This window comes from Bradyrhizobium sp. LTSPM299 (genome assembly GCF_000938235.1).
Taxonomy (GTDB): Bacteria; Pseudomonadota; Alphaproteobacteria; order Rhizobiales; family Xanthobacteraceae; genus Bradyrhizobium.
The window spans coordinates 1-57,671 of sequence record NZ_JYMU01000063.1; the positions used below are offsets into that span (position 1 = coordinate 1).

Annotated in this window: 47 protein-coding genes and 2 pseudogenes (1 of these 49 running past the window's edge); 31 read left to right on the top strand and 18 right to left on the bottom strand. The window is 58.1% G+C overall.

Annotation, left to right across the window (positions count from 1 at the left end; genetic code table 11):
• Positions 1-1,091 (top strand): FAD-dependent oxidoreductase (locus UP10_RS31220; RefSeq protein WP_044587845.1); only part of this gene is annotated, 1,091 nt, incomplete at its 5' end.
• A gap of 1,623 nt (positions 1,092-2,714) precedes the next feature.
• Complete coding sequence (locus UP10_RS31225) at positions 2,715-3,734, top strand: FUSC family protein (protein ID WP_044591048.1); 1,020 nt, start codon at positions 2,715-2,717, stop codon at positions 3,732-3,734.
• A gap of 51 nt (positions 3,735-3,785) precedes the next feature.
• Here the strand turns inward: UP10_RS31225 and UP10_RS31230 are convergent, their stop codons facing one another.
• From UP10_RS31230 to UP10_RS31245, 4 genes are all read right to left on the bottom strand, one after another.
• Positions 3,786-6,578 (bottom strand): ATP-binding protein, encoded by a 2,793-nt coding sequence (locus UP10_RS31230; RefSeq protein WP_197086931.1) that lies wholly within the window; start codon positions 6,576-6,578, stop codon positions 3,786-3,788.
• Positions 6,579-6,944: 366 nt separating this feature from the next.
• Entirely contained in the window at positions 6,945-7,325 is a 381-nt protein-coding gene (locus tag UP10_RS31235) for a carboxymuconolactone decarboxylase family protein (protein ID WP_044591050.1), read from the bottom strand.
• 135 nt (positions 7,326-7,460) lie between these two features.
• Positions 7,461-7,961: a hypothetical protein gene (locus UP10_RS31240; protein ID WP_050043859.1), complete on the bottom strand. Its 501-nt coding sequence runs from the start codon at positions 7,959-7,961 to the stop codon at positions 7,461-7,463.
• A 41-nt stretch (positions 7,962-8,002) separates the two neighbouring features.
• On the bottom strand, positions 8,003-9,358 hold the full coding sequence (locus UP10_RS31245; RefSeq protein WP_044591051.1) for a Dyp-type peroxidase: 1,356 nt from the start codon (positions 9,356-9,358) through the stop codon (positions 8,003-8,005).
• Positions 9,359-9,604: 246 nt separating this feature from the next.
• Here UP10_RS31245 and UP10_RS31250 point away from each other — a divergent pair, with 246 nt between their 5' ends.
• Genes UP10_RS31250 through UP10_RS31280 form a run of 7 tightly spaced genes read left to right on the top strand, consistent with a single transcriptional unit; the run spans position 9,605 to position 16,989 of the window.
• Positions 9,605-10,936 (top strand): cytochrome c, encoded by a 1,332-nt coding sequence (locus UP10_RS31250; protein WP_245321974.1) that lies wholly within the window; start codon positions 9,605-9,607, stop codon positions 10,934-10,936.
• A 25-nt stretch (positions 10,937-10,961) separates the two neighbouring features.
• Positions 10,962-11,435 carry a (2Fe-2S)-binding protein gene (locus tag UP10_RS31255; RefSeq protein WP_044591053.1) on the top strand — a complete coding sequence of 158 codons (474 nt, stop codon included), beginning with the start codon at positions 10,962-10,964 and terminating at the stop codon, positions 11,433-11,435.
• Positions 11,428-13,710, top strand: a complete 2,283-nt coding sequence (locus tag UP10_RS31260) for a xanthine dehydrogenase family protein molybdopterin-binding subunit (RefSeq protein WP_044591054.1) — start codon at positions 11,428-11,430, stop codon at positions 13,708-13,710. The genes UP10_RS31255 and UP10_RS31260 overlap by 8 nt, the downstream gene beginning before the upstream one ends.
• An 11-nt stretch (positions 13,711-13,721) precedes the next feature.
• Entirely contained in the window at positions 13,722-14,180 is a 459-nt protein-coding gene (locus tag UP10_RS31265; protein WP_245321976.1) for an NIPSNAP family protein, read from the top strand.
• A 35-nt stretch (positions 14,181-14,215) separates the two neighbouring features.
• On the top strand, positions 14,216-15,340 hold the full coding sequence (locus UP10_RS31270; protein ID WP_044591055.1) for a DUF4331 family protein: 1,125 nt from the start codon (positions 14,216-14,218) through the stop codon (positions 15,338-15,340).
• Entirely contained in the window at positions 15,337-16,437 is a 1,101-nt protein-coding gene (locus UP10_RS31275; RefSeq protein WP_044591056.1) for a tetratricopeptide repeat protein, read from the top strand. The genes UP10_RS31270 and UP10_RS31275 overlap by 4 nt, the downstream gene beginning before the upstream one ends.
• A 33-nt stretch (positions 16,438-16,470) precedes the next feature.
• Positions 16,471-16,989, top strand: a complete 519-nt coding sequence (locus UP10_RS31280; protein WP_044591057.1) for a hypothetical protein — start codon at positions 16,471-16,473, stop codon at positions 16,987-16,989.
• 201 nt (positions 16,990-17,190) lie between these two features.
• Here UP10_RS31280 and UP10_RS31285 read toward each other — a convergent pair whose 3' ends face one another.
• Complete coding sequence (locus UP10_RS31285; protein ID WP_063775402.1) at positions 17,191-17,811, bottom strand: VOC family protein; 621 nt, start codon at positions 17,809-17,811, stop codon at positions 17,191-17,193.
• A gap of 90 nt (positions 17,812-17,901) precedes the next feature.
• On the opposite strand from UP10_RS31285, the gene UP10_RS31290 reads away from it, so the two are divergent.
• Positions 17,902-18,282, top strand: a complete 381-nt coding sequence (locus UP10_RS31290; protein WP_044591058.1) for a winged helix-turn-helix transcriptional regulator — start codon at positions 17,902-17,904, stop codon at positions 18,280-18,282.
• Positions 18,283-18,391: 109 nt separating this feature from the next.
• Here the strand turns inward: UP10_RS31290 and UP10_RS31295 are convergent, their stop codons facing one another.
• The 6 genes and pseudogenes from UP10_RS31295 to UP10_RS43365 form a co-directional block, all read right to left on the bottom strand.
• Positions 18,392-20,014: an ATP-binding protein gene (locus UP10_RS31295; protein ID WP_197086932.1), complete on the bottom strand. Its 1,623-nt coding sequence runs from the start codon at positions 20,012-20,014 to the stop codon at positions 18,392-18,394.
• The gene (locus UP10_RS31300; protein ID WP_044591060.1) at positions 20,011-20,388 is read right to left on the bottom strand and encodes a response regulator transcription factor; all 378 of its coding nucleotides are present in this window, start codon (positions 20,386-20,388) and stop codon (positions 20,011-20,013) included. Before UP10_RS31300 ends, UP10_RS31295 begins: the two co-directional genes overlap by 4 nt.
• A gap of 166 nt (positions 20,389-20,554) precedes the next feature.
• Entirely contained in the window at positions 20,555-21,193 is a 639-nt protein-coding gene (locus UP10_RS31305; protein ID WP_044591061.1) for a response regulator transcription factor, read from the bottom strand.
• Positions 21,194-21,327: 134 nt separating this feature from the next.
• Positions 21,328-25,125, bottom strand: a complete 3,798-nt coding sequence (locus UP10_RS42250) for a PAS domain-containing protein (RefSeq protein ID WP_050043861.1) — start codon at positions 25,123-25,125, stop codon at positions 21,328-21,330.
• A 424-nt stretch (positions 25,126-25,549) separates the two neighbouring features.
• Positions 25,550-25,987, bottom strand: a complete 438-nt coding sequence (locus UP10_RS42255; protein ID WP_050043862.1) for a hypothetical protein — start codon at positions 25,985-25,987, stop codon at positions 25,550-25,552.
• A gap of 939 nt (positions 25,988-26,926) precedes the next feature.
• Positions 26,927-27,091 (bottom strand): annotated as a pseudogene (locus UP10_RS43365) (helix-turn-helix domain-containing protein); the annotation flags it as partial.
• A 235-nt stretch (positions 27,092-27,326) separates the two neighbouring features.
• Between UP10_RS43365 and UP10_RS31325 the strand changes: the two are divergent.
• Positions 27,327-27,905 carry a helix-turn-helix domain-containing protein gene (locus tag UP10_RS31325; protein WP_050043863.1) on the top strand — a complete coding sequence of 193 codons (579 nt, stop codon included), beginning with the start codon at positions 27,327-27,329 and terminating at the stop codon, positions 27,903-27,905.
• A gap of 290 nt (positions 27,906-28,195) precedes the next feature.
• Here UP10_RS31325 and UP10_RS31330 read toward each other — a convergent pair whose 3' ends face one another.
• A complete protein-coding gene (locus UP10_RS31330; protein ID WP_197086933.1) occupies positions 28,196-31,111 on the bottom strand; it encodes an ATP-binding protein in 2,916 nt (971 codons plus the stop codon).
• Positions 31,112-31,951: 840 nt separating this feature from the next.
• Here UP10_RS31330 and UP10_RS42260 point away from each other — a divergent pair.
• The 7 genes from UP10_RS42260 to UP10_RS31360 all read left to right on the top strand — a co-directional run bounded on the left by UP10_RS42260 (position 31,952) and on the right by UP10_RS31360 (position 41,673).
• Positions 31,952-32,368, top strand: a complete 417-nt coding sequence (locus tag UP10_RS42260; RefSeq protein ID WP_050043864.1) for a hypothetical protein — start codon at positions 31,952-31,954, stop codon at positions 32,366-32,368.
• Between the two features lie 305 nt (positions 32,369-32,673).
• Complete coding sequence (locus UP10_RS46740; protein WP_082077339.1) at positions 32,674-33,108, top strand: winged helix-turn-helix domain-containing protein; 435 nt, start codon at positions 32,674-32,676, stop codon at positions 33,106-33,108.
• A 214-nt stretch (positions 33,109-33,322) separates the two neighbouring features.
• Positions 33,323-36,184: an ATP-binding protein gene (locus UP10_RS31340; protein ID WP_044591063.1), complete on the top strand. Its 2,862-nt coding sequence runs from the start codon at positions 33,323-33,325 to the stop codon at positions 36,182-36,184.
• Positions 36,185-36,563: 379 nt separating this feature from the next.
• Positions 36,564-37,484 carry an NHL repeat-containing protein gene (locus UP10_RS31345; protein WP_044591064.1) on the top strand — a complete coding sequence of 307 codons (921 nt, stop codon included), beginning with the start codon at positions 36,564-36,566 and terminating at the stop codon, positions 37,482-37,484.
• A 383-nt stretch (positions 37,485-37,867) separates the two neighbouring features.
• A complete protein-coding gene (locus tag UP10_RS31350; RefSeq protein WP_044591065.1) occupies positions 37,868-38,812 on the top strand; it encodes a 3-hydroxyacyl-CoA dehydrogenase NAD-binding domain-containing protein in 945 nt (314 codons plus the stop codon).
• 44 nt (positions 38,813-38,856) lie between these two features.
• A complete protein-coding gene (locus UP10_RS31355) occupies positions 38,857-40,338 on the top strand; it encodes a CoA transferase (protein ID WP_197086935.1) in 1,482 nt (493 codons plus the stop codon).
• Positions 40,339-40,680: 342 nt separating this feature from the next.
• Positions 40,681-41,673 (top strand): alpha/beta fold hydrolase, encoded by a 993-nt coding sequence (locus UP10_RS31360; RefSeq protein ID WP_050043867.1) that lies wholly within the window; start codon positions 40,681-40,683, stop codon positions 41,671-41,673.
• Positions 41,674-42,046: 373 nt separating this feature from the next.
• Here UP10_RS31360 and UP10_RS31365 read toward each other — a convergent pair whose 3' ends face one another.
• Positions 42,047-42,718, bottom strand: a complete 672-nt coding sequence (locus UP10_RS31365) for a TetR/AcrR family transcriptional regulator (RefSeq protein ID WP_044591107.1) — start codon at positions 42,716-42,718, stop codon at positions 42,047-42,049.
• 253 nt (positions 42,719-42,971) lie between these two features.
• Between UP10_RS31365 and UP10_RS31370 the strand changes: the two genes are divergently transcribed.
• The 5 genes from UP10_RS31370 (at position 42,972) to UP10_RS31390 (ending at position 47,881) form a co-directional block, all read left to right on the top strand.
• The gene (locus tag UP10_RS31370; RefSeq protein ID WP_044591068.1) at positions 42,972-44,222 is read left to right on the top strand and encodes an FAD binding domain-containing protein; all 1,251 of its coding nucleotides are present in this window, start codon (positions 42,972-42,974) and stop codon (positions 44,220-44,222) included.
• A gap of 30 nt (positions 44,223-44,252) precedes the next feature.
• Positions 44,253-44,552 (top strand): DUF485 domain-containing protein, encoded by a 300-nt coding sequence (locus tag UP10_RS31375; RefSeq protein ID WP_044591069.1) that lies wholly within the window; start codon positions 44,253-44,255, stop codon positions 44,550-44,552.
• The gene (gene actP, locus UP10_RS31380) at positions 44,549-46,207 is read left to right on the top strand and encodes a cation/acetate symporter ActP (protein ID WP_082077331.1); all 1,659 of its coding nucleotides are present in this window, start codon (positions 44,549-44,551) and stop codon (positions 46,205-46,207) included. The genes UP10_RS31375 and actP overlap by 4 nt, the downstream gene beginning before the upstream one ends.
• A gap of 39 nt (positions 46,208-46,246) precedes the next feature.
• Positions 46,247-46,666, top strand: a complete 420-nt coding sequence (locus tag UP10_RS31385; RefSeq protein WP_044591070.1) for a cupin domain-containing protein — start codon at positions 46,247-46,249, stop codon at positions 46,664-46,666.
• Between the two features lie 90 nt (positions 46,667-46,756).
• On the top strand, positions 46,757-47,881 hold the full coding sequence (locus UP10_RS31390) for an FAD binding domain-containing protein (protein ID WP_044591071.1): 1,125 nt from the start codon (positions 46,757-46,759) through the stop codon (positions 47,879-47,881).
• A gap of 537 nt (positions 47,882-48,418) precedes the next feature.
• Here UP10_RS31390 and UP10_RS31395 read toward each other — a convergent pair.
• The 3 genes from UP10_RS31395 to UP10_RS31405 all read right to left on the bottom strand — a co-directional run bounded on the left by UP10_RS31395 (position 48,419) and on the right by UP10_RS31405 (position 51,263).
• On the bottom strand, positions 48,419-49,486 hold the full coding sequence (locus UP10_RS31395; protein WP_044591072.1) for an aldo/keto reductase: 1,068 nt from the start codon (positions 49,484-49,486) through the stop codon (positions 48,419-48,421).
• Positions 49,487-49,544: 58 nt separating this feature from the next.
• Positions 49,545-50,114: a TetR/AcrR family transcriptional regulator gene (locus UP10_RS31400; RefSeq protein ID WP_044591073.1), complete on the bottom strand. Its 570-nt coding sequence runs from the start codon at positions 50,112-50,114 to the stop codon at positions 49,545-49,547.
• Between the two features lie 384 nt (positions 50,115-50,498).
• A complete protein-coding gene (locus UP10_RS31405; protein ID WP_082077332.1) occupies positions 50,499-51,263 on the bottom strand; it encodes a LysR substrate-binding domain-containing protein in 765 nt (254 codons plus the stop codon).
• Here UP10_RS31405 and UP10_RS31410 point away from each other — a divergent pair.
• The 7 genes and pseudogenes from UP10_RS31410 (at position 51,262) to UP10_RS43375 (ending at position 56,016) form a co-directional block, all read left to right on the top strand.
• Positions 51,262-51,441, top strand: coding sequence for an SDR family oxidoreductase (locus tag UP10_RS31410; RefSeq protein ID WP_245321978.1), 180 nt, complete (start codon positions 51,262-51,264; stop codon positions 51,439-51,441). The genes UP10_RS31405 and UP10_RS31410 overlap by 2 nt on opposite strands.
• Positions 51,442-51,532: 91 nt before the next feature.
• On the top strand, positions 51,533-52,279 hold the full coding sequence (locus UP10_RS31415) for an SDR family NAD(P)-dependent oxidoreductase (protein ID WP_044591075.1): 747 nt from the start codon (positions 51,533-51,535) through the stop codon (positions 52,277-52,279).
• 168 nt (positions 52,280-52,447) lie between these two features.
• Entirely contained in the window at positions 52,448-52,741 is a 294-nt protein-coding gene (locus tag UP10_RS31420; protein WP_197086938.1) for a GlcG/HbpS family heme-binding protein, read from the top strand.
• Between the two features lie 29 nt (positions 52,742-52,770).
• Positions 52,771-52,887, top strand: a complete 117-nt coding sequence (locus tag UP10_RS46745) for a heme-binding protein (protein ID WP_197086939.1) — start codon at positions 52,771-52,773, stop codon at positions 52,885-52,887.
• Positions 52,884-53,765 (top strand): alpha/beta fold hydrolase, encoded by an 882-nt coding sequence (locus UP10_RS31425; RefSeq protein ID WP_245321979.1) that lies wholly within the window; start codon positions 52,884-52,886, stop codon positions 53,763-53,765. Before UP10_RS46745 ends, UP10_RS31425 begins: the two co-directional genes overlap by 4 nt.
• A gap of 50 nt (positions 53,766-53,815) precedes the next feature.
• Positions 53,816-54,562, top strand: coding sequence for an SDR family NAD(P)-dependent oxidoreductase (locus tag UP10_RS31430; protein WP_044591077.1), 747 nt, complete (start codon positions 53,816-53,818; stop codon positions 54,560-54,562).
• 195 nt (positions 54,563-54,757) lie between these two features.
• Positions 54,758-56,016, top strand: a pseudogene (locus UP10_RS43375) (MFS transporter).
• Between the two features lie 167 nt (positions 56,017-56,183).
• On the opposite strand, the gene UP10_RS46750 reads toward UP10_RS43375, so the two are convergent.
• The gene (locus UP10_RS46750; protein ID WP_502692280.1) at positions 56,184-56,387 is read right to left on the bottom strand and encodes a type I restriction enzyme endonuclease domain-containing protein; all 204 of its coding nucleotides are present in this window, start codon (positions 56,385-56,387) and stop codon (positions 56,184-56,186) included.
• A 263-nt stretch (positions 56,388-56,650) separates the two neighbouring features.
• Here UP10_RS46750 and UP10_RS31450 point away from each other — a divergent pair, with 263 nt between their 5' ends.
• Complete coding sequence (locus tag UP10_RS31450; RefSeq protein ID WP_044591081.1) at positions 56,651-56,872, top strand: hypothetical protein; 222 nt, start codon at positions 56,651-56,653, stop codon at positions 56,870-56,872.
• Positions 56,873-57,128: 256 nt separating this feature from the next.
• Here the strand turns inward: UP10_RS31450 and UP10_RS43385 are convergent, their stop codons facing one another.
• A protein-coding gene (locus UP10_RS43385; protein WP_082077334.1) for an HNH endonuclease crosses the window boundary here: on the bottom strand, positions 57,129-57,671 show its 3' portion. It continues 300 nt past the right edge of the window; the window shows 543 of its 843 coding nt (coding positions 301-843); its start codon lies beyond the right edge, outside the window; its stop codon occupies positions 57,129-57,131.

Sequence of the window (57,671 nt, forward strand, 5' to 3'; positions counted from 1 at the left end):
TTACGCCCTTCAAGTCGAGCGGCGCCGAACTGGTCATGGGCAGCGGAACCTTCGTGGCGCCGAAGACGCTAGAGGTCCGGCTGAACGACGGCGGTATGCGGCGGCTGACCGGCGACAAGGTCATCATCGATGTCGGTTCGCATGCGGCGATACCGAGCATTCCCGGCCTCGCGGAAGCCCACCCGCTCACGCATATCGAGGCACTTGAGCTGGATGCGGTGCCCTCGCATCTGATTGTGCTCGGTGGCGGCTATGTCGGTCTGGAACTGGCGCAGGCCTACCGCCGCTTCGGCAGCCAGGTCACGGTCATCGAGGCCGGCTCTCAGCTCATGAGCCGCGAGGATTCAGGCGTCGCGGACACTATGCAGCGGATCCTGCGCGAGGAAGGCGTTCGGCTTCTGCTGTCTGCCACCACACTGAGCGTGAGCGGCCGCTCCGGCGGCGAAGTGACCCTCGCCGTCCGCACGCCGACCGGCGATGAGAAGCTCCAAGGAAGCCATATCCTCGTCGCGGCAGGGCGCGTGCCCAATACGGCCGGAATCGGACTTGAGGAAGCCGGCGTCGAACTGGACGCGCGCGGCTACATCCGCGTCAACGACCGGCTTGAAACAACCGTGCCAAATGTCTGGGCTGTCGGTGACTGTGCCGGCAGCCCGCAGTTCACGCACGTCTCGGTCGACGATTTCCGCATCATCGCGGACAACCTGACCGGCGGTACGCGCAGCACGGGTGACCGGCTGGTGCCGTACTGCGTGTTCACCGATCCGCCGCTCGCCCATGTCGGACTGAGCGAACGCGACGCGCAACACATGGGCGTTGCGGTGCGCGTCGCCTCGCTGCCGATGGAGGCCGTGCTGCGAACCCACACAACAGGAGAAACCTCCGGCTTCATGAAGGTTCTCGTCGGCGCAAGCGACGATCTCGTTCTTGGCTTCACGATGATCGGGTCTGAGGCCGGCGAGGTCATGGCCGTGATGCAAACGGCGATGCTCGCGCGACTACCCTACACGACCCTGCGCGACGCCGTCATCGCGCATTTGACGGTGGCTGAAGGACTGGGGCAGCTAATGGCGAACGTGCCGCCTCGTTGAGGGATGATGGATATCGGCATCCAGATGGTTCGATAGGCAAGCTTGCGGACAGAGTCGCCGTTTGGCGGTGGTGACGTTGGTGGTGGCACCGTGCTGATGAAGCGTTGGGTGCTGAGAAAGGCGCTCACATTGGTGCCGAATTAGGTGCGCCCGCGGGGATCGCGTGCGCCGACGAAGTGACGGAACGATGTCGCCTAATGGGCACTTTTCGGACATGGCTAATCTGGCGGGCGATGTCCGCTTCTAAGTGGATTGTGTTGCAAAACTCGAAAATCGCCGGGCCTCGAAAATCTTGCAAATGATGCATTGTTTGCGATTCCAGCCGCCGCAAGGTCTGTAGAATCGATACGAGCTTCGGCAGTTGGTTTTGCTGTATTTGATATGGTCCCTCACATCGCGGCGAGCGAGATGCACCAGCGGTCCTGAGAATTTTCAGTCATCGCGAAAAAGGACTTTTTCAACACAATCAAGTGAAAAGCAGACATCGTTATTATTCGATTTGCGACCGGCCGCTTCTGGCAAAGCAGTCGTTCGCCGAAACCCGACGTTCCGAAACGCGCCTGTAACGCTCTGAAGTTCTATAATGGGCGGAAGCCGGACGCGCCAACACCGGAGCGGCCCAGCATGCAGGTTTCAGCGGCAAAGGCTTTCGTCGGGCGCGAACCAAACGGCTTATTCTTGCCGTCGATCGTGTCGTCGTTAGAGAACAACGCGAGAGGTGCCAGGCAGCGAAGGTAGCGTACGCTCGCTTAACTATCGGGATTCACCGGTACTGTATACGACTCTTCATCGGATGAATCTGGATTTCGCCCAACTAATTCTGTCAGATCAACCATGAGCAAGTCGGTCCCAGTCGGTTCGATATGGCGAGGAAGAGACCATAAAAAGACCGTCAAATTTGCCAGCAACAGGGTCAGATAACTTTGATAGGAAATCTGAACAGGTGCATCAAACAGTCGAAATAGACTGTCGCCTGACATCGCCTGTAGATGTGTGGCGCCTGCACCTCCTTGGATAACGGACGGTCGGAAAGCCCGGCGTCGCCTTCTGTTTGATAGAGCCGGTTGACCGCCGGAGCAGTGAATCAATCGCAGGCATGGCGTGGACATGTCGATCTCAAGATTACGGGAAATCGGATATTGATCCCCTTGGCCGGCCTAATGCTTTATTTTCGGAGGTGGGCATGCAGTGAAACCAATGGGCGGGCGCTCCTCCAATCTAAGTATTAGTCTTCACTAGGCATCTAAGGAGTCAACTCTTCCAAAATGCAGTAAATTCTCACTGATCCCTGCAAATTGGAAAGGAACAGTGTCGTTCGACGGAAGCGGTATCTTCCTGAAATGCTGGGGAGCGCTTTTTGGCCGAGATCACATTTATTCTCTCATTTCCGATCGCGTGGATTGACGGATGGCGCGCCCGAGATGGGAGCCGATGGATTGGTTTTAACCGGTCCTCATTTGCTGAAATTTAGAAGAATTCATTCGCGGTATCATGCGGCGTCAGATATTAACGCTCCCGCAGCTCACCCTGCGACAAATCCTTCAGCCTCCTTCAAGACATCTGTCGCGGGCAAAATTCATCGCGTTCACCGACTAAACCCGCGCGAATCGCGTGAAGTAGAAGATGATCATGCGGGACACGGACCTACTCCACCAGGTTCTGCGCTTCCTCACGACCGTTGGGCTGCCCGTTATTGCGGCGATCGTGGAAGGGGTGCAACCGTGGCTGATTTATGCGACTCTAGGCGCGATCTTGGCGTTCGTGGGCGACGAGGGCGGGACCCCACTGCGGCGCCTGGGCTACATGACGATCGGGCCTGCGGGACTGGTTGTGGGCGCTGCCGTGGGAACAGCCACCGGCTCGCTACCAATCATGTTTTTGATTATCATTTTTGCGCTGGGAATTTTCTATGGTCTAGTCGAAGGCGGGCACGTCCATCTCCTGTTACTGTCGCGCTTTATGGGCTACGGCTTGGTGATGGGTAATGCGGTGATGCCGCTCGATCTCGCCGATTGCGCCGCTGCCGGCGCAGCGGTGGTCGATGCCTGGGGCACGTCGTTGCTTTGGGATCTAGCTCGGGGGGAATTTCGTCCGCTCGGCGTGCAGCCAGTCGGTAAAGCCACGAAAGCCGCGCTCACGGACTGGCGGACACGCTGGATCTTTTCGTTATGTGTCGGCCTCATCATCGTCGCTGCCAACTTGGCCGGAGTGTGGCTCGGTCTCGGACATCCCTACTGGGCAACGCTGACTATTCTCGTCGTGCTGCGAAGTGAGATGGAGCCGAGTGCTGACCTGATTGCCGACCGTGTCCTTGGCACGCTGCTAGGTGTGGCCATTGTGGCGTTATTGGTCACTGCAGCAGCCGGCCAAGGACCGCTATTCGCCGGGATGATCGTTGCGGCCGCTCTGCGCTGGCCGGCATTTCGCTTCCACGTAGCCCTGGGTACGGCGGCAATCACAGTATTTGTGCTGCTGCTTGGTGAAATTCTTGCCGCCTCACCCCGAGCGGCAAACCATCTACTGCAAGATCGGCTGCTGGCCACTATGGTAGGATGCTGCTTCGCGATGGCCGGAATCGGTCTCCATCGGATTCTCAAACGCCAATTGACGACGGCGCCGACCGTGGAGGAGCATAGTGCGTAAGAATGCCCGGCAGTGAACCGGCCTCTTGGGATGTCGCCTCCCAAGGTACAGTCATCTGATCGCCCAATCTGCGAGAAGCAGCTTTGCGCTTCGAAGGTCGGCAGTATCAAAACCCTCGGTAAATCTGGAATAGACGGAGTCCAGCAAATCGCATGCGTCACCATTTCGACCCCGACTATGGTGCAACCGACCTAAGCTCAAAGCACCGCGCAGCTCCCACGACAAAGCCCCTTGGTGATGCGCCAAATCTAACGATCGGCGGAAATAGTCTTCGGCGGAGCGAACGTTCGCTTGATCCGATAATAGAAGAATTTCGCCCTTGAGGCGTAGCGCCTCTGGCATCCACCAGAAGCCACTGTTTCGCTCCGTGCGATTTAACGCCTCGTCGATCGCAGCTAGACCGGCATCGAAATGACCGCGCATCGCGAGGATCTCGGCTAGGTTGCTGAGAAATGCCGTGTGAAGAACTTCGTACTGGGCACTACGTAATCCATCCAGGCAGGTACAAAGCAATCGCTCTCCCGCAGCGAGATCGCCTCTTCCCACGGATAGCAGCCCTTCGAATCCCAGACCGCAAGCATAATAGTTGTGTAGGGCGTGATTATCGGCATGGTCTTTGAGCTGTGCAATCGATCGCTCGGCCGCGTCCAAATCGCCGAGCCTGAGCGAAATGGTGCACCCGCACCAAGTTAGTGCGAAGCAAAGCGAAACGGGATGCCAGCCGGCGCTTGCGTCGATCAGGATTTTCTGAGTAGTCCGGGTCGATTGATCGACTAGACCGCACAACCATTGGACTTGCGCCACAACGCAGTGGGCTTGAATCGAATGATCTATCCCAGAACGCACGATATGAGCTCGTCGAATTTCTTTAGTGTTGTGTTGATGCGCTTGCTTGGCGTAGGTCAGCGCTTCGTTGATTTGCCCTAGGAAGAACAGTGAGCAGCTAAGCTGACAAGCCGCGGCTGAAATAGCGACTGGGTCGGTAGCACCTTCAGCGATTGCTTCGGATCGCCGGGAAATCATGAGCGCGCCCTGGAAGTCTTCGAGGCGAAGGCTGAAAATATTCAGACCGACAAGTGCGCGTAGTTGGTAATCAAGGTCTCGTAGGCTTTCGGCAAGCTCGGTTGCTCTCGTTAGTGCCGCATGGGCACGACTGCTCATTCCCCGAGTGAACATCAGCGCCAAGCCGAAAGCGGTCTGCAATACCATTTCCCGGCGAGCGTTCTGATCCGTCGATTGGCAAAGATCAAGAGCCTTTCCCATCCATCCGTGACATTCTGTCAACAGCGACATCTCCAGCCAAAGAGGAGCAGATGCTGCAGCCAGGTTCACGGCGATGGACAAGTCGCCCGCCGGCGCAAACGACCAATTAAGCCCGGCTCGAATATTGTCGATCTCGGGCGTCCAAGCGGCTGCGGAGTTTTCTCCTCCCGGATTGGTCCAAGCCGTCATGAGCAAATTTCGGTAATAGTCCGCATGACGGCGGCATATCATGTCTCGCTCGCCGTTTTCCGCGAGCAACGAAAGAGCAAAGGCTCGCGTGGTTTCAGGTAGTCGAAAGCGGACTTTGCCGTAGCTCATGTCAACCGCGATCAACGACTTCATGGCCAGGTTTGCTACTTGGTCCGCAGCGTCGAATTCCGCTTTATCCGATCCCCCAGCAACAGCACCCGCTGCCTCAAGGGTAAAGCCAGCAGCAAAGATAGCGATGCGCCGAAAAACTGTCTGCTCCTCCTTACCGAGTAGCTGGTAGCTCCAATCTAGAGCTTCGTTCATTGTCTGATGGCGGGGAAAGCTTGTGCGGCGGCCCCCGGTCAAAAGTCGCAGGCGGTCATCTAGACGCGCTCCGAGACCTGCGATGCCGAACATGTCAATCCTGGCCGCTGCCAACTCGATCGCTAAAGGTATTCCGTCCAGTTCATGGCAGATGCGGCAAGCACTCGCAGCGTCCGCGTCGGTCAAATCGAATTTGTTCATTGTAGCGGCCGCGCGTTCAACGAAGAGCTGGACCGCCGCAAACTGGAGAGCTTCGGTTGCATTAATTTGCGTCGATAAAGGCGGGGTCTCCAACGCCGAAAGCCGGCGTAGACGTTCTCCTTCCACCCGCAATGGTTCGCGGCTAGTCGCAAGTATGCTTATTCCGCGAGTTTCTCTCAGGAGACTTGACACAAGATCGGCCGCAGCGCCGATGACATGCTCGCAGTTGTCGAGTACAAGCAGCATTTGCCTGTTTCTCAACGCGGCGATCAAGCTGGGGAGCGGATTGTCGCTACGAATTGCCAACCGCAGGGCGGACGCCAGTGCTGTAAGTACAAGGCTAGGAGTTGAAACAGGGGACAGGTCAATCAACCAAACGCCATCTGGGTAATTGGATATCAAAACTTCAGCAGCAGCGAGCGCAACGGACGTTTTACCGATGCCAGCTTGTCCGACGACGGTGATTAAGCGGTGGAATTGGAATTGGGCGGCGAGTGAATTGATTACCTCGGAGCGGCCAATAAGAGGTGTTAAACAGACTGGCAAATTATGCTGGTTATTCAGCGGAAGCGCGGCTGCAGTTAGTGCCTGAGCGATACATACGGGAGCCACAAAACGATAGCCACGACCGTGGACGTTGACCAGAAAATGATTACCCCCCCGACCGTCACCGAGTGCACGGCGTAACGCTGCGACATGAACGGTGAGATTGGCGGGTTCTACGATGGCATTTGGCCAAATCCGAGCCATAAGCTCGTCCTTGGTGATTAGGGTGCCCGCGCCCTCGACTAGAGCGATGAGAACATCGAAGGCCCGACTGCCGAGCCGGACGGATCTTTCACCTTGCAGAAGCAGCCTCTGCTTCACGTATAATCGAAAGGGTCCGAACGAAAATACAGGATCCTCTTCTAGTATAGAAAGCATTCCCGTGATGCTCTCAGCCGAGTTCGAGTCGGACAAGCGTGAGACGAGGGCGGAGTTGCTTCGCTACACCAGCCATGGGTTCTCCTCGGCTCCGAACGCCCAAAAGAAGGTGCCCGGGGATGACCGCTGAGATTGACCAGCCATCAGCCCGAGTACCTTCTAGTCAGAGAGCGCCATTATAGGTCGTCGGTGCATCTTCAACGCAGCGCGCGAAATCGACTAATAAATTAATCCAAAAAGTTCCTAGTCTGTCCAAAGGCCGGCTTTCAGACATCGACCCAGAAGAGAGGGTCGCTTTGAAGCGCAGCGTTATTTTTTCACGTGTTCATCTAGAATGGACTTGGTGAGGACGAAGCAGTCCGCACCAACAGCTATGCCGCAATAGATCGTGACCTGGGTGAGCACCGCACGAAGGTCGTTTGGTGAAAGTCCGTTCGTGATCGCCCCACGAACGTGGTTGCTGAACTCTCCCATCTTGCCGATGGCAGCGACCATGCCTAGGGTGAGGATGCTGCGCTCGCGAGGTGAAAGAGTCTCGTCGCCCCACACCTCCCCCCAGCAATACTCCGTGGCCAGCCGTTGGAAATCCCGATTGAAGTCGTCGAGGTTCTCGAGGGCTCGGTCGACGTAAGCGTCTCCCAAAACTTGGCGTCGTTTTGCGAGACCGCGATCGAAAAGGTTTCTATCCATGTGCGTCACTGCTCCGGAGCTAATGTCATGTTCGGTATGCAAAAAAGGGCCGGCTGCATCCGAATAAGAGCGCCGACCCTCAATATCGTTGTCCGACGTGTCCGTAGGGCAGGTCTCGACGGACGAGGGTCAGCTCTAAGCAACATCGAGCAGCGTGTCGACGGCGCCCTTGATCTTCAGTGCCTTCCAAATATCCCGGACCGACACTGAGGGATAAGCGCTGTAGAATCCGACCGCGGTCACCTGCTGCGCGACGATCCAGTCCTTGATGCCCGGATCATTTATGCCGGGGTACCCCTCGAACTCATGAAACAGCAGGTCGATCTCGTCGGGGATGATGCCGCCGAAATCATCGATGTATTGTTCCCAACCGCCGTCGAAGGTTGACGCGAAGATGATGCGGGTATCGTTGTCGAATATGACGAACCGTAGGTCGTGAACGGTCGCTATGCGGTCGGTATTCTTTTGACGCTCCCCGGTAAATCCATCGGCGAGCAGTGCGCGGACTCGTTCAGCGGCGCCAGGCTTGAGCTTGCTGATGAGTGTGAACTCGCTTGTCTGCCCTGCTTTTGCGCCCGGGCGGACGATGCCGGCAGAGGCGGATTTGGCCACCTGGGCGTGTTGCGCGACGGTCATTGTCGTTCTCCTTTCTGTTAAGACTCAGTTTGAGACGGCGTTCATTCTGCCGTCGCTCCGGCTTCCAGACCGGCCAGCCATTTGAGCGCTCGCAGACCAGGCATGAAGCAGTACTCGCCTCCTTGAACGGCGACGAATTGCGGAAGACCGTGAAGGCGGCGACGAACCGGGCGTTTCGGAATGGTGAAGACCCCTTCTCCGCCGCTGTTGCCGAGGATCGGATCCTCTTCTCTTCCGTGACTGATGAAATTGCCGTCAGTGATCCACTGAGACTGCACAAACTCGAATTGCTGCCGCTGATGCACGCCGATTAGCAGGAACACGCCTCCTCGCGGGGTGCCATCGTCTTCCAAAACACCCTCTGGAAGGGGTGGGCCGTAGTTCGTGCCGCGGCGCAGAAATTGATGAAGATTCGTCGCAACCAATTCATGTTTTAGCGCGTCGCGAGGGTTCACTCGCCGAATGTGTGCACTGAACGGGCATTTTAGCCCGTGCATGTCGTCTTCGTAGTTGAATCCATTATTACGGTCCTGGCTTTCGCCCAGTTCGAGATCATCGTTTTCGGGAACAAGGACCAAAGGCGCACCGCTACGCCATCTACCGACCATCTTGGCGGCGATCAATTCCTCTTCCTCTGGAGACGAGGCCTGTTCGCGCAGGTACCTTCGAAACGCAGCGACCCTCATGTGAAATTTTCGAAAGGCGACAAAAGTGCCGTTGCGTCGCAAGACTTCGGGCTCCGGACTAATGGCCGTGGCCCCCAGTTCATCCGGATAACCCATGATGAACTCACCAGCCTTGACCGGTCGTCCCGAGCCGGGATGCACAACGGCGCCACTCCCTTCGACGTTCGGATTATGAAGCCCGTCCCTGAAGCCGAACGGATTGCATCCGTTCGGGAGCTCGCTGAATCTCAGTCGATACACGACAGTGATATTGGGAAGATCGTGATGAGACTGTCGCGCAAACGCTAAGGTCGCCTCAAGACTCTCCTCGTCCTTTGAATAGATCGCTATTGCGACGTGCATGTCGGGAGTGCCGAACGGGTACTCCCAGTTAGTGGGAGCGCTATCGCCGACGTCACGCAGAATGGACGCACGGGAAGCCATGCCTTCCCGGAACTCTTGCGGGAATGTCTTTAGCGATGTTGCGGGCAGCCCCAGCGCCTCTAAGCCATGATATGTGAAGGCGATACCCATCCACCCGGGTAGCGTCGGCAGCCACCAATCGTCGGCTGGCGCCACGTATGGGATGATACGGCGCAACATTTCACGTCCTTGCGCGGCGTCGTTGATGCGCAAAACAACGTATTGTCCCCTATAAGGAGACGGGCGCGGGCGCAGAACCGTCGCCTGTATATCGCTCACTTCGAGTACGGCGATCTTGTCTGTCGGCATGTTAGGATGTCAGCGCTCTTAGACATCTCGACGCCGCTTTCGCGACCGAGATAAAGACTCTCAGCAAAATGACATCGCTGTCCTGTCTGAGCGAATTAAGCTTTACAAATAGCGGCAAATCTAACGGTCGTCGGCGAGAACGACCCTTTCTGCTTCAGAGAGATTTGCGTATTTTTGGCAGGCTTCATTCGCTGAACCATTTGGTGCATTGTAATAAGCCGGCTGAATCGGACCGCGGACAAACCCGTGCGTCCGCAACTGGCCGTTTCGAGAATGTCTTCGTTCAAGAAGCTAGTTATTTGCTTTGTCGCGCTCGGGGCTGCCGGCGTCGTGGGCTTCTTCGCGCTCGCATGGCGGCCAGCGATGGCTCCCATCCTGGTGTCGGCGCCCCAAACCTTCGCGCCGGAATTGATAGCGATGGGTGAGGCGCTCGCGGGCGGGGGCTATTGCGCGGAGTGCCATACCGCGAAAGGCGGAAAAGTGTTTGCCGGTGGCTACCCCATGCAAACGCCCTTTGGCGTGCTCTACTCCACCAATATCACGCCCGATCCGGAGACTGGCATAGGCTTATGGTCAGAGGCAGCCTTTGCTCGTGCGATGCACGAAGGTGTTGCCCGCGACGGGTCGCATCTGTTCCCCGGATTCCCCTACGACCATTTCACGAAGCTTTCGGATGACGATGTAAGAGCATTGTACGCCTACTTCATGACCAGGCCCTCGGTTCGGGCGCCCGCGCTTGCGAACACAATTCCTTTTCCGTTTGGCATCCGGGCCTTCCAGGCGGGCTGGAAGCTATTGTTTTTCCGCTCAGGCCGCTTCGAGCCCGTTGCCGGCAAAAGCGAAGAATGGAATCGGGGCGCTTACCTCGCGCTCGGGCTGAGCCATTGTGGCGCCTGTCACACACCTCGCAACTTGCTTGGCGCGGAAAAAGCTGGCGACGCCTATGCCGGCGCAGTCGTCGATAACTGGACCGCCCCGCCCTTGACCGAGGCAAACCCCGCTCCCGGGCCGTGGACCCAGGAAGAACTGCACAGTTATTTGCGTAACGGCGTGAGCGTCTTGCACGGGAGCGCGGCGGGACCGATGTCACCCGTTGTTCAAGGTCTTTCCGCGCTTCCAGAAACGGACGTCCAGGCTCTCGCGGTGTATTTTGCCGACATCGACCATGCGGTTGATCGGCTCTTATCTGCCAATTCGGCAGTGGCGCGCGCAATGTCCTACGCGCGCATTGGTACTCGGCAGGAGTTCGACGCCGACGCGCGCCTCTATACGGCCGCTTGCGCGTCCTGCCACTACAACGCGGGTCACGCGCCGCTCGCGGTCCGTCCTGAACTAGCGCTCAACAGCGCGTTAAACCTCCCCGATCCGACAAACCTGATCCAGGTCGTGCTACGGGGCGTCAGCGCTGAGGAAGGCATACCAGGCGTCGTGATGCCGAGCTTCGAGCGAGCGCTTAGCGATACCGACATCGCTCGTATCGCCTCTTATCTGCGCCGCACTCGCACGAACCTGCCACCGTGGCCCGATCTCGAAGCCAAGGTCACCGCGATGCGCAGGCAGATCAGAGCCTCTCAGTGAAGGCCGCCGTCTGGAGTAACTGACCATGACCTCGTTTCACATCAATGGCCGTCCGATTGCGACCGACGCAGAGGAAGACACCCCGCTGTTGTGGGTCATCCGTGATTTGATTGGTCTCACCGGCACGAAATTCGGATGCGGAATAGGCATGTGCGGTGCCTGTACCGTGCATGTGGGCGGACGTCCGACCCGTTCCTGCATCACGCCACTCCGCGCAGCGGCTGGCGCCGAAATCACGACGATCGAGGGACTCAGTCCAACAGGGCAGCATCCGTTGCAAAAGGCCTGGATCGACCTTCAAGTGCCGCAATGCGGCTACTGCCAGGCTGGGCAGATCATGCAGGCGGCATCTCTATTGAAGGACTTTCCGACACCAACCGATCAGGACATCGACGCTGTAATGACCGGCAATCTTTGCCGTTGCATGACGTATGTCCGCATTCGCAAGGCTATCAAACAGGCTGCTGCCGAACTGCGGAAGGAGTTCACCAATGGCTAAGCTCCAACACCGGGCCGCGGATGATGCCCTCTCGCTATCGCGTCGCTCCTTCCTGATCGGGGTGGCCGGCGCCAGCGTAGCCTTCAGCTTCGCTCCGCTGGAAGCGCGGGCGGACTCGATGCCAGCGTCACCGCCTAGCGCGTTTGAACCGAGCATCTGGTACAGCATCGACCGAGACGGGATCGTGACCGTCAACGTCGTCCGCGCCGAGATGGGGCAGCATATTGGCACCGCGCTCGCTCGCATCCTCGCCGATGAGCTTGAGGCCGATTGGGACAAGGTTCGGATCACTGCCGTTGACACCGATCCGAAATGGGGGGTGATGATGACCGGTGGCAGCAATTCAGTGTTCTCGGACTTTCCGGTGTTCAGCCGCGTCGGCGCGGCCGGTCGGATAGCTCTCGTCGAGGCGGGGGCAAAGCTGCTGGGTATTGCTGGACAGCAATGCGTGGCGCGCAACAGCCTCGTTGTTGGCGGCAATAGCTCGGTCTCCTATGCCGAAATCGTCAGGCGTGGCAATCTCAGCCGCGCATTCAGTCCGGATGAATTGGCGAAAATGCCGATAAAGCCTGCCTCGGAGCGCCGCCTTATCGGGCATAAGTTCGATGCGATCGATATTCCTTCGAAAACGAACGGCACGACTCGCTACGGGATCGACGCGACTGTCGATGGCATGATCTACGCACGGCCCAAGATTCCACCGACCCGCTATGGATCGAGCGTGCGCTGGATCGACGATTCCGCCGCGCGGAGCGTCAAGGGCTATATCAAAAGTCTTGTCCTGGAGGACCCGTCCAATACGGTTCCGGGCTGGGTGATGGTGCTCGCGAGCTCATATCCGGCCGCCATCCGAGCAGCGGACCTTGTCAAGGTCGAGTGGATGGTGGGTGACGCCGCGAACGTCTCCGAGCAGGATATTCTCGACCATGGTTCAAAGCAGATCGCAGACCCGAACGGCGGAGCGCTGCTGCTCGATGACCCGGGGCTCGACGCGGCCGTTCGGGGTGCGAAGTCGACGCTCGAACGAACCTATACGACGAACAGCGTGCTGCACGTTCAACTCGAGCCGGTTAACGCGCTCGCTTTCGAGAAGGACGGCCTGTTCGAGATCCATACCGGCAATCAATGGCAAAGTTTGATCCTGCCCGTGCTCGCCCAGGCCCTCCGTCTGCCGCAAGAGCGGATCGTGATGCGTACCTATTCCATCGGCGGCGGCTTCGGCCGGAGACTGAACGGAGATTACGCCGTGCCCGCCGCGCTCGCAGCCCAGGCCCTGGGCAAACCCGTGAAACTGGTGCTGACGCGTCCGGACGACATGCGCTTTGATTCGTTTCGCTCTCCGTCCATTCAGACATTACGTATGGCATTCGATGCGGGGGGCAAAATTGCGGCGATGGAGCATCATGCATCTGCTGGCTGGCCCACAGCTGTCATGGCGCCCACAGTCATGCCGAAAGCATTACACGACGTTCCCTATGATCCATTCGCGATCGCAGGCGCGGACCATTGGTACAATGTCGGCGCGCAGCGCGTGCGGGCGCTGTCGAACGGCCTAGCCAACCGCTCCTTCCGTCCCGGTTGGTTACGCTCGGTTGGGCCTGGCTGGACCAACTGGGCGGTCGAGACATTCATGGACGAGGCGGCCCTGGCGGTAGGTGCGGATCCGGCAGCATTCCGCGTCGATCTACTGGACGGGGCGGGACGCAACGCCGGCTCGGCCCCGAATGCCGTTGGCGGGGCAAAGCGACAAGCGGCAGTGGTGCGGCGTACCGCAGAGAAGGCAGGCTGGGGTGTGGCCGTGCCGAAGGATACCGGGCTTGGCATCGCGACAACATTCGGCCAGGAGCGCGGCATGCCGACCTGGACCGCGTGTGTCGCGCGCGTTCAGGTTAACCGCTACAGTGGAGCCGTGACGGTTGAGAGACTGACGGTGGTCGTGGACGCCGGCACTTTGGTGCATCCGGACGGCGCGCTGGCACAGGTTGAGGGCAGCATCCTTTGGGGCCTCAGTATGGCGCTTTACGAAGGAACCGAGTTCATCGCCGGTCAGGTGAAGGACACGAACCTCGACAGCTATACGCCCTTGCGCATTGGCGACGTGCCTGAACTCGATGTCGAGTTTATCGACAGTGCGGAGGCTCCAGTTGGCCTCGGTGAGCCGGCGACGACGGTTATTGCCCCTGCCATCGGTAATGCGATCTTCGCCGCTGTCGGTGTTCGGCTTCGCCATCTGCCCATCCGGCCGTCCGCCGTTCTCAAGGCACTCAGGCAGTGAGGCAAGGAACGATGCGCGCAGCACGAGGTCCCGAAAAGCTCTCGTTTCTTAAGGAGAATTTGGATTGTTTTGGCAGCCTTTACTCGATCGCGAGCGCAACCCGATTTAGTGAAGGCGGGAACGTGTTCGAGATCAAGGAGAACCATGTGCTCATCGATCTTCGCACCTATCGCGTCAGACCCGGCAAGTTGCCGCAGGAGTTAGACCTATACGCCAAGCACGGCTTCGCCTCACAGATGCGCCATCTCGGGCCGCCTATTGCCTATCTGCAGGCCGAAAGCGGTGATCTGAACACGCTCGTGCATTTATGGGCGTTCGACAATGCTGGCGATCGGGCGCAGAAGCGTGCGGCCATGATGTCAGATCCTGAATGGGAAAACTATCTGAAGCTCGCCGATGAAGCGGGATATCTGGTGGAGCAACGTAACAGCTTGATGGTGCCGGCGAGTTTCGCCCCGATCAAGCGGTAACGGGCTGAAACGATTCCGGGGAGGGATATTCAGACATGTCGGACCATTTTTCCGGACCTCGATCTTTGACCGATCCGGCCGCTGACATAACAGACGTTTTTGCGTTCCCGTGTCCCCACAGTCCGCAGCATCTCGTCCTGGCCATGGACGTGTTCGGAAAAGCCGGTCCGTCGGCCCTCTTTTCTGACGCCGTCATATATCGCTTTCGCGTGCGCCCCGCCGCAATCGCCGAAACCGGGCCAATGTCTTCGTTTGCCATCGGGACCGATGAAGCGATCTTCGACTGCGTGTTCGAGGTGCCGTCTAGTCTGAAGGACGGTGCCCAGCCGATACAATACGGTCGCTGCATGACACCAAGCGGCGAAGCCATTCAGTTCTGCGTGAACGATGAGAAAGGCGGCAAAGGTAACGGTGTGCAGGTCTTTGCGGGACAGCGGTCGGAGCCGTTCTTTCTCGATGTAAGGATGATCGAAAAAACTGTGGCTACAGGACAACTCGCGTTCAAAAAGGTCGGCTCCGACACGCTTTACGGCACCAACATCCTCGCAATCGTTCTCAAAGTCGAGTGGAAGACCTTGCTAAAGGGTGAACCGATGTTCGCTGTCGTCTGTGAAACCCTGGCACACGGCAAGCGGCCGGTGCGGATAGAGCGGGTCGGTCGGCCGGAGATCAAGAACGTTTCCTTGAGCTGGAAGATGTTCGATCCGGTCAATCGAGATCTAGAAATTCGCGACCTCTACAACAGCGAAGACGCATTCAGACTTGCGACTGATTATTTCGATACCTATCGGGCGCGGATGAATGCTAATCTCACCTTTTACGACGGTCTAGACAGCAAGATCGATTGGGCTGCTGATGAGCAAGGCAACCATCCGCTGACTAAACTTCTGCTGGCGGACTTCCTTGTCGTAGATGCCTCCAAACCGCTCAGTGAGCTCAGCTACTTCGAGATTGAACGATCCATGCTGAAGGGCCGCATTCACGCGACGGCGGGCGGGCGGTGGCTCAATGAGGACATCATGGACTCCATTTTCACGCTGTACATCAACGGCGGAAACGGTCCGCGCATCGACGATGGCATTGCCGGGCCGATCACCTGGTCATCCAAGGTCTTTCCCTACATGGCACCGCCAAATCCGCCGAGGATTGTCGCGTCATGATCGCAACGGAGCACGATGAGGCCGGTATCGCCGACGTGGCGACCACAAACGGGTTGATTGCACTGCGCAATCTCGAGGCCCAGATTGACGCCCTGAGATCGGAGGTCGCGCTCAGCAATCCAACCGTTGATGTTCAGATCGCGCTCATCGAGTCGATCACGCTGCGCGGGCTGATCCTTGGCCGCGTTGCCGACTACGAGCTGGCAGAAAGGGATGCCGAGCGGCTGGTGCAGAGCGAGCCAGCCAATGGAGCGGCCCTCGTCGCGCGAGCGCGAACCCGGAGCACCTTTCACCGCTTTCTAGAGGCTTTGAACGACCTAGCCGTGGCCGAGCGCCTCATGCCGAACGACGAGAGGATAAATATCGAGCGTGCTGCAATCTTCCAGGCGCTCGGTCAATACGACAAGGCTTTCGCTGTCCGCCGGGAAGCCGCAATCCGTCGGCCGAGTTTTGAAACTTTTGGCGCTTTGGCCGGGCTTTGCGCGGAGCGCGGAGAGATTGCAGTCGCAGAAGGATTCTACATGGAAAGCCGGGGTCGCTACCGCGGTGTGTCGCCGTTTCCGCTCGCGATTCTTGATTTCCAGTTCGGCCTAATGTGGATGAACAACGACCGTCTGGATGACGCACGGATGTGGTTCGACGCCGCACGCAGCCGCGTGCCGACTTACGCACAAGCGCAAGGTCATCTTGCCGAGGTCGAGGCAGAACTTGGTGAGGTCGCTACCGCGGTTGCTCGCTTGTTTCCCTTGGCAATGTCTTCGGATGACCCTGATTACGCCGCGCAACTCGCGCGCATTCTCAGAGATGCTGGGCGCGTCGATGAATCTCGGCATTGGTGCGATCACGCAGCGGCGCGTTACGACGAGTTGGTTGTTCGTCACCCCGAGGCATTCGCTGATCATGCGGCCGATTTCTGGCTAACGGTAGGCGGCGATTCGGACGAGGCGTTGCGGTTGGCCAGACTTAACTTTGACGTTCGCAAGACGCCGCGTGCCCACGAACTGCTTTCCCGCGCCCTTAGGGCGAACGAGGCTGCCGGCATGACGTTTTCCTCGATCCTTCTCCCACCGGGCGACAAGTCGCAAGCTACGTCGTGAAATGGCGGCCAATCAAAGCAAAGGAGATATCGTATGGCCACGAAAGTGATCGACACTGAGCGCACGGCAATGGCTCAGAAGGTGACCCCTCAGCCCGACGGTCCTGGTCTGCGGATCGGGAGGAGAGGGGAACTCACCGGCATCGGCAAAGTGACGCCAGATGGTGCCCGCATCTTCCGCGAGCGCCTGCCGCAGTTTCAGGCCGAGGCAGCCTACTGGGAGAATCGGATCGGCACAGTTCAAAGTTTTCGGTTGTTCCTGTTCGATAACCACACTCGGATTCTGTTCACTATTGTCTATGACGACGACTTCAAGCCTTACGTCGAAGACCTCATGAACTACGTATCCCCATGGATGGATCAGATTGTTGGTGGCGTTTGGGAGGGGTATACGAGTTTCAAAGACGTGCCCACACTTATGGACCTTATCCATAATGCGCAGGTTACAGCCGAGTTCTTCTATGCCGCATACCCCGAAATCTCCTGTCGAGACGTCCAGAAGATGAAGCGGCTGAGCGCAGCGGTTAGCGAGAGGTTAGACGCCGCCACTTGAGTTCAACAATGACGCAGGCTCTCGGCCTTGCTGACATTCATGTATCGGCTCCGCGCTCCGGCACCGATAGCAAGGGAAATCCAGACTCACACCTGACCAACATTCAAAATTCGGCTTTCTGGAGAGGCTTCCCCTCTGAGGACTCATCACAAAGCCCTCCTTGTTGCCCGGCTGGCACCCGCGAATTGTCGTCTGCCCGACCTAAAGGAGAACGCGCGGATCATAAGGCGTTGAAGGTGCGAACTCGCCAGTCCAAGCGCGCCTATGCAGTTCGTAAGGCAAAGCTCCCGCGTTACGGGCGACAATCATCTTGTCCGGATCGACAAAGGTTCCCATTGGATTTTTTGCGAACTCCGCCGACGTCCGCATGTGTTCGCTCGAGGTCCAGCAATCACCATAATTGTCGACGTTGAGTTCAACGCTGTTACGATCGGGATCCTCATAGTAAAATGCCGTCTGCGAACCACCGTCGGTGCACAACACGGGCTCGATTCCAAGTCCTTTGAGCCGGGTATAGGTGCCTAGCAGATCATCGAGCGTTCGATATTCGAAAGCAACATGTTGTATCCGGTGGTGCTGCGTTCGATCGGGATCGACGTTGAGTCCAGGCAGTTGTACGAAGGCGAGGCGATGATTGGCCTCATCATTGGTCACCCATGCAGCATTGATGGCTGGTACGTCTTTGCCACCCGCTGCTGCGTTGGTCCGATGCACGATCCCCATCCCAAGTACTTTTCGGTACCATGCGACGAGAGCGTCTAGATTGCTTGTCGTCAGACCGAGGTGATGCAATCTGGGATGCACGATGGTTTCGGTATTCATGTCTCATCTCCAAGAGTTTATGATTGGATTCAATGAGACCTGTCATCTAAGATGAGTTTTAACAAGTAGGATGGTTTATGGCATGTTAGTATGAAAGATATGACCGTTGACCCGAGGTCTATCTCCGATCCTGTCGAGGCGCGCGGCGAATTGCGAAGGGCGCTCGCAACGATTTCGGGCAAGTGGAAGTTGGAGATACTCTGGCTTCTCAATCAACGCGTCCATCGTTTCGGGGAACTCAAGCGCGCAATACCGGGCATTACCCAACACATGCTTACGTCGCAACTGCGCGAGTTGGAGGATGATGGGCTGGTCATCCGGACCATTTTCGCAGAGATTCCGCCTCGGGTGGACTACGCGATCACCGACAAGGCAACGGAGTTACGTCCGGTCATAGATGCGATTTTCGCCTGGTGGAGACGATACGGTGATGCAAAAGAGCGTCGAAAAGCGCGAGGGCGCATCTTGTAGGCGCTACAGGGCGCCCGGACCTTAGCGGACTGGTTGCTCCTAGAGGCGCGCTGCGCGCCCTGCTCCCGGACCACGTCGATATGAACTTGTATTTTGCTCTCGACGCGCTTTAGCGGTTGGACGCTTCGCGCAATCCGCTAAGGTAACCAGCGTAACGGCGAGCGATAAGGCCGAACTCATAGCTCTCCTGGAGTTTTTCAAGTGCGTAGTCGCGGGTTATCTCAAGAAGACGATATTGAGGCTCCTTGCCGCTGATATCCGCGTTAACGAGCGACTTTGCAACGAGGCTCACCACTGCGTCTGCAACCTCCGCAGCGACGATGTCATCGCTAGAGACGACTGCAATCGCCGCGTCGAGGACAAATTCACCTGTAAAAATTGCAAGTCGACTTAGCACCAAGCGCTCAGACTCAGGAAGCCAATCGAAGCTCCAGTCGAGCATCGCCCGCAAAGTCTGATGTCGCGGAAGGGCCGTTCGGTAGCCACCGCTCAGCAGGCGTAGGCCACCATTCAGACGCGCCGACAGGCCGTGCACACCGAACGTATCAATGCGGCCCACGGCAAGCTCGATAGCTAGGGGATTGCCGTCCAGCTTACGACACAAATCTACCACGACCGGTGCGTCATGGTCGCTTAATTCGAAGCCATCAAGTCTTGCAGCCGTACGTTCCACAAACAGTTCAACCGCTGAGAAACGCATCGCTTCGGCAGCCGTGAGCTGCGCGGACACGGGCGGGACCTCCAACGACGGCAAACGATATCTCCGCTCGCCTTCGGCGCGAAGTGGCTCCCGACTTGTCGCAAGGATTCGTGCGGCCGACGATGCTTGTAGCATGTGCACCGCCAGTGAAGCGGCTGCCTCCGCGGCATGTTCGCAATTGTCTAACACGAGCAGCATCTGTCTCCCGCGCAACGACTGGGCCAATACAGGCAAAGTGGTGCCGGAGGGAGTATCAAGCCCCAGCACGGACCCGAGAACACCTGGAAGCATCTCAGGATCGCTGATACGGGCCAGGTCGACTAGCCAAACTCCATGCTCGTAACTGCCGGCCACCTCATCGGCTACGGCGAGGGCTATCGAGGTCTTTCCGATCCCACCAGGGCCCACGATCGTCAGCAAGCGATCACTGGATAGGAATGTCGCCAGTGCCCGAGCGGTGTCGGCACGCCCGACCAACCTCGTAATCTGGTTCGGTAGATTATGTGAATGCCTTTGAACCAGTTGTTGCGGCTGTCGAGGTGATTGTCGGTCCTCGAGTGAAACCGGGGCGACGAACCGATAGCCGCGTCCAGGAATGTTGACCAGGTACCGATGTCCTTCGCGGCCATCTCCCAACACCCGTCTCAGTGCTGCGACATGGACTGTCAGATTGGCGGGTTCGACGTACACGTTCGGCCATACCCGTGCCATAAGCTCCTCTTTGCTGATCAACTCTCCCGGGCGCTCGACCAATGCGAGGAGGATGTCGAATGCCCGGCTGCCGATGTTGAGAAGCTTGTCGACCTCCAGTAACTGGCGCTGGTCAGGTAGCAGGGAGAACGGTCCGAACGAAATTACACGCGTCGCTGATCCGTCAACCGGCTTGGAGGATGTAGACGACATGTGTAGATCAATGGCTGCAATTTCGCTGTAGGTAACTTCCGAATGTATTTGTCGCTGATCTGGACTATCTGGTGAGGGAGAGGGCAGATCATCATGATGCCGATCGTTTGTTGGTGCGGATAGGGTCATGATTGTCTGCCTCCATCATCCGGCGAAGCGAGAGCCGATCGGATGCTTGCGAGCAAATCTTTGTCGTCGAACGGCTTGACCAAATAGGAGGTCACGCCGGACCGGCGCGCCGCCGCGCGATCTTTCTCATTGGGAAAGGCGGTGATCAGGATCGTCGGAATTGCGCTGTCCGACCTGACTATGCTGGTATGCAGTTCGAGCCCGGTAATGCCTGGCATCTGCACGTCCGCGATCAAACAGGACGTGTCGCGTAGTAGACCAGATTGTAGAAATTCTTCCGCACTCTGGAATGCCTCTGCGGAGAAGCCCATGCTTTTAACGAGATCCACAAGGCTTTCGCGAGCCGATGGGTCGTCATCGACGATCGAGATCATGGGTTTCTTGAGCACTCAGAACCCCCATAACTAGCAAGTTCGGAGCTTGCATCAAGCTCAAGGTCGAAGCCACTCCGCATAAGACGGATTAGTTCGGACGAAAGAGGCTACCCAAGCGGCCTTCCTGGAGGAGCCGACTAGACCGTTGGAGTAGTCGCGCGCTACTTTAGTTTAGCTCTTCAGGAATAGACGGGGAAATCCCCAGCTTGTCTGCCATACGCACCAATTCAATCTGCGATTTTGCCCGCATCTTTCGCATGATCTGGCTGCGATGGACTTTTACAGTCATTTCGCTCAATCCAAGCCGCGTTGCGATCGCCTTATTGGGATGCCCGGTGATTACAAGCAACAACACCTCTTGTTCACGCGGCGTCAGACAGTCGAGGCGCCCCCGAAGCTCGGCCACAATCTTGGCTTTCTGGCGCCGGACGCGATCGCGCTCGATCCCGACATGAACCGCATCTAGCAGCTCCTGTTCGCGTAGTGGTTTGGTCAGGAATTCGATGGCGCCGGATTTCATCGCCCGTACCGATGTCGGAACGTCGCTATGACCGCTGATAAATATAATCGGAAGCTGAATTTTGGAATTCAACAAGGTCTTCTGAAATTCCAGTCCACTTCCTCCCGGCAATCTGACGTCCAGCACGATACAGCCTGGCGCATCGGGAAGCTTCTGTTGCAGGAATTCGCGGCTCGTCGCGAAAGATTTCACCTCCAAACCGACCGAGCGAAGGAGGTCCTCCACCGATTCGCGAATGGAGACGTCGTCGTCGATCACGACTACGATAGCTTGGTCCTCGCTCATGACCCAAAACCAACCGTCATATATGACCCCTCAAATCGAGGATCGAAAGTCCCGCTTGATGCCGGTCCCGCCGCCGCCGTCCAAAGGGGTCTTCTCGCCGACCATCTGCTTTGGGAGACAGTATTACATTTTGGTCACAAGTTCTCCCCCTGATCTTTCGGCAAGGTGAATTGAAAGATCGCCCCGCGGGGCTCGTTTGTGTTTGCCCATAGCCTGCCGCCGTGGGCCTCAATGATCGAGCGGCTGACTGCGAGCCCCATGCCCATGCCGTCGGGCTTCGTCGTGTAGAAAGCGCCGAAGATCTCTTCGAGTTTCTCCTGGTCCAGCCCGGGGCCGGAATCACCCACGGTTAAGCTCACGTCGCCAGAGGGACCGGCTGTCGTGGTTATTTGCAATACTCGCTCGGCGTCAGGAACTGCGGTCAACGCCTCTACTGCGTTTATCATCAAATTGAGGATAACCTGCTGCAACTGAATTCGGTCCGCAAAAATTAGGGGGACGTCATCCGAGAGCTGAGTTTTGAGCCACACGTGATTCTTTCTAACTTCCTGACGCGTCAACGAAATGATCTCTTCGACCGTTTTGTTTATGTTTAGCCAACCCTTGCGAGGAGGAGTCTTCTTAGCAAGATCGCGCACTCGGCCCACAACCTCGCTGGCTCGTCCCGCGTCTCTGATGATACGATCGATGGATTGTCTAGCCCTATGGATATCGGGAGGCTGGCTATCGAGCCACCGTACGCCGGCGTTTGCGCTGTTTATTACCCCAGACAGTGGCTGATTGACTTCGTGTGCGATCGAAGCGGTCAGTTCTCCCAAAGTCGTCAGACGTGCAAAATGAGTAAGCTGCGTTCGGGTCTGATGAAGTTCTTCATCCGCTCGCCTAGCTGCAGTAATGTCCATCACCGCACCAACAAATTCCAATGCACCCAAAGCATTTTTTGCAGCACGAGCCACCGCATGGACATACTTAGTCGAGCCATCCGGCGTCAGCAATCTATGTTCAAAATCCCAGTCCTTGCCTTCATCCCTCACGCGTTCATGAAACTTCCGAACGACAGCACGATCTTCTGGATGAGTTCGTTGCAAGACTAGTTCCAATGAGGGAGTCACAGATTTATCGTACTCAAAAATCCGGAATGTTTCCTCCGACCAAAAGATCTCCCCGCTGGCAACGTTCCATCCGAAACTCCCCGTGCGACTGAGCTTTTGCGCCTCTGCAAGGTACGCCTCGCGGCGTTGGAGCTCCTGAGTCAGGTGTTCTTGCTCGGTCACATCTATCGCGGTGCCAAAAATGCTCTTCAAAATTCCCTTATTTAGGACGGGAACACCGACACAACGAATGTACCGGACTTCGCCATCCGGTCGTACAATGCGCTTCGTTAAATCGCAGCCCAAACCCTGAGCGAGCATTTCTTGTATAGTTCGCGACATGAATTCGCGGTCTTCGGGGTGAACAGCACTCAAATACTGCTCAAGCGTGGGGGCGCCCCGCGCCGGGTCGAAACCATAGACCCGGAACAGCTCTTCGGACCAAAAGTCATAATATCCGGCGGGGTTGAACGACCAGCTTCCCTGGTGAGCAAGTCGCTGGCCTTCAGCAAGGTATAGCTCGCTTTGTCTCAATGCCTCAAGCCGCTGCTCCTGATCTGTAATGTCTATGGTGGCGCCAACAAACCGTGTCGCTACTCCGTCTTCGCGAAGGAGAGTTCCAAAACTATGTAAAATTCGAAGTTGACCATCTGCGTGAAAATACCGGTACTTGATATTCAGTGGCCGATCGTCATTGATCACCTGAGCATTCGCATCGATCATGGGTTGAAGGTCTTCGGGGTGTATGCGCGAAAAAATCAATTCGCTCGGAGGATATCCCTCGGAGGGATCGAAGCCGGCTATGCGCCACATCTCAGGGGACCAATGTTCGCAAACATCCCAGTAACCGCCGACGTGGCTGCTCTTGTAGGCCCAGCTTCCGAATCCGGCGAGTTGTTGCGCATGCGCCATATAGGCCTCGCTCAGCCGTAAAGCCTCCTCAGCCCGCTTGCGGTCATCAATATTGAAGTGCGTTCCATACCATTTGACGATTCGTCCAGTTTCGTCGCGTCGCGGCTCCGTGTGGCTGTTGAACCAAACGAATTCTCCGTCCGCCCGACGATAACGCGCGTCGCTCACGAAAGGCTGGCCAGCAGCTAGGGCGGCCAACCAGCCGTTGACATTTCGTTCAAAGTCGTCGGGGTGTAAAATGGACTTCCAGCCGGGGCCGACCCAGTCCTCCTTCGTAACGCCAAGGTACTTCAGCCAGGGATCACTGATGAAATCAACTTTCCCGTCAGGCTCGGCGGAGCCGATGTAGGCGGGTATCGAGTTGATAAGGGTCTGAAGCTCGCTTTCCTTCAGTCTCAACTCTTCGGTTAGTCTATCCTGTTCGGTGATGTCCAAACAGGCGCCAACAAAGCGTGAGATGACCCCATTTTCGAAAATGGGCGTGCCGAAATCCCGTATTACGCGAAGCTGACCGTCAGGTAGAATATACCGATACTTTGTATTAAATACTTGACCATGTTCGAAGAGCCCGGCGAGCGCTTCATCTGCTCGCTGGCGGTCTTCGGGATGAACACGTGATGCAGCCTCTTCATTATTTGGGTATCCCTTTTCGGGATCAAAGCCCAGGATGCGAAACATCTCCGCTGACCAATGCTCACATATGTCAGGAGGTTTATACGCCCAGCTCCCGACGCGGGTTAATTCCTGCGCGTGCGCCATGTAGGCCTCGCTCAGGCGGAGAGCATCCTCGGTTTTCTTGGAATCGGTGATATCCTCGCATGCGATCAGGACGATTAATTGGTTGTCGGACCGGCGTACCGCTTTGGCATTTTCGCGAACCCAAAGCACCCTACCGTCTTTCCGGGCCTTTCGGATTTCCCAGCCATGCGAAACGCCAAGCGTTTCCAAGCAGACTGCCACGTTCCTCTGGACGGCTGCACGATCTTCTTCAAAAAAAACATTGAGAACAGATTGTCCGATTAGTTCGTTGACCGCATAGCCGAGTTGTGCTGCCCCGAAAGTGTTCACTGAAAGGACCGTGCCGGCCGGGTCAATCATAAAGTACATAACCGGATTGTGCTCAAAGACCTCCCTCCATTGCTCCTCGCTTTCGCGCAACGCTTCGATCGCACGTTTGCGGTCTTCAATGTCGGTGCTTGTTCCATACCACTTGACAATGGTACCCCGCTCGTCGCGTAGCGGCTCAGCCCGGACCAGGAACCAACGGTATTGTCCGTTAGCTCCGCGGGCACGTGCCTCGACTTCGAACGGCTTCCCGGTCGTTACCGCCAACTGCCACTTTTCCATCACGGCTGGACGGTCTTCGGCGAAAAAAGTCGCAACCCAACTTTTGCCGGTTGCCTCTCCAGGGGATAAGCCTGTGAAATCTAGCCAACGTTGACTATTGAAGTCGCGCGAGCCGTCGGGAGCCGCGATCCAGACCATCGCTGGAATTGTGTCAACGAGCGCTTTGTTAGACGCCTGAGCCTGTTCCGCTATCCTTCGCACCCTCGCTGAGAGACTGGTAACGATGATCGAGGTCGTCAAAAAAGCGACTATCGCGACGACATCTTCTGGAGCGTCCACGCGGAGAGTGTAGAGCGGCGGAGCAAAGAAGTAGTTCAGACAGGCGACCGCAACGAAGGAGAGAACTACCGACACAGCGAAACTGCCCATCACGCACAGCAGTGCGACAAGGATCAAGTAGGCGAAGCCGACCGTAGGAACGTTTAGTCCGGCCCGGAAACAAATGAAGGTCAGTAATATGAGACCGCCGCTGCCCAGACATAGCTGCAAGACTGCGCGTTGGAAAAAAGATGTCTCGTTTAGCTTCACCTGCAATGCCAGATCCCTTTTGGCGATGTCCGGAGCAACGTCGATGTTGGCCACGAATAGAGCCGATCAGCAATCCCGAGGTCTCGATCGATCATCCGCCCCTTTGAGGAACGCGAATTTGGTCGAGACTTATTCTGCCGTCATATGAGGCGCGTTTTGATCGAGCGGATGAAGACTACGGCATTATGGCAGCCTGATCCAGTTGGCGCGCCACCCGACCCGAATCTCGGTCGGGCCGGCGGCCGACTTGAGCAAATTCGTGCCGAAGGCCGCTACCGTACGTTCGCCGATCTCAAGCGTCGTGTGGGTGCCTACCCCCGCGCGTCCGATCATTCACTGCAGTCGGAAGTCACGGTGTGGTTGCGATGCAGGGAATTTGGGATCGACTAAAGCTGATACCCGCAGCCTAGCACTCATACTGATGCCAGCGCCGCCAGATCATCCCGCAACGGCCATCGGATTCCCGCGGATCGATCGCTCAGGACGGACTGTCTCCGCTCCTTCTGATCTGGATTGAAATTGTCTCTTTACGGGTGAGCAACGCGCATAACACTGCCCGTTTCGCTTCCTCCATCGCTAAAACGGCGATTTCAATGGCGGTGGTCGCGAACCGTTCGCACCGGTCGGCTCGGGCATGCAGCTTGCTTGTCCGGCGGGTTGCCTTCCATTCGGCAACTATCTCACTGGTCTCGAATCGTTCTTCTTCCATTAGCCGCTTCAACTCATCTTGGGCAGTTCGCGTTTCGGCTCGGATTTGATCGATGAGCTTCTCGCTTTCAGCAACGCGCTCTCGCAATTCTTGTTCTATTGTAACAGTCTTTTCGTCGACGAGTTCATTCAGATGGCCCAAGGCTCCTGCAATCATCGAAAGGCTTAGGAGAACCTCGGCTCGAAACGGATCTGAATTCTCGCTCATGCTTTATCTGCCTTGGAGTCTGGCGTTTGAAGTAACCAAAAAAGTTCGCCATGCTCGGCCGGATCGCGTAGGCGTCGATTATTCCGATAAATGAAGCGGCTAGTTCGATCGGCCCGGGTGATAGTCGATTTTCTCAAATCCGGTGAAGAGTTTGACCTTTCAGAAAATGCGGTCGGTCCGTTGCGGCAGATGCAGACCGACCGCATGCGGACCCGGATTGGGAGGGAAGCCGGGTGCGCTGATAGCGGCTTCATTGTCCGCGTGTTTAGCCATGACCAACATACATCGCGTCATCCCTGCCCAAAAATGAAGCGTAACAAAGAGATGCAAATCTCGGTCCGGCCACCAAATTGCGGTCGCGGCGATGTCTCCCGACACCCCGTGTTCGGCCTTGCGTGCCGAGGCGATCAAACCGGCATAACGTCAGAACAGAGGAGCTCTCGTGCGCGAGCGGCTTCGTTGGAGTCCCGCGGTCAGGAGTATCCTTTGCAACAATTTGTTGAACGTTGGCGAACTTAGCTTGGTCCCAAGGAGAATTGAATATAGCAAGACGCAGCACCCCCGTGAGAAATTTACGATGAAGCTCGATATAGGCGAAAATCGCCCAGAGATTATGCCCGGTCTCGTCGAAGTTGATAAGCAGCGTCGGAGTCTAAAAGAGACATGGCGTCGACATTCGTGGATGGACGCGGCTCCGCTAACCGCTATCGAGGGGCGGCCCACGCCAAGTTTTGTAGGGAGTAGATCGGACGCCCTACCCTTGCCTGACTCGGACAAGGTAATTCCGTGAACGATGCAGTGGAAAATATTCGCGAATGAGAGAGATTATCTGTCGCGCCGGACGCGCCAAGGCAAGTTGTCGACCAACTCGTCGTAGCGAATCTTATGCGCATCCTCACCTTCGCACTCAGCACGCGACTACCGATGATCTTCAGTCACCGAACATCGTGGCCGCATCGATAGAAGTTGAACACCGAGCGCTTGTTCGAGGCGCGCGAACCGTCGGCTTACGATTGACTTCGATACGCCCAGCCTGCGTGCGGCAGGGGAAACACCACCGGCGTCCGCCACTGCCAGAAATGTGCGCACGTCGCCAAGGTCCAAGGGCGTTCCGCCTTCTGCAACACCGCGTGTCAAAATTGAAGATTAGCACAACGTCTGTAGGAAGGACAATTTCTGCATCGTCAAATGCGTTCGGCACCTACACTCAGTGTCAATGCACTGATCGTCTACCTGCGTCGCGATGAACTCGTAACGCTCGCGATTAACGCGCAGAGCGGCCAGCGCCAATACCCGTCCTGAACCACCGTGGCTTGCCAGTTCGTCGAGGGAATTGATCATGGAAGGACTTCAAACCACCGCACTGGAATCTTCCTTTGCAGCCGATCAACAGTTTCACATGGTTGCGAACAGCCTGGCCAGGCTGCTTGAAACTGCAAGGCGAGAGCTGGAGCGTGATCGGGATGCGGCCAAGGCGTCGCTGGCCACGGCATCGCACATCCTGCAAGCGGAGATCGAGCGCTGTTCGGGCGCCACCGGTTCCACAACCGGCGGTCTGGCGGCTTGGCAGATCGTTCGCGTGCGAGCCTACATTGACGGCAATTTACACCTTACCATTCACATCCGGGATCTCAGTGCCGTCGCGCGTCGGAGCCCGGCGCACTTCTCACGGAAGTTCAAACTGGCCGTCGGCGAGTCGCCACATGCCTACGTGGTGAGAAGGCGTCTGGAGAAAGCCTGCCACCTGATGATGACCAGTGCGGAACCACTGAGCGAAATAGCCTTGAGCGTAGGCTTTTCGGATCACGCACATCTATGCAGGCTGTTCAGACGGGCCTTCGGTCGAAGTCCGGCCAGTTGGCGACGCGAGCGCGCAATCCCTGGCGACGTCACCTCGAAGAGTCGTCGAGTAATTTGATTCATGCGCGTTGGTTTGCTGTGGTGCATTAGTCCGATAATGGAGGTGGCCTCAACCGGTCGACGCAACTCTTTATCTTGAATGAGAGATGGAGTGTGGTTTGATGGTTCACAAATTTTCATAGAGGGTTTACTGCGGCAGAGAAAACGGAGTTATGGGCTTCGCTGGAAGCGCGGAGAGTCGCCAAAAGGCGATCGGACGGGCTTTTGGCAAGCAGTCATCGTCGATCTATTTTTTAGTGGCTCCGCATGATGGGATTCGTCCTGCCCAGCGGCGTCGCTCCGGATAGCCTAAGTCCACTCATCGAGGTGCCGCCGAGCGCATCTAAGATCGACGGTATCGAAGCCTTCCGAAAATCGGGCATAGACTGTACTCAGAAGCTCCCGGCCCTCGCGGGTGCGGCCTTGAGAATGGCGCAGCCGACCAAGCATCATCGAAGTGCGCAATTCCCAAGATAGGGCGCCGTGACGGCGAGCCACGTCCAAGGACCGGCGCAGATAGGCTTCCGCCGCGCCTGTGTCCGGAGTATCCGAGGACAGCAGGACTTCCCCCTTGATCCGTATCGCTTCGGGCATCCACCAGAATGCGTTGGCCCGCTCGGCACGCTGCAGTGCCTGGTCGGCCGCGGCAAGGCCTTCATCAAGCCGCCGCATCATCGCTAGAACCTGAGCTAGACCGCTCAGAAAAAACGTGTGCTGCAGATCCGTGCACCCGTCGAGAGAGGCACGCAACTGCCGCTCTGCCGCCGACAGATCGCCTCGCGCCGCGAACAACAGCCCTTCGAATCCGAGACCGTTTGCAAAGAAGTTGCTTGAAGCCTGCTTTTCGGCGCAATCCTTGAGCCAGGCGATGCAGCGTTCCGCGGTTTCCATGTCTCCGAGCCGGAGAGGAATCATGCATCCACACCAGCTGAGCGCCATGCACACCGAGAGAGGATGGGCCCCGGTTTGAGCATCGGCCACGAGTTCCCGAGCGGCTTTGGCCGATTGATCGAGCCACCCTAGTGTCCAAAGCGAGTGCGCCTCGACGCAGCGGACATAGAACGAATGGTCCATACCGGAGCGCACGAGATGAGCACGCCGTACCTCGGGTGTCGCCCGCTGCTGCGCCCTTCGACTGTAGACCAGCGCCTCGGCGTGCTCGCCAAGGAAACTGAGCGATACGCAGAGCAACCATTCCGCGGTGGAGAGATTCACCGGATCGGGGTCGCCCATCACGATCGCCTCCGCTCGGCGACCAAGAGCAAGCGCGCCCTGGAAGTCTTCGCGGCGATGGCAGAAACTGGCCAAGCCGCTGATTGCTCGCAATTGATACTCCGGGTCGCCGACGCTTTCGGCAAGCTCTCTCGCCTTTGAGAGCGCAGCATGTGCTCTGTCGCTAACCCCCTCCGTGAACATCAGCGAGAAGCCGAGCGACGTTTGCAGCACCATTTCAAGGCGCGTTCCCCGGTCCGCGGCGTCAAGGCGGTCGACAGCTTTTTCCATCCAAGTCCGGCATTCCGCCAGCAACGACATCTCGAACCAGATCGTCGCCGAGGCGGCGGCCAGCGCAACTCCGATGGATCCGTCGCCCTCCGGCGCAAACGCCCATCTTAGCGCGGCGCGAATGTTGGCGAGTTCGGGCGCTAACGCCGCCGAGAGGCCAATTCGCGCTGAGACGCGGCTCGTCCCTTCCACCAGACCACGGTAGTAGATTGCGTGACGTCGGCTGAGTATATCGTCCTCGCCGCTCTGCTGGAGCATTGCTAGGGCATAAGCCCGCGTCGTCTCGAGCAGACGGAAGCGGACGTGTTCGCCGACCATCTCGGCGACCACAAGCGACTTCATCACAAGGCTCGCGATGCGATCCGCGATCTCCGGCGCCACTCCGTCAGCGCCCGCGGCCGTACCGGAAGCCTCCAGGGTGAAGCCTCCCACGAAGATCGCCAAGCGTCTGAAGAGCGTTTTCTCTTCCTCATCGAGGAGCTGGTAACTCCAGTCGAGCGCGGCCTTGATCGTTCGATGCCGCGGGAGAGCCGTACGATGGCCGCCAGTCAAAAGTCGCAGCCGATCCTGCAAGAGCGCCGCAATACGCTGGACGCCGAAAGCGCCGACGCGTGCGGCAGCGAACTCGATCGCCAGCGGAATACCATCAAGGTCCCGACAGATCTCAGCGACGCTCGGCGCATCGCCGTCGTTTAGTTCGAATTCGTTCGCCGCGGCGGCGGCCCGCTCGACAAAGAGTTGAGTAGCCGGAAAATTGAATACCTCGGCAGCGCTGAGGCGCCCTGAGGCGGGTGGGCTCTCTAGCCCGGAGAGACGGTATGTGCGTTCACCTTCGACGCGCAAGGCTTCGCGGCTGGTCGCGAGGATTTGCACGCCGCGCGACCCCTTCAATATCCCGGTAGCGAGTGCGGCCGCGGCCTCGATGACGTGCTCGCAATTATCAAGCAAAAGCAGCATCTGTTTGTCCCGCAGGGCGACAATCAGACTGGGAAGCGGGTTTTCAGACCGAATCTCAAGCTTCAGAGCCGCGGCCAACGCCGTCGGCACGAGGTGAGGGTCGGTAATCGGCGCTAGATCGATCAGCCAGACCCCGTGCTCGTAGGTGCCGATCAGCCGCTCGGCTATAACGAGCGCGACGGCGGTCTTGCCGATGCCACCCGGTCCGACGATGGTAAGCAGACGCTGTATCGACAGTCGCTCGATCAGGCTGTCAATGATCTCGTGCCGGCCGATCAGGCGGGTCAGCTGGGCCGGCAGATTGTGCTGCTCGTTGGATGTCGCAAGGTACGCTGGACGTTGAGGCTCGTCTACCAACGCCACGTGCGCTACGAAGCGGTAGCCTCGACCCGGAACGCTGATGAGATAACGCGTCCCACCGCGCCCGTCGCCCAGAACTCGACGCAGACCCGCGACATGGACTTTGAGATTCCCCTCCTCGACAACAGTGTCTGGCCAGACAAGGGCCATAAGCTCGTGCTTAGTAACCGACTGGCCCGGGCGCTCCACCAGCGCGATCAGGATATCCAGAGCCCGGCTGCCGAGGCGTACCGGCCGATCGCCTTCCAGCAGCAGTCGCTGTGCCACGAGCAAACGAAAGGGACCGAAGCACAGGCTCTGGCCTTGGGGAGAGCGGGTGGACTTCGTGGCGAGGGAGCGCACATCGGCGTCCAAAGCCGTCGGCGAGACAATATGGCTATTTCCGAGGGTGGGCTTCTGCTCCATAACGACCTCGGACAGTTCGTGGGAATGGTCAGCTGAGCTGTGGTGCCCCGCCAATCGCCGTTGATCGATTAAACCTCCATCCGTTCCGAGGCTCCGACTGATGAGCCTAGCCGCGAGGGCCTCGGACGGACGGGGCGTGGACATCGCCGAACCGTCGTCTCTGACCCCTAGCCGAATGTCGATATTTTGGCAATGTCCGCTTTGCGCCGACGAGTTGAAAAAAGCTCTCATTAGACAATAGGTAGTGGCTTCGGCTCTGTGCCTGCAAACATCGTCGGACCTCCGATTCAACTGTACTACTCCTATGGAGATCAAAAGATGTTGGCGGAGATTCGCGCGAGATACTCTCGCTAGAGTCTGGCCCTCGGTGCTGACCTTCCGTGTTTAGACTTGTGAGGCTCTATGTGCTCTGCGGCGCGGCGCCTGCCAGTCGTTCAGCTTCCAATTGAATTTCCCCCATAAGTCGCGTTCAAGAATCGCCGTCGGCAGGCGTGAGAGTAAGGGCTGTGCGCGACCTCACATCGGGTGTTTCCTCTCAGATCAAGATCGTCTTGCGGGTTTTCGACGAAGCAGACACCGAGAGGATGAGAAAACATTTTTGGCCATTCCACCGACCTTATCGACCTGAGCAGCTTATTGACGTTCCAGTTTCGCGATCGTCAGTTCAGCCGTTATCCCAGCGCACTTGAGCGGAGGATTTTCTGTATTCACGAGCTAAGAGCTCAACTCTGAGCACAATCCCTATTAGGTATTTTGCAAATTTTGGCGGGTTTTGCTTCAGCTGTTTGCAGCGGTGTAGTATCGATCAACGATGTGAAATGGCAAGGGAGCGGACGGACTATGAACGGAAATACTGATCAATTCCAAGAAGACCTCCGTCTCAACCTTTCGATCGTAATGACGGCCTGCGATCGTTTTGGCACCACGGTGGAAGACGGGATGGCGGCTACAGAACCGGAATGGCACGAGCAACTCCTTGAAATGGAGAAGCTAATCGAGCATAGCCGGGCCAAGATTGCGGCAGCCCGCGCTGACCTTCATCGATGGATTGAGGAAGAGAAACTTGAAACAAGCGTTCAGGTAGTCGAGTGGAAAGCGATGCGGCAAACGGACAAGCTCCATGCTCGCGCCGATCGATATGAGCGGTGCGCCAATGCTGCTGTTGAAATCGCTGCGGCAAAAATTGACGAAGCCGTGCAATGGGTGTTTCGCGCGTTGCTTGCGCGCAATGAGGCCATTTCAATTCAAGTCAAATAACTCGCTGGCTGCTGCCGCGCGGAGGGCAGCCAAACCGAGGAGCGGAAGCACATCTGGGATGGGAGGATATGTCGCAGCGGTAGAAAGGCCAGCCAAAGTCGTATCTTGGGAGGCAGCACGGCGTAATTAACCGCGCTTAACCTCTCTTAATTCGACGCAGGGTCCGAAGCGGCTTAAAGCTGAATTGCAGCCCTTAGGGTACCGAGCAGTGGCAGCATGAACGAGGCAAGGACATGGCCACCTTCCCCGAGACGAATCTAGAAGGAACAAAACGCGACTTTGCCGATTTTGAGTTGCCGCAGGCAATGCCCGGTATCGACCGATACCCAGCGCGAGAAACTCCCTCGGGTGAGGACGCGTTCTTATTCGGCTCTTTTCGGCTGCTTCCGAGGCAAAGGCTCTTATTGTCAGGGGACGAACCAGTTCGTCTCGGCGGTCGGGCTCTAGATATTCTAATTGCCCTGGTCGAACGAGCCGGCGACTTGGTCAGCAAAGACGAACTCATGGCCAGAGTCTGGCCAAACACATTCGTGGTACAGGCGAACCTTACGGTTCACGTGTCAGCCTTACGCAGAGCACTCCGCGATGGAATCGCCGGTAGTCGATATTTTGTCAATGTAGCAAACAGGGGGTACTATTTCGTCGCTCCAGTCGTCCGCGAATGGCAACGCCGGAACCCGTGGCTCGATTCACGTCGCTCCCCAGTTCTCTCACTTCATAGGACGATCTACGAGAAATAGGCGCGTAGGCCTAGGCGGATCGATAGTGTTAGGCCGCACGCTGGTTCTTGCCGGCACGTGCCGGCTCGACAACGTGCAGTCCATTGGTAGTGCAGAGCAGTCGCCGCAGGCGTCCTCCTGCCGTTGCTAAGTCCGCCACGTTGCACTTATTGCTTTGACCATTCTTACTCGTAACAATGAATTCCCCTCAACTTGGTCCTGTAAGAGCATTAACGTGGCTGACATTAACTCGGCCGATCGTGTAATCTCGTTCGGTACTTTTCGGCTGTTTCCCAGACAACGGTTGCTGCTCGACGCCGAGAAGTCGCTCCGTATTGGTGGTCGTGCGCTCGATATTCTGATTGCCCTCGTCGAACGCCCTGGCGAGCTACTCAGCAAACACGCGCTGATCGCGCGTGTCTGGCCAAACACGGTTGTTGAAGAGGGGAATCTCAAAGTCCATGTCGCAGGTTTGCGTCGAGTTCTGGGCGACGGGCGTGGGGGGGCCCGCTATCTCTTGAATGTTCCAGGTCGAGGCTATCGGTTCGTAGCGCCCGTGACGATCTCCGACGAGTCTGGACTACCAGCGATGGACTTTGCGACGGCATCCCGGCACAATCTGCCGGTCAAATTGACTCGCTTGATCGGCCGGCGCGAGATTATCGACAACCTGGCGCAGCAACTGTCGATGCAGCGCCTGCTCACCATCGTCGGATCGGGTGGCATCGGCAAAACCGCCGTCGCTCTCGACGTGGCCGAGGAAACTTTATTTTCTTATGCGCACGGGGCATGGTTGATTGATCTCGCGCGGATTGCCGAACCTCGCCTGGTTCCAACAGCATTGGCTTCCGCGTTGGGTCGCGAGGTTAGATCCGACGATCCGCTCCCTAGCCTGATTGCCTCTTTGCGCGACAAGCAGATGTTACTCGTGCTCGACAACTGCGAGCATGTGATTGACGCTGCCGCAACCATGGCGACCGAAGTCTTGAAGGGGGCACACGCGGTTCGCATTCTAGCTACTAGCCGCGAGCCCCTCCGCCTAGAAGGAGAGCAAGTGCATCGCCTGCCTCCGCTGGAGAGCCCCACGCAGTCCGCCGGGCTCAGCGCTAACGAGGCTCTCAGGTTTCCTGCGGTACAACTCTTCGCCGAATGCGCCGCGGCGACGGTCAACGATTTCAAGGTGACAGATGAGAACGCTGCAAGCGTAGCCCATATCTGTCGCGAACTAGACGGGATTCCGCTCGCAATCGAGTTCGCGGCTGCCCGAGTCGATGCATTTGGGATCCACGGACTTGTGGCGGGCCTTGACGATCGCTTACGCATTTTGACACGTGGCCGCCGCGGGGATCACTCTCGACATCAAACCATCGCGGCGGCGCTTGACTGGAGCCACCAGCTGTTAAGCCAAGAAGAGCAGACGGTCTTCCGGCACCTCGCGGTCTTCGCCGGCGGCTTTACGCATGAAGCAGCAAGTGCTGTCGCCACAGCCGCGAATACAAGTGGGCCGAACATTGCGGATGCAGTCGCGAATTTGGTCATTAAGTCCCTTGTCGCAGCAGATTTGGGCGATCGAGATGCTCGATTCCGACTGCTAGAAACCACGCGAGCCTACGCTATGACAAAGCTCGTTGAGAGCGGTGAAGCAGATGCACTTCGCCGCAATCACGCGGTCTACTATCGAGATTTGCTAGAAGCAGTTTTGTCCGATTCAGATTCGAGTGACAAGGCTTCTGCGTTCGCACCTGAGATTGACAATATTCGCGCCGCGCTCACCTGGTCATTTGAGCCCGGCGGGGATAAGTCGCTTGGAGTTGAGTTGGCAGCGGCCTCAGGGGTTATTTGGCTTGGCATGTCGTTGTTGACCGAATGTCGCTTCTGGATGGAAAAGGCAATAGGCAATCTTGGCGTCGGTAGGCGGTACACGCGTCGCGAGATGCTTCTCTTCGAAGCACTTGCGGCGTCGCTGATGTATACTAGGGGTGTCCAGCCTGAGACCGGCGAGGCTTGGACAAACGCCCTTCGGATTGCTGAGACGCTGGAGGACACTGAGCATCGATTGCGAACATTAATGGGGTTTTGGGGCTATCGGCAGACGGCTGGCGAATATGAGATTGCGGAAACGCTGGCTCGACAATTTTGCGACGTTGCCAAGAGCACTGACGACCCAGCCAATCTCTTGATAGGCGACCGTATGATAGGCTGGTCGTTGCACTGGCTGGGCGATCAGCACAAAGCTCGTCATTGCCTCGATCGCGTACTCAATCGATATGTAGCTGTCTCTCCCCGTTCGGACATAAATCGATTTCGGTTCGACCAACGAGTCCTCTCCCGCGCCATGCTTGCTCGCGTTCTATGGATGCAGGGGTTTCCCGATCAGGCGATGAGCACCGCGCACATGGCCGCCGTGGAAGCCGAGGCGCTCGATCATGCCGTGTCGCGCTGCATTGTCTTAGCTGGGTCACTTTGCCAAGTTAGCCTCTACGTTGGTGATCTGGTCTCGGCGGAGCGCGCGGTGGCGAGGTTGCTCCACGATTCGTCAACACATGGTCTCGTTCTCTGGCAGAGCTGGGGCCGGAGCTACGAGGCGGTGATACGGGTCAAGCGCGGGGATATCGAAAATGGCTTGCGGCTTCTGCGCACTACGTTAATCGAGCTTCGAGAGTTAAGATCCGACGTACGATACTTGGAAACGCTTGGCGAGCTCGCAGAAGCATTCGGCCTTGCGGGCGATACGGCTGAAGGACTTGCGACTATCGACGAGGCCGTTACTCACGCTGAGCGTGCCGGAGGGCGATGGGCGGTTGCCGAACTGCTGCGCATAAGGGGCGAACTTCTCCAGCAGAGTGCGACGACGGACATCTCTGAGGCAGAGAGTTGCGTGCAAAAATCCATCGACTGGGCACGTCGGCAAGGCGCATTGTCCTGGGAACTGCGTGCCACAAGTAGCCTCGCTCGGTTGTGGCATCAACAAGGTCGGACCATCGAAGCCCGCGAGCGACTGCTGTCGGTATATCGTCGATTCGAGGAAGGCTTCGAGACCGCCGATCTTCAATATGCGAAACGGCTACTCGAAGGCGACCTCGCTGGGATCTGCTGAGGATTTCCCCCGGCTGGCGCGATGTTCATCGTTTGGGGGAGAGTCAGGTCAACTCTGATCAGCGATTTGAAGGCGTTGCTGCGTAACCTTCCGATCTTTGGTCCTTCCGAGGTAATGCTGCCAAAAAAGCAAATTCTCGCAAAATGCAAAGAAAGTACGACGAAGTCCCATCGAAGGCACTGACAGCTCGCTCAATCTCACTGTTCGCATGGATTTGGGAAGCTTTGGCGGGATTTATTCGTGTGTTCCACCAGATTGCATGACAGTCGCCGCGGGTGACGGAGTTTTCTCGAATGACGCGTCACGCGGGCGGACGTACTGGTCGTCAACTTTCTGCATCCAAAGGGCATTTGGAAGCAGCAACTGCTGGAGCTGTAATATGAGGGCGCAATCTGGAACTAAGCATACCGCCGGACGACTGTTTTTTCTCGATCTCGGCGGCGGGCGCATATTTTCGGCGAACCCCGACGGCTCGGACCTGAAGGTTATCGTCAATGAGGGTCGAAAACTACCGGACGGCGTAGTCGTTGATGTTGCGGCTGACCACATCTACTGGACCAACATGGGCAATCCCAGCGCGAACGATGGCTCGATCGAGCGTTCCGATCTCGATGGTGGGAATATCACGATCATCATTCCTCCGGGTGGTACATTTACCCCGAAGCAGCTCCAACTCGACAAGAAGAACGGTAAACTCTACTGGTGCGATCGCGAAGGCATGCGAGTCATGCGTTCAAATCTCGATGGCTCAAATATCGAAACGCTCGTGCAAACCGGCTACGGCGAAGCCGACCGGCGTGATACCAGAAGATGGTGCGTAGGCATCGCTCTGGATGTTGAAGGCGGGAGGCTCTACTGGACCCAAAAAGGCAATGACAACGCGGGCGAAGGCCGAATATTTCGGGCCAATCTGGAAATTCCGAAAGGCCAAGGCCCGGCATCTCGTGAAGATATCGAGGTTCTTTTCGAGGGCCTGCCGGAACCTATCGATCTCGACCTCGATCCAAAAAACCGGATCATGTACTGGACCGACCGCGGAGATCCACCGCGCGGCAACTCTGTCAATCGAGCGCCCATGGATGCCGCGCCCGGGAATCGCAAGCAGCCCGAGATTCTCTTCACCCATCTGATGGAGGGAATCGGTCTGGCGCTGGACCTGAAGGGTGAACGGATGTTCGTGACTGATTTCGCCGGCTCAGTCTACAGCGCGGACCTTGATGGAACGAACATGAAGACATTGCTGGTTGCACAGGGCAACTTGACGGGAATCGCGTACGCGGAGCTACCCGTCTATTCGTAGGCAACAAAACAGACTGCGCGAAAACATTCAAGCAATCCGTTTACGCAGACAAACATCTTTCACACGCGTAACGCGGGTGCGTCGGCACGTTGGTCCAGATCCGTCGCTGCCTTGGTTTGGTGCGGTCGCGAAGCGGTCGAAGCGCCTGCGGTGTGCAAAAGATGATCCTTCCGTCTTTCCGCCAAGCATCAATGGCGAGCGCCATCGTTCGCAAGAATTAGCAGAGATTTGGCGGGCTTCACCGCGACCGATTGCTGATCCGATGTAGCTTGCGCGCGTGGACGCTTTCATCGCGACGGAAAGTCAAATTCAGGGTTCAGCGCGTTTGGTTAGCGGCCTCTAGAGTGCCGGAATCATCACCAACAATCACAGGACGGATTTCAATGGCAAGATCAGTTAACCGCGTGGCCATCATCGGTACAGGCGTTATCGGCGCGAGCTGGGCCGCGCTGTTTCTGGCAAAGGGCTTGGAGGTGGTCGCGACAGACGTGGCGCCGAACGCGGAAGCGTCGCTGAAGAAATTTATCGAGGAAGCGTGGCCGGCGCTCTCGAGATTGGGGCTGTCGCCGGGCGCATCTCAGGCGAATTTGGAATTCACGTCTGATCTGCCGACGGCCGTGGAGCGAGCCGACTTTGTGCAGGAGAACGGTCCGGAGCGAATCGACTTCAAAAAAAAGCTCTATGGACAACTCGATGAACTCCTGCCCCCCGACGTCATTGTTGCGTCGAGCTCCTCCGGTCTCACCATGAGTGAGATCCAATTGGGTTGTTCATCTCATCCCGAGCGATGCGTCATCGGTCACCCCTTCAATCCGCCCCACATTATCCCGCTAGTGGAGATCGTAGGCGGAGCAAAGACCTCCGGAGACACCATCCGACGCGCTTCAGAATTCTACACTGGGCTCGGAAAACGTACCGTTCGCCTTCATAAGGAAGTGCCCGGTCACGTTGCCAATCGCCTCCAGGCTGCCTTGGCGCGGGAGGTGTATTACCTCGTTGCTGAGGGAGTTGTCAGCGTTGCCGATGTTGACGCTGCGTTATGCTGGGGACCTGGACTGCGCTGGGGCGTCATGGGTCAAGTGCTTCTCAACCACCTTGGCGGGGGAATGGGCGGCATCGAACATTTCTTTGCGCAGTTCACCGGTCCGGTCACGGCATGGTGGAAGGTTCTCGGGTCGCCCGAGCTGACGCCCGAAGTCCAGAAAAAGCTCATCGACGGTCTGCACGAGGAAGTGGGCTCGCGCTCGATCGACGAGTTGGCCGCGCAAAGAGACGAGGTCCTGCTGGGGCTTCTCGAGTTACGTGCCAAGTCCGATCAGACTTCATAAGTCACTTGAAAAGGACACAGCAAATGTCTTGCGCACCAGATCTGTTGACCGAAACCCTTCAATCTAAACTGAGCAAGCCCGAGAGTTCTCCGGATTTCGACCTGCATGGCGGCGTGGAGCAGGTGCTTAAAGACGTTGGAATGGTAACCGCCGACTGTGGAGGCAAACTCTCCTTCTTCGGCCGCGATCCGATTATTCCAAGCAGCTTCCGGTTTGGCGCAATGGCTGCGATCGGCTTGGCCGCCAAGGCCATTGCCGCTGCCTCGCTCTGGAGATCCCGAACTGGTGAAGGACAGGATATCGCGGTGGACGTGCGAAAAGCTCTCCGGCGCTTCTGCGGCTTTTTTGAGCGGGAATGGGAAACGATCAACGGACGTCCTCCGGCAATGGGCGCGGATGCAGGCAACCCGTTCATGGCGTTGCCGTTGTTTCGTGAAACCCGGGATGGGCGTCACATCGTCCCTCTAGATTTTTATCCAAGGTTGCGCACGCGTACCCTGAACCTACTCAGGTGCAGTGACAGCCCCGAATCCATTCAGAACGCCATTCTGAAGTGGTGCGCGGAGGACCTGGAGAGTGCTGCGGCAGAGGCCGGCATTGTCATGGCCATGGTGCGTACCAACGATGAATTTCGCAGGGAGGGCCAATACACAGAGGTCCTCTCCAGAATGCCATTGATTACGTTGGAAAAGATTGGAGAAAGCGAGCCGATGCCGCTCGGCAAGGGTGGACAGAGTCCCCTAGAGGGCATTCGCGCGTTCGGAATGGGGCACGTGATCGCGGGAGGGGCCATCGGCAGAGATCTCGCTTTCTACGGTGCCGATGTTCTCAACATCTGGCGGCCCAATGACACGGAAGTGGAGGCCTTTTTCTGGGACGTGCAGGTCGGCATGCGTTCCACAATCCTGGATAGCTCAAAGGAAGATCGTGCCACGTTCAATCGCCTGCTAAAGGATGCCGACGTGTTCTTCGCCAACAAGCGTCCAGGTTTTCTGGAGCGGAACGGCCTCGACGCCGAGGAGCTATGCGAAAAAAAGCCCGGACTGATCCACGCAAGTGTCGTTCTCCACGGGGAGAAAGGCCCTTGGTCGAACCGTCTCGGCTTCGATGAGATCGGCGCGGCAGTATCGGGCCTGTTCTGTATCGAAGGAACCCCCTCCAAGCCGAAACAACCGCCAATTGTCCCTATCTGCGATAACGTGGTGGGCTGGCTCGGCACGATCGGCGTCCTCGCGGCCCTGCGCCGGCGCGAGGTAGAGGGGGGAAGCTATCGAGTCGTCGTATCTCTTACCAGAACCGTGTTGTGGCTACTTTCGCTTGGCATCTTCGACAAGGCGTACGCTCAGGCTACCGCCGGCTCAACTGAAGAACACAAATACGTGGTTCCCGATCTCTTCACCGCAGAGACACCGTTAGGCACGTATCAAGGGCTTACCGACCAGGTGGTCATGTCTCGGACACCCGGCTCTTTCCGGACCGTACTCGTCCCGCGCGGCTCGAGCAAACCTGAATGGTTGTCAGCCTGATGATCGCGTGGCCGTGCGTGCCGAGAGACGGCGACGAGTTGTCGCCGCTAGGTAGCGAGGAGTGCGAATTTAAGTTTGAGGAGATATTCTTTGTCGCGAGCATTATTTCCTGTTGGCATGCTATCCTGCGTTTTGATAGTCGGGTTGGCGTCTTTATACCGGGCGGGCGCGGCGCCGGGTAGCGAAGATATGTCTCGCGACATTTCACCTCCTGCGGTCGGGCCAGCCGCTGCGCCAGGCGCTTTAATCTGGGCTCGTCCATTCAACACGGCCGCAGCGTTACCTAGTGCGGCGCGAAATTATCGTGTCCTCTACCATTCGAGAAGGCCTGACGATTCAGATGTGACCGTCTCCGGTACGGTGGCGATCCCGTCGGGCAACCCGCCTGCCGCCGGCTGGCCGCTGATCGCCTGGACGCATGGCACGACCGGCCTTGCACTTCGGTGTGCGCCGTCCAACGATACTTTGGATGGGCCTGAGCACAGGTATCTCGCCATCACCCAGGCGATGTTGGACGCCTTCGTAAAGCGCGGCTACGTCGTCGTCGCAACCGATTATCAAGGGATTGGTGCGGAAGGAACGCCCGCATATCTCGTCGGTTCAGGAGAAGGACGAAGCGCGATCGATATCATGCGTGCCGCGCGCGAGATCGATCTAGCCATCGGAACGCGGTACGTGGTGATGGGGCATTCGCAAGGGGGGCATGCTGATCTATTTACAGCAGCAATCGGACCTGATTATGCGCCCGAGTTCACGCTTCTTGGAAACGTCGCGATGGCACCGGCGTCGCATATAGGCGAGCTTGTGCAGGAAGTTGTGACTGGGTCGCACCCGTCTCCTATTCTTCCCTTCGTCACTTATGTGCTTCAATCCTACGCAGCTTACTATCCTGAGATCGCTCTGGAGCGGATCCTGACGCCACAAGCAATCGGGCATCTACGGGACACATGGGAGGGGTGCATTGATGAAGCGCTCGCTTTTGGCTATTGGGCTGAGTCGATTCCCAGCCGCCAATTTGTTACTCAGCCTGATCTTGGTCACTTGCTGAAGGCCACGGCGGCCAACGAGCCAGGTCAGCTGCGGATCGCAGCGCCAACGCTGCTTATACAAGGAACCAGCGATCGAACGGTACCACCGCAAGCAACGGACGCAGTAGCCCGCGATCTCTGCCGAGTCGGTAACTCCGTATCTTATCAAACCTATTCCGACGCCAGCCACGAGGGTGTGTTGGCCGCGGCCAAAGCCGATATTGAAGCCTGGGTGGACGCGAGGTTTGCCGGCGTGAAGGCAACAAGCAACTGCAACGAACCTCCTTCTGCTGAAGCGCCGCGTTAAATGGAGCAAGCTGACGTTCGACTATCAGTTGGTCGACAATCCCTCCTACAACGCTGATCGGGGGCCGATTTCTATATTCTCGGCACGCGCACACGCCGAATTCTGAGGAGATCCAAAGGTCCAGGAACTAACCCTCGTTCAGAAATAGCCAAGCATACCTATGCTTATGGCGCAAAGCGGCCCTTCGACGTCAGCGAAGTGCTAGCAGTGGAAAGTCCGGGCTATTCGCTTTGTTATTTGCTTGTCGGCTAGACACCAGCGCAGAGCCGGGAAGAATCTGCGTGCTCTGCAAGTGCCTTCGTCGAGCGTTTCAGTGCGGGCCCCGAAGCGGGCGTCGGCCGGTCAAGCGCGATGGACGCTTAAGCCGGCCAAATCAAACTCGCGATTTCGCCGGCAGGATGCACCGGATGCCGCTGAGAAAGGTCGTTACCTTGGCGTCGATGATCGAGCTCACGTCTGCTTCCAGAGGCATCCCGTAGATGAACTGGCGAACCCCCAAGTAGAAAATCGCCGCGTGAAGACTCCACACCATCTCAATTTCCAAAACAGTGATTGGAAGTTGGGCGATAGGAGGACGGCCGTATTCAGCTCGGATCTCTACGATCACCTTCTCAAAGACGCGTTCGCGTAACATTTTTAGGTAGCGAGCATTCAATCCGAGATCCTTGAGCCCCGCGAACATGAACAGGCGGATCCACTCGTAAGTGAGGATTGCCTCCGCATACTCGCGATAGAATTGGGTCAGCCTTGACTTTAATGGTTCGGCACGGTCCGTGATGAGTTTTCCCCAGGACGCCTTCCAGCGGCCGACGAAGACTTCCTGATAGACGCGCTCGATGAGCGCTTCCTTGGTGGGAAAGTATCGGTAGAGCAGGGGTTGGGTGATCCGCAGCCGCTTCGCGAGTTCGCGGGTTTGCCCTTCGAACCCGCATTCAGCGAAAAACGCAACAGCTTCTCGGGTGATGATGGCCTCGCGTTGGGTCGGATCGAGTCGCGGTGGCCCTCTGGTTGCTCTTCGCGGACGGGCTTTGGCGGATGGTTTCACGACTGCTTCTTCGGTTGGAGTGGACGCTTTCAGCCTTTGTACATCCAATCGCCTCGCTTTGCTCAATCGATCCAAGCAACGGATCTGCTCCAAGAGAGGGCCTCGTTGGTCAGAAAGGGGCAGTTCTTCTATCTTATTTATCAATTGATAAATAACCGTTGACTTAGCACAATGACATCGCCATAATTGATCAATCGATAAATAAGGCGCACCTCGATCGGATTCGGCGAACGGCCGAAAGGGAGGAACTCTCATGAGCGATGGTCGCGGGAAGGTACATACTAAGCCAAAAGCGGTGGTGATTGGCGGTTCGATGGCCGGCCTTTTCGCCGCCTTGCTGTTGCGGCGGGCGGGGTGGCGGGTGGACGTGTATGAGCGCATCGGTGCGGAATTGGCCGGCCGAGGCGCAGGTATCGTTACGCATGGGGAACTATTCGATGTGTTGGCCAGGGCCGGCATCGATACTGCAGCGGCGGCCTTGGGGGTCAGCGTGCCCGGTCGGCGCGTATTGGACCGCGATGGGCGGGTCGCTGGCGAACTCGCGCTGCCCCAGGTTCTCACGTCATGGGGCCGCCTGTACGGTATGTTGAAGGAGGCGATTCCGGCGAATTGCTATCACCACGGCCAGAACCTCGTCGAAGTGACGGAACATAGCGATCGGGTTGTCGCGCGGTTCGCCGATGGCACGCAGGCCTCGGGAGATCTGCTGATTGGCGCAGATGGAATCTTCTCCACGGTGCGGGCGCAGTGCGCGCCCAACGTTCGCCCTGTCTATGCCGGATATGTCGCGTGGCGCGGGCTTGTTAACGAGCAGGACCTGTCACCGCGGGTACGCGCCGAACTATGCGATTGGTTCGCCTTCAGCTTGCCGCCCGGCGAGCAGATGCTCGGCTATCCCGTTGCCGGGGCCAACGAAGAAATGGGCGTCGGTCAGCGCCGATTTAATTTCGTATGGTACCGCCCCGCCGATGCCGATCATCGGTTGGCTGACATGCTTACGGATTTGGACGGCGTTCGACACGAGCTGTCGATCCCCCCGACAAAGATTAGAGCCGAGATATTCGCAGCCATGCGTCGCGATGCAGAGCGATTGCTCGCGCCCCAGTTCGCTGAGGTCGTTCGGCTGACGTCGCAACCGTTCATACAGGCGATCCTCGACCTCGAGACGCCCCGTATGGTGTTCGGAGCGAGAACGGTGATCCTCGGGGATGCCGCTTTCGTGGCAAGACCTCATGTTGGCATGGGAGTGACCAAGGCCGCGGCCGATACGATGGCATTGGTCGATGCATTGCAGACACATCCGACCAATCTGCAGGCTGCGCTCGCACAGTTCGAGTTGGCGCGAATTCCTTTCGGGGCGGCCGTCGTCAGGCGCGCCCGCCACCTCGGCTCATACATGCAGGCGCAGATCGCCACCCCCGAAGAACGGGCGATGGCAGAACGGCATCGCACCCCTGAAGCCGTGATGGCCGAAACGGCCATAGCAACCGGAATCGCCGCCTGAGCGGCCTCATGCAGAGAGGAAGGAACACCAATGGACCCGCAACAGATCCCAGATCTTCCTGCGTTCAGGCAACTCGCGAACGAGCGCACACGCTTCGGCGCCGGCATGTCGATCGGCATGGCTGCTGCCTACTTCAGCTACATCCTCACCATCGCGTTCTGGCCGAGATTGCTCGGACTTCCGCTGTGGAACGGAACGGTCATCACCTGGGGATTTCTGGTCGGCGTGGGACTCATCGCGCTCGGGTTCGTGCTGACAGCCGTCTACGTCGGGCGGGCGAACTCCCGCTTCGATCATCTCAGCCAACGTCTTCTGGAGGAAATACAATGATCTCGCGACAGACCTGCGGTGCACTGCTCGCAACCGCTTTCGCCCTTCTGTCTGATCCGGCGAGTGCGGATGTACTGGCGTCCGCGGTCGGTACGAGGCAGTCGTTGAACGTCACGGCGATCCTCATGTTCCTGGGCTTCGTCGCCGTCAGTCTCGGCGTAACCTTTTGGGCCGCGAGGCAAGGCACGAGTACGGCGAAGGATTTTTATGCCGCGGGAGGTGGTCTTAAGGGATTCCAGAACGGGCTCGCGATTGCCGGCGACTACACTTCGGCCGCGACTTTCCTGGGGGTTACCGCGCTCGTCTACACCTCGGGCTATGACGGCATGATCTATGCCATCGGCTTCCTGGTCGGCTTCCCAATGATTCTGTTCCTGATCGCGGAGCCGCTTCGCAATCTCGGCCGCTATACCTTTGCCGACGTAGTGGCCTATCGATTGTCCGAAATCCCCGTCAGGGCGATTGCGGGAGTGAATACGCTTGTGATCGTCGTCTTCTACTTGATTGCCCAGATGGTGGGCGCAGGCAAGCTGATCCAGTTGTTATTCGGGCTGCCCTATGCCTATGCGGTCGGCATCGTGGGCGTGCTGATGATGGTGTACGTAACGTTCGGAGGCATGCTCGCCACGACATGGGTGCAGATCATCAAGGCTGTACTCCTCATGTCTGGCTCTGCCCTGATGTCGTTCCTCATTCTATGGCATTTCGGGTTCAGCCTGGAGGCGCTGTTTCGGGAGGCGGTGACGTTGCACCCGAAGGCTGCCGCGATCATGGCGCCGGGCGGTCTCGTCAAGGATCCGATATCGGCGATGTCGCTTGGGCTCGCCCTGATTTTCGGCACCGCCGGACTTCCGCACATACTCATGCGCTTCTTCACAGTGCGCAATGCGCGCGACGCCCGCACATCGGTGCTGGTCGCGACCGGATTCATATCAGTGTTCTACAGTCTGCTGTTCGTTCTCGGCTTCGGCGCCATTGCGTTGGTCTCGGCGAATCCCCAGTTCAGTGATGCCGGGGGTGAGCTGACAGGGGGCGTCAACATGGTTGCCCTGCACCTGGCAGATGCGGTCGGCGGGTCACTCCTGCTTGGATTTATTTCGGCAGTCGCGTTTGCGACCATTCTTGCCGTCGTATCCGGCTTGACGCTTGCTGGTGCATCCGCTGCCAGCCACGATCTCTACGCCCGGGTGATCCGCAGAGGCCGTGCGAGCGAGCACGAGGAAGTGCTCGTGTCGAAGGCCGCCGTCGTTGCGATCAGCCTTCTCTCGATGGGCCTCGGCGTCGTGTTCGAGAACCAGAATATCGCATTCATGGTCGGACTGGTGTTTGCGATCGCAGCGAGCGCCAACTTTCCGGTTATCCTCCTGTCGATCGTCTGGCCGGATCTGACGACCAGGGGAGCAGTAAGTGGATCGCTCGCAGGTTTGCTCAGTTCGGTGGGCCTCGTCGCTCTCAGTCCCGGAGTGTGGACAGCGACCCTCGAGCTTGGGCCTGCGCCATTTCCCTACGACAATCCGGCGCTGGTCTCCGTGCCGCTCGCGTTCGCGGTGTCTTGGGCCGTGTCGGTGCTGGATCGCAGCACCGCTGCCGCTCTAGTCCGCGCATCATTCGGTGCGCAGCATGTTCGCGCACAGACCGGACTGGGTATCGAATAGAGCTTTCAATAGACAACTTAGGACCAAGGAGGACATTGAATGACCGCTAACGTGATTGAGGAGGTTGCGCCAGCCTGGCCCAGCACCATTCGCGAGGAGTTCGAGGTAAATCAACTCAACGGTCGAGTCGGCACTCGGCTTTTGTCTGAAACCGATCGCGTGCGCGTCTGGGAAATTCGGCTCGCTCCGGGTGAGCGGATCGGGTTTCATCGGCATGTGCTCGACTATTTCTGGACTGCCGTCACGGCTGGCCGGGCCCGGTCGCATACGCAGGATGGCTCCGTTATCGAGGCGACCTACGCGGCGGGCGACACGCGTCACTTCGTGTACGGCACAGGTGAATACAAGATCCATGATCTTGAAAACGTCGGTAATACCGATTTGTGGTTCACCACTGTCGAGTTTCTCGACAGTGCGAACGAGCCGTTGGACATTAACGCCATCGCTGATCCTCGGTGAGATTCTCAGCCTGCCGGGGCACGGAGCATGTAAACGTCCCGCTTTCTGCCAAAACGAAACGCGACTTCACCGAATAGGCAGTTCGCTCCAATGCGCTCGCTCAAAATCGTAATCGCTGGTGGCTCGCTCGGTGGCCTCTTCGCGGCAGCCCTTCTTCATGCCGCGGGTCACGAGGTGACGGTCTTCGAGCGGTCGAAGCACGGTTTGGAAGGCCGTGGCGCGGGTCTCGTCGGCCAGCGTGAGATATTTGCGATCCTGAGAGCCGTCGGCTGCGAGCATGTCGCGCGAATTGGGGTTGTGGCACGCGAGCGAATTTTTCTCGACCAGGGTGGTCAGATCGTTGAGCGTCATGAAACGCCGCAGATGCAAATCTCATGGGACATCTTGTTCCGAAGCTTCCGTGAGCGGCTCCCTGACCGAAACTATCTGCAGGGGCGGGAGATCGTGTCTGCCAGCGAGCATGGCGGCGCGGCCTATTTGACGTTTTCGGACGGCATTACCGTAGAGGCCGACCTCGTGATTGGCGTCGACGGCGTCGGGTCGATTGTGCGCAAGGCAGTCGCGGGTGATGCTGCTGCGCCGGTATACGCAGGCTACGCGGCGTGGCGCGGTCTTTACCCGGAGGTGGACTTGCCGAACTCAGCAGCAGAAACACTGCGCGAGCGCTTTGCATTCTTCAATATGCATCGGTCCCACATACTTGGATATCTGGTAGCCGGTCCTGATGGCTCTCTTGAGGTAGGCCGTCGTCGATACAATTGGGTTTGGTATCGGACACTGTCGGATGCGGATGGCTCGCTCGCGCGCGCGTTAACTGACGCCTCTGGACATGTCCATCAGTACTCGCTCCCAGCAGGTGCCATGCCGGATGCGGCGCGCGATGACCTGGTCAGGGTTGCCGAAGAAACTCTTCCACCGCAATTTGCCACTGCCGTCTCTGCTGAAAGATCGCCTTTCATCCAGGCAATATTCGACTATGCCGCGCCGATGATGGTGACCAAACGCATTGCATTGCTTGGCGATGCCGCCTTCGTTGTTCGCCCCCACACGGCGATGGGGGTTTCCAAGGCAGCCGGCGACGCGCTTGCGCTGAGCTATGCGCTTGCTCAGGCGGACGACCTCGCTACTGCGCTTGCCGCATATGATGCGACCCGGCGCGCGGCAGGCAACGAAATCGCAGCGTATGGACGCCGACTCGGGGCGTCATTCATCTAAGTTTCCCGTTGGCAGGTCGGCATCGCCTACTCCGCGAACCCGCCGCGCAAAGCGGCCGTTCATACGCAAACAGCATCCCGTGACTGATCAGTTGGAATCCGGCTCGGGGAGGCGGCGCTTAACCGTTCCGAGTGGGGAGCCGCGACATCAATGCTTCGGTGGCATCTGTGAATATCGCGGCGTTCGACGCAGTCGTTTTCATCCCCTCCGAGCCGAACGCCGCCGTTGCGTCGGTGACCAACGTGACGTCACTCCGACCCCTTCGCGGCTGCGCCGCAGAATATCGCGCTATTTCGCTGACTCGGCGGGATGTAGGACGTGGAGGGATTCGAACCATAGTAAGCATTGCTATGCGGCGAGCTAGGGAATCGCCTGTTCAACCAATCGCAAGAATCAGGTGTTGCGTGTCCCTGCAACCAATTTCATATAGCCGACCTCAAGGCCGCTCTCGTTGAGCGGCCTTTTGGCTTTTGTCGCCAATGACAGGATGCCGGCCAGATGGCTGTGCGGATCTGTGAACAGCGTTTACGGCCGTGATCAGTGCGGCTTTTTCGCTTCTTGGAAACGCCCCCAGCGATCAACTGGCTCCAGACGGTCGGCTCCCTGGAATGGCAGCACCCACCCCGGATATTCAGCGGGAAGCACGCTGACCTCATCCAACTGCCTAAGCTCGTCTTGGGTGAGTATGAGTTCAGCCGCCGCGAGATTATCCTGAAGCTGGTCGAGGCGCTTCGCGCCAATGATGACCGAGGTTACTACAGGCTTGGCCAAGAGCCATGCGATCGAGAGACGTGCAGGACTACAGCCATGTGCTTTCGCGATCGGAGCCATCACGTCGAGGATCTTCCAGGCCCGCTCCTTGTCCACGATCGGAAAGTCGTAGTTAGTGCGGCGCGAATCTGCGGGCTTCTGGTCCATCCGGCTGTACTTGCCGGACAGCAAGCCACCGGCAAGCGGACTCCATACGAGCAGGCCGACCTTTTCGGATTGCAGCAGGGGAACGATTTCCCGTTCGAGATCGCGGCCGGCGATCGAGTAATAAGCCTGAAGCGTGTCGAACCGGGCCAGGTCCTTGAACTCGGAGATGCTGAGGGTTTTGGCAATCTTCCATGCCTGCCAGTTGGAGCAGCCGATGTAGCGGACTTTTCCTTGTTGCACCAAGGTGTCGAGAGCGCGAAGCGTCTCTTCGACAGGGGTCACGGCATCGTTGCCATGAATCTGGTACAGATCGATATGGTCGGTCTGCAAGCGGCAGAGACTGGCCTCTACGGCGTCCATAATGTGGCCGCGAGAAGCGCCGATGTCATTTCGCCCTGGGCCGACGCGGCTATAGACCTTCGTCGCGATCACCACATCCTTCCGCGCGATATTAAGGTTCTTCAGTGATTGCCCGAGAATCTTTTCGCTTTCGCCCTCCGTGTAATTGTCAGCTGTATCAAAGAAGTTGATCCCGTCGTCAATTGACGTCTTGAGCAGTTCGTCGGCCCCGGCCTGGCCTACGGCGCTGATGGCCTCGAAGATTCCTCTGCCGTCCCCGAACGTCATGGTTCCGAAGCAGAGTTTCGAGACCAGGAGACCTGTATTGCCGAGCGTTGCGTATTCCATGGTGTTTCCTTTCTCGCGAGTAGATGAGCGAGTACGCGCTCATTAACGGGACAAAAAATCATCCAGCGACTGCATTCCAGAACGCGTCGAACCCTGCCTTTGTGTAGCGCTTTGCCTGCGCCGGCTCGCGCATGATGAAATCCATCGTCGTATCGCCGATCGCACTCATAATCGCCGACACGAATGACGGAGGCTGGAGCCTCATTGCACCACCGGCCGCGCACTCACGCATCATGTCGTCGAATTCCCCGAATGCGTCCCCGACCAGCTTCTTGCTTTCTTCGGTGATGCGGTCCGACACCGCCAGTTGCCTCATCGCTCTCCGCTTCAAGGGATGCGCCAAACCCCAACCGATGAAGCGATCCCAAACGTGGCGATTGCGGACGATGAGGCTCTTGCCGGCAGGGTAGCCGGTCATCATGGCGTCGCGAAGGTCCATCTTGAGTTCCAGATATAACCGGTTCAGCAGTTCGTCCTTGTTGGCGAAGTAAGTAAATAGCGTGCCTTCCGCCACGCCTGCTTCCTTGGCAATCTTCGCGGTCGGAGCGCTCACGCCGAGCATGGCCACCACTTCGGCAGTCGCCTCGAGGATTGCGGTCCGCTTTTCTTCGCTGAGAGGGCGCGCCATTTCTCGCCAATAATGAGTGCTTACTCAATCATATAAATACTCTGGCAGGTCGTCAAGCAGAATTCGCGGGCCTTTGTGGGTTCGTAGGTTCAAATCACCGCGCAACCAATTGCATTCAGCATGACCACCAGGGCGAACGGCGGTGATGGCGTGTGTCAGGGAGGAGGTTCCGAGGAATGCTTGACCTTATGGAACGTTGACGCGCAATCCGATCGCAGGAAAAGAGACGGCGGAGCATTGATGGATCGTCAGCGATCGGCTGGTTATTTTGACGTTCGCCGAACGAGCGCGCTTATGGAACGGCCGCTGTTGGCGCGCAAAGTGGACGTTCGTGGTCTGGGATCAAAGATCTGCCGTGGTCCACCGCCCCAGTCTGCACTCGCGTTATCGCTTCGCTGCGGCCGATCCCGGTCCACTCGTTCGGCGCGCCTTGCTGGATATTTGCGCGGTCAAGTCATCAATTCTGGAGAGGAGCAGCTTGAGAATAGGCGAGGTGTTTGCCTTGTTGTAACCGAGGACCAGATCAATCGTTGGCGCTTCACCCTCCAGCGGACGGCTGGTCACCGACCAGGGAAGAAGATTACGTGGGTAGGCGGGCAGCAGCGCTACGGCGCCGGTCGACGCGATCAAGGACACCGCATGGGTAATGTTGTCCACCTCGTGATCCGAAATGATATCCAGGCCGGACCGCTTCAGGTAGTCCTCGATCACAACGCGCGAGGTCGGAGCCGTCTTCGATGGTATGATGAATGTCTCGCCGACAATCTCTCGCAGTTCGACGGCGTCGCGCACAGCAAGGCGGTGGTCGCTGGGGAATATGACGACGAACGGCTCCGTAATCACACGCCTGTAAACCAGCTCGTCCGCCGGCTGTTCCGGCCGCATGAACGCGGCGTCGAGCCTGCCCCGCATTAAGGCGTCAGCGAGGTCCGGGGAATTCTGACTTGAGACCGTGACCTCTATATTGGGCAGTTCATCGTGAAGGATGCGCAGCGCTTCAGGCAACCAATCTATCTCTTTCCCCGTGAGAAACCCTAGAGCGAAGGTCGGCTTGGCGGGTTGAGCCGCCCGCCGCGCTGCTTCCTTGGCTGCCTCTGCCTGGGTGATTCGCGTGAACGCCGTCGGGCCTGGCCCCACGGACACCGGCATGCTGACCCGATTTACTGGCACGGCGGAGAACAAGGCGGCCCTGGTGACCCAGGTTCCGCTCGGTCGGCTCGTCCTCTCCGAGGAGGTCGCCGACGGCATCGTGTTCCTCGGTTCGGACGAAGGCAGGTTCATCACCGGCCACGTCCTCAACGTCGACGGCGGACACAGCGCCAACTGACCATATCCGGGCGCTGAAGCTTGCTCCGCGCCCGAAAGCCACGGCCTCGAATACGTTTCAGGTCAACAACACGATTCAGAGGACAACCGCTATGGGCGCTCCTGTTATCCTCATTACCGGCGCTCTGACCGGCATCGGTCGTGCCACGGCATTTGCCTTTGCCAAAGAAGGCGCAACGGTCGTTGCGTCCGGCCGCCGCGAGGCCGAGGGCAGGGCACTCGAAGCCGAGCTTCGCAGCCTCGGCGTTGAAGCCGCTTTCATTCCGGCGGACGTGCGCCACGAAGACGACGTGCGCGACCTTGTCGAACAGACTGTCGCGCGCTTCGGCCGCCTGGATGTCGCGGTCAACAATGCCGGCACCGAAGGAAAACCAGGCCCGCTGACCGAGCAGACGTCCGAAAACTATGCAGGGATGTTCGACACCAATGTGCTCGGCACGCTCCTCAGCTTGAAGCACGAGCTGCGGGTCATGCAGTCGCAAGGCTCAGGCAGCATCATCAATATTTCTTCGACCATGGGCGAGCGCGGTGCGGCGAATCTCGCGCTCTACACCGCAAGCAAGCACGCGGTGGAAGGTCTCACGAAATCCGCCGCTCTCGAAGCCGCTCCTTCGGGCGTGCGCGTCAATGCCGTCGCGCCTGGTCCGACCGAGACCGCGATGCTCGATCGTCTGACCGCGACGCCCGACAAAAAGGCGGCGTTCTATGCTGTCATACCGCTTAAGCGCGGTGCGAAGCCGGAAGAGATAGCCGACGCGATCGTGTTCCTCGCTTCAGACAAGGCGTCCTTCGTCACCGGCCAGATCATCAGGGTCAACGGCGGCAAAACCGCCATGTGATCGCTCGCGGCAAGCTGATGCTACCGGGATTTTCATCTTCAGATCTTCGGAGCCCGATCATGACCACCGACAACCACCAGGGATACGCAAGAGAGTCGATTCATTGCGACCTACACCCGATCAACGCGCAGTGCATATGCAGTGCATATCAAGTGAGGAGTGACCCCAATGGCTAACGTTGTGAAGAAACACAGCATCTCTTCTGAGTTGGCACAGAAAATGGTGGATGCAGCAGTGGCAAAAGCCAGAGAACTTGGCGTTAGCGAGAACGTGGCGATCCTCGATGACGGCGGCAATCTCAAGGCCTTTAGCCGGATGGATGGGGCCTCGATGCCTACCATCGAGATTGCGCAGAAGAAGGCCTACACCGCTCTATTCGGCGTCTCCACTCAGGACTTTTTTTCAACTTTATCCAGAGCGACCCGTCGCTTTTGGCCGGCATCCCCACGCTTGCGCGTGTAGCGGCGTGGGGTGGCGGGTTTCCCATCAAGGTGAACGGCGAGGTTGTCGGGGCGATCGGGGTGAGCGGAGCGCCCAAGGTGCAGAACGACATCGATTGCGCGAGAGCAGCCCTGGCGCTCCTACCGGATGCGGTACCCACTGAGTGAAAAGGCCCGACCAGATGGTTCACACCCACCAGACCGCGCCGACGCAGTTCGTCGAAGCGAACGGCATCCGCTTCGCCTATCGCCGATTCGGCAAGGCCGGCGGCGTGCCGCTCGTCTTCAACCAGCACTTCACCGGCACCATGGACCATTGGGATCCGGCGGTGACCGACGGACTCGCGAACGAGCGCGAAGTCATCCTGTTCAATAATGCCGGCATCGCCAGCAGTTCAGGGCAGGTGCCAACTTCGATCGAGGGTATGGCCGCTAACGCCATCGCCTTCATTCGAGCGCTGGGTCTTTCGAAGGTCGACGTGCTGGGTTTCTCCATCGGTGGCCTCGTTGCTCAGGAGATCGCCGGCCAGGCGCCGGGCCTCGTTCGCAAGTTGGTCCTTGTCGGGACCGGACCACGCGGGGGCGAAGGTATGGCAAACCTGACGCCCGAAGCGCAGCAGATTTTCGGCGCAAGCTACGAAGAACCTGACCACCTCTGGCTCGCCGTCCATTTCACCAGGTCGGAGGCAAGCCAGGCGGCTGGCCGCGACTTCCTCAAGCGGTTCCGACTGCGCAAGGAGAACCGGGACCCCGAGGTCAATGAAAAAGTGGCACCCGCCCAACTTGAAGCCTTGGGTAAATGGGGCATTCAGTTCGATAGGGCGTACGACTACCTCAAGTCGATTCGACAGCCGACGCTGGTCGTGAACGGTGGCAATGACGTGATCATCTACTCGGTGAACTCGTTCATCCTGCAGCAGCACCTGCCGAACGCCCAACTCATCCTCTACCCCGACGCCAATCACGGCTCGCAGTACCAGTATCCCGAACTCTTCGTCCGTCATGTCTCGATGTTCCTGTCGGAGCACGAGCGCCGAGGCGTGTGAGGATCGAAGCGGTCACTTAGCCGCCGCGGCAACGACGAAGGACGACGATCATGGCTACTCTGACCGGCAAAACTGCGCTCGTTACCGGCGGTTCGCGCGGCATCGGACGCGCCAGCGCACTCGCGCTTGCCGCCGCCGGCGCCCAGGTTCTCGTGCATTACGGCCGCGGCGCGAAGGAAGCCGACGATGTTGTCGCAGAGATCGCCGCAGCCGGCGGCCGAGCGGATGCCATAGCGACGGACCTTGCCGCCGCGGACGGCGCCGGCAAGCTTGCCAGGCAGGTCCGCAGTATTGTCGGAGATCGCCTCGACATCCTTGTCGCCAATGCAGGGATCCTGAAAGCGGCGACCATCGAGGAAACGACGGTCGAGGATTTCGACAGGCTGTTCGCAGTCAACGTACGCGCACCATTCTTTCTTGTGCAGCAGCTGCTTCCGATCATGTGCAAGGGAAGCAGCATCGTTTTCCTCTCATCGCTCGCGGCGCGCGCCGTTGTTGGAACGGAACCCGCATATGCGGCAACCAAGGGTGCCGTCGACACCCTGGTGAAGCATTTCGCCTCGATGCTTGGCGCGCGTGGTATCCGCGTCAATGCCGTCGCGCCCGGCGTCGTCGAGACGGACATGTTGAACTTCACCAAGGCAGACGCGGGCCGCGACGTCGCGCTGGGCATTCAGGCACTGAAGCGCCTCGCGCAGCCCGACGACATCGGCGGCGTTATCGCCTTCCTGGCATCCGAAGATGCCCGATGGATCACCGGCGATATCATCCGCGTCGATGGCGGCTCGAACCTCTGAAGTTGGAACGCCGGGAGCGCCGGGAGTAAAGCGATGATCAAGGGTCCCCTTCCGTCTCCAGCCGCTTGTGGGCCTCACCAACCCGGCTGCTATACCCGGCGGAACTCCGCTCCTTACGAGCTTGGGCAATGCACAAGCTTCTGGGTTGCGGCCGGCGTGGTCGCGCACACCTTGTGGACCAGCGCTGCGCCGGCGATGACCTATCCGCTGTTTGCCGAGGAGTGGCATCTCACCCACACGGTTACGACCGGGGTCTTCGCCATCTATCCTATCGTCGTAGCTGCCGTTCTGGTCGGCTTCGGCGATGTGTCCGATTATGTCGGCCGTCGCGCCGCAATTCTGTGGGGTGTCGGCGCTTCGCTCTTTGGCACCCTGCTTTTGGCGCTGGCGCCCGATGTGCTCTGGCTGTTTGCGGGGCGCGCCTTCATGGGCTCGGCCTTACCGCGGGCGCGTCGACCGCCGCGATGGTGGAATTCAGCGGCCAGGGAGCGGCGAAGCGCGCCGCCACGATCACAAATGCCGCCCAAGCCGTCGGTTTCGCAGCAGGACTGCTGCTCGGCGGCGCCCTCGTTCAATATGCTCCGCTGCCCACGCGGCTGAACTTTTGGGTGCTGTCCGCAGTCCTGGCTGCGCTGTTTGCCACGGCATGGTTCCTGCCGCGCCATATCGGCAGCGAAGCCCTGGGCCGCTGGAGTCCCAAAACCCCCTTCATACCGAACCATTTGCGCAACGTTTTCGCGGTCGCGGCGGCGGCGGTAACTACTGCCTACACGCACGGCGTACTGATCCTGTCGCTCGGAAGTCAGGTTGCCCGCGATCTCGTTGGATCGCCCAACGCGCTCGTGAACGGCGCGGCTCTTTCCCTATTCGCGATCGCCTCGGCCGTGGTCGGGATTGGCGCGAGGAGGCTGCAACCTCGGGCCGCGATGACCGGTGGCGCCGCCGCATCCGCACTAGGCATGGTGCTGCTGGCGGCGGCGGTCGCTCATCATCATTTGCCAGTCTTCCTCGCCGCTACGGCGATCTCCGGCGCCGGATATAGTCTGCTGTTTTTCGGCGGCCTGCAGACGATCAACAGCGTGGCGCCGGCCGAGCACCGCGGCGGCGTGCTCTCGGCAATCTATTTGCTGGCTTTAAGATTCGGAGAAAAATCCATTCTCCAGCCACTTCCAGGGCTCAAATTGACCGGGGGCGGGATTCTCCCGGCGTCAAAAACGCAGGAAAATGGCCAGATTTTTGGATCCGTCTCCATTTCCAAGTACGAAACCGAGCCCGTGCGCGGTCGCCACCGCACCGAGAAGCAGCGAAACGGCACCCAACGACACATAATCTCCCTAGCCAGCGTGACCATGCCAAGGTCAGGGTCCAGGGTTCGAGCCTCTTCGCCCGCTCCAGATTTTTCTAATGTTTCAATTGCTTCCGACGGTCCGCCGAAAGGCGGCCTTGCCGTCTAATACCGCGAACTCCGTCTTATCGACGGCCAGGGTTTCAGCGTTCCGCAAATTCAACGCTTCGGGCCCACTTCGTGTAGCGTCCGCACCACCGCAAATCTTCGCGATGCACCCTGGGCGCCTTGTGGGGCTACCAGCTGTCACCGTTCAGCAAGGTCGGACGACCTTGCTTATGCTGCTGCCCATCCCTCAGATAGGACTTCCGCTTGCTCAAGCACCGTCTGCGTTGCTTTCTCCTGCATATCTGGCGGATAGCCGTATCTGCGGAGGATGCGCTTTACCAGCACCCGCAGTTGTGCGCGGACGTTTACAAAGACCTCCTTGCGGGTTATGAACCTGAAATCTCCGAAGCCAATGTTGCACCAACGACAGATTCTCCGGCAGGCTCTTCATGAGTGCATGGGACTTCAGCGAATCGGTGGTCGAGCAAGCCAGCCTCGCTTGGCTTGAGTCACTTGGCTACACAATCTTCAACGGTCCGGCCATTGCCGTTCGCGTCTCTGATCAGGACCGAGACATGGCCAAGTTCAGCACCAAGCACTCTAAACACCAAATGCGGATACTCTCGAAATAATCCCTTTGACTGCAATCGCGGCCTTTGCGACAGATCGAAGAATCCTGATTTTGGGGGCAGGGAATGCAACTGATCGCTACGCGGCACTATGACGACCGGCATCTGACCACGTTGGAAGTCTTCGAGCTGCAAGACCGCATGTATCGCAAGTCTGATGGTTCGTTCGTTTTGATGGTGGCGGGGCCGTTGCCGGATGATCCTGAAGTCGTAAAGCCGTTCAGTCTCGAAGGCGTGTTTGAGTGGTTACAAGATTGTCCATGGCAGATTGTACGGGCGCTGATCTGAAACTGCGCGGCACGCCTCTCCCCGCAGACCTGAAACGTCTAATGGACTTGGTGGTCACCAGACATGTCTGGGGCCGCAATCTCAATGCAGAGCAGATGCAAGAGGAGCTTGCGTCTGCTCTCGATGATGGCCGCTTTACTTGGTCACAGTCCGCAAGGGCGAGCATGAGCGGCTCGCCCCCGAGCTGGGCGACGTGGGGCGCGCATTCGCCGAAGCATCCAAGGGCACTCCGAGCAATCGACCGAGCTGAATTAACCTAGTTCACGCTTGCGCCGAGAACCACGGTGTAGATGGGCATGCCTTCTGCCGCCGTTCCGCTTTTGGCAAAAAGTCGCACAAATCCCAGCAGGGTCTTAACCTCGTTAATGGGAATTTCGGCGAGTGCGATCAGGTGATCTAAGCCGGGCATCGAAGGCAGCACAGCGTCAGTCGAACCGCCAACCAGGAATGGAGCATAAGGATAGTTTCCGAGGATGAAATCTGTGATGGTTTTGCGGTCGAAACCTTGCAGGCCATATCGAGTAACTGCAGTGCAGTACGCAATCTTCGCAAGCGATCTGGAAAATTGATTCTCACTAAGCCGCAATGGCGCGCTTAGCGGAAAGGTTAGTGTCTCAGCTGTCCCGAGAGACAACAACCGGCGAAAGTGATCAGGCACATAGCTAAATTTATGCAGTTCCGTTGTCTTGAAGTCCGCTGTCTGCTCGGCTCCGGTTAGCATTCCCGGCTTGTCCCATACCGGCAAGTATGTGAAAAATGGATGATCCTTGATAGGAAGATCCAAATCTAGATGCGGCTC

Excerpts from the sequence above, each read along its gene's own strand:
- actP (WP_082077331.1), top strand. The coding sequence starts at position 44,549 with ATGATCTCGCGACAGACCTGCGGTGCACTGCTCGCAACCGCTTTCGCC.
- UP10_RS31400 (WP_044591073.1), bottom strand. The coding sequence starts at position 50,114 with ATGGCGCGCCCTCTCAGCGAAGAAAAGCGGACCGCAATCCTCGAGGCG.
- UP10_RS31385 (WP_044591070.1), top strand. The coding sequence starts at position 46,247 with ATGACCGCTAACGTGATTGAGGAGGTTGCGCCAGCCTGGCCCAGCACC.
- UP10_RS31240 (WP_050043859.1), bottom strand. The coding sequence starts at position 7,961 with ATGACCGTCGCGCAACACGCCCAGGTGGCCAAATCCGCCTCTGCCGGC.
- UP10_RS31275 (WP_044591056.1), top strand. The coding sequence starts at position 15,337 with ATGATCGCAACGGAGCACGATGAGGCCGGTATCGCCGACGTGGCGACC.
- UP10_RS42255 (WP_050043862.1), bottom strand. The coding sequence starts at position 25,987 with ATGAGCGAGAATTCAGATCCGTTTCGAGCCGAGGTTCTCCTAAGCCTT.
- UP10_RS31420 (WP_197086938.1), top strand. The coding sequence starts at position 52,448 with ATGGCTAACGTTGTGAAGAAACACAGCATCTCTTCTGAGTTGGCACAG.
- UP10_RS31390 (WP_044591071.1), top strand. The coding sequence starts at position 46,757 with ATGCGCTCGCTCAAAATCGTAATCGCTGGTGGCTCGCTCGGTGGCCTC.
- UP10_RS31395 (WP_044591072.1), bottom strand. The coding sequence starts at position 49,486 with ATGGAATACGCAACGCTCGGCAATACAGGTCTCCTGGTCTCGAAACTC.
- UP10_RS31285 (WP_063775402.1), bottom strand. The coding sequence starts at position 17,811 with ATGAATACCGAAACCATCGTGCATCCCAGATTGCATCACCTCGGTCTG.
- UP10_RS31295 (WP_197086932.1), bottom strand. The coding sequence starts at position 20,014 with ATGACCCTATCCGCACCAACAAACGATCGGCATCATGATGATCTGCCC.
- UP10_RS46740 (WP_082077339.1), top strand. The coding sequence starts at position 32,674 with ATGCCCGGTATCGACCGATACCCAGCGCGAGAAACTCCCTCGGGTGAG.
- UP10_RS31330 (WP_197086933.1), bottom strand. The coding sequence starts at position 31,111 with ATGGAGCAGAAGCCCACCCTCGGAAATAGCCATATTGTCTCGCCGACG.
- UP10_RS31255 (WP_044591053.1), top strand. The coding sequence starts at position 10,962 with ATGACCTCGTTTCACATCAATGGCCGTCCGATTGCGACCGACGCAGAG.
- UP10_RS31345 (WP_044591064.1), top strand. The coding sequence starts at position 36,564 with ATGAGGGCGCAATCTGGAACTAAGCATACCGCCGGACGACTGTTTTTT.
- UP10_RS31405 (WP_082077332.1), bottom strand. The coding sequence starts at position 51,263 with ATGCCGGTGTCCGTGGGGCCAGGCCCGACGGCGTTCACGCGAATCACC.
- UP10_RS31410 (WP_245321978.1), top strand. The coding sequence starts at position 51,262 with ATGCTGACCCGATTTACTGGCACGGCGGAGAACAAGGCGGCCCTGGTG.
- UP10_RS31415 (WP_044591075.1), top strand. The coding sequence starts at position 51,533 with ATGGGCGCTCCTGTTATCCTCATTACCGGCGCTCTGACCGGCATCGGT.
- UP10_RS31430 (WP_044591077.1), top strand. The coding sequence starts at position 53,816 with ATGGCTACTCTGACCGGCAAAACTGCGCTCGTTACCGGCGGTTCGCGC.
- UP10_RS42260 (WP_050043864.1), top strand. The coding sequence starts at position 31,952 with ATGAACGGAAATACTGATCAATTCCAAGAAGACCTCCGTCTCAACCTT.
- UP10_RS31370 (WP_044591068.1), top strand. The coding sequence starts at position 42,972 with ATGAGCGATGGTCGCGGGAAGGTACATACTAAGCCAAAAGCGGTGGTG.
- UP10_RS31350 (WP_044591065.1), top strand. The coding sequence starts at position 37,868 with ATGGCAAGATCAGTTAACCGCGTGGCCATCATCGGTACAGGCGTTATC.
- UP10_RS31260 (WP_044591054.1), top strand. The coding sequence starts at position 11,428 with ATGGCTAAGCTCCAACACCGGGCCGCGGATGATGCCCTCTCGCTATCG.
- UP10_RS31300 (WP_044591060.1), bottom strand. The coding sequence starts at position 20,388 with ATGATCTCGATCGTCGATGACGACCCATCGGCTCGCGAAAGCCTTGTG.
- UP10_RS31235 (WP_044591050.1), bottom strand. The coding sequence starts at position 7,325 with ATGGATAGAAACCTTTTCGATCGCGGTCTCGCAAAACGACGCCAAGTT.
- UP10_RS31270 (WP_044591055.1), top strand. The coding sequence starts at position 14,216 with ATGTCGGACCATTTTTCCGGACCTCGATCTTTGACCGATCCGGCCGCT.
- UP10_RS31375 (WP_044591069.1), top strand. The coding sequence starts at position 44,253 with ATGGACCCGCAACAGATCCCAGATCTTCCTGCGTTCAGGCAACTCGCG.
- UP10_RS31245 (WP_044591051.1), bottom strand. The coding sequence starts at position 9,358 with ATGCCGACAGACAAGATCGCCGTACTCGAAGTGAGCGATATACAGGCG.
- UP10_RS31305 (WP_044591061.1), bottom strand. The coding sequence starts at position 21,193 with ATGAGCGAGGACCAAGCTATCGTAGTCGTGATCGACGACGACGTCTCC.
- UP10_RS31280 (WP_044591057.1), top strand. The coding sequence starts at position 16,471 with ATGGCCACGAAAGTGATCGACACTGAGCGCACGGCAATGGCTCAGAAG.
- UP10_RS31325 (WP_050043863.1), top strand. The coding sequence starts at position 27,327 with ATGGAAGGACTTCAAACCACCGCACTGGAATCTTCCTTTGCAGCCGAT.
- UP10_RS31450 (WP_044591081.1), top strand. The coding sequence starts at position 56,651 with ATGCAACTGATCGCTACGCGGCACTATGACGACCGGCATCTGACCACG.
- UP10_RS31290 (WP_044591058.1), top strand. The coding sequence starts at position 17,902 with ATGAAAGATATGACCGTTGACCCGAGGTCTATCTCCGATCCTGTCGAG.
- UP10_RS31265 (WP_245321976.1), top strand. The coding sequence starts at position 13,722 with ATGCGCGCAGCACGAGGTCCCGAAAAGCTCTCGTTTCTTAAGGAGAAT.
- UP10_RS31225 (WP_044591048.1), top strand. The coding sequence starts at position 2,715 with ATGATCATGCGGGACACGGACCTACTCCACCAGGTTCTGCGCTTCCTC.